This window comes from Plantactinospora sp. ZYX-F-223 (assembly GCF_039649625.1).
Classification (GTDB): Bacteria; Actinomycetota; Actinomycetes; order Mycobacteriales; family Micromonosporaceae; genus Plantactinospora.
Map to the genome: position 1 here is coordinate 113853 of NZ_JBDJAV010000013.1, position 57397 is coordinate 171249.

The 57397-nt window shown below is 72.0% G+C and carries 50 protein-coding genes and 4 pseudogenes (2 of these 54 only partly in view); 28 read left to right on the plus strand and 26 right to left on the minus strand.

Annotated features, from left to right (window positions below; all coding sequences use genetic code 11):
- The 3 genes from nuoN to AAH979_RS15430 all read left to right on the plus strand — a co-directional run.
- Positions 1–673, plus strand: partial view of an NADH-quinone oxidoreductase subunit NuoN gene (gene nuoN / locus AAH979_RS15420; RefSeq protein ID WP_346258785.1) — the final stretch only. The gene continues 884 nt to the left of window position 1, outside the view; 673 of the gene's 1557 nt are visible here — the last part of the coding sequence; its start codon lies off the left edge, out of view; it ends in the stop codon at positions 671–673.
- A gap of 99 nt (positions 674–772) precedes the next feature.
- A complete protein-coding gene (locus AAH979_RS15425; protein ID WP_346258844.1) occupies positions 773–1783 on the plus strand; it encodes a polyprenyl synthetase family protein in 1011 nt (336 codons plus the stop codon).
- A gap of 87 nt (positions 1784–1870) precedes the next feature.
- Positions 1871–2653 carry a DUF1963 domain-containing protein gene (locus AAH979_RS15430; protein WP_346258786.1) on the plus strand — a complete coding sequence of 261 codons (783 nt, stop codon included), beginning with the start codon at positions 1871–1873 and terminating at the stop codon, positions 2651–2653.
- Here AAH979_RS15430 and AAH979_RS15435 read toward each other — a convergent pair.
- Positions 2619–3839: an MFS transporter gene (locus AAH979_RS15435; protein WP_346258787.1), complete on the minus strand. Its 1221-nt coding sequence runs from the start codon at positions 3837–3839 to the stop codon at positions 2619–2621. The two genes, AAH979_RS15430 and AAH979_RS15435, sit on opposite strands and share 35 nt — an antisense overlap.
- Positions 3840–3991: 152 nt before the next feature.
- Here AAH979_RS15435 and AAH979_RS15440 point away from each other — a divergent pair, with 152 nt between their 5' ends.
- Positions 3992–4774, plus strand: a complete 783-nt coding sequence (locus tag AAH979_RS15440; protein ID WP_346258788.1) for a helix-turn-helix domain-containing protein — start codon at positions 3992–3994, stop codon at positions 4772–4774.
- A gap of 79 nt (positions 4775–4853) precedes the next feature.
- Here the strand turns inward: AAH979_RS15440 and AAH979_RS15445 are convergent, their stop codons facing one another.
- The gene (locus AAH979_RS15445; RefSeq protein ID WP_346258789.1) at positions 4854–6983 is read right to left on the minus strand and encodes a PhoX family phosphatase; all 2130 of its coding nucleotides are present in this window, start codon (positions 6981–6983) and stop codon (positions 4854–4856) included.
- Between the two features lie 365 nt (positions 6984–7348).
- On the opposite strand from AAH979_RS15445, the gene AAH979_RS15450 reads away from it, so the two are divergent.
- Positions 7349–7864, plus strand: coding sequence for a sigma-70 family RNA polymerase sigma factor (locus AAH979_RS15450; RefSeq protein WP_346258845.1), 516 nt, complete (start codon positions 7349–7351; stop codon positions 7862–7864).
- Positions 7861–8553, plus strand: coding sequence for a zf-HC2 domain-containing protein (locus AAH979_RS15455; RefSeq protein WP_346258790.1), 693 nt, complete (start codon positions 7861–7863; stop codon positions 8551–8553). Before AAH979_RS15450 ends, AAH979_RS15455 begins: the two co-directional genes overlap by 4 nt.
- Positions 8554–9115: 562 nt before the next feature.
- Here AAH979_RS15455 and AAH979_RS15460 read toward each other — a convergent pair.
- Complete coding sequence (locus tag AAH979_RS15460; RefSeq protein WP_346258791.1) at positions 9116–10726, minus strand: ATP-binding cassette domain-containing protein; 1611 nt, start codon at positions 10724–10726, stop codon at positions 9116–9118.
- Between the two features lie 85 nt (positions 10727–10811).
- Between AAH979_RS15460 and AAH979_RS15465 the strand changes: the two genes are divergently transcribed.
- On the plus strand, positions 10812–11522 hold the full coding sequence (locus tag AAH979_RS15465) for a TetR/AcrR family transcriptional regulator C-terminal domain-containing protein (RefSeq protein WP_346258792.1): 711 nt from the start codon (positions 10812–10814) through the stop codon (positions 11520–11522).
- Here AAH979_RS15465 and AAH979_RS15470 read toward each other — a convergent pair.
- Positions 11485–13083: a glycosyltransferase gene (locus AAH979_RS15470; RefSeq protein WP_346258793.1), complete on the minus strand. Its 1599-nt coding sequence runs from the start codon at positions 13081–13083 to the stop codon at positions 11485–11487. The genes AAH979_RS15465 and AAH979_RS15470 overlap by 38 nt on opposite strands.
- Before the next feature lie 317 nt (positions 13084–13400).
- On the opposite strand from AAH979_RS15470, the gene AAH979_RS15475 reads away from it, so the two are divergent.
- Both AAH979_RS15475 and AAH979_RS15480 read left to right on the plus strand, forming a co-directional pair.
- Positions 13401–14459, plus strand: coding sequence for a glycosyltransferase family 2 protein (locus AAH979_RS15475; RefSeq protein WP_346258794.1), 1059 nt, complete (start codon positions 13401–13403; stop codon positions 14457–14459).
- Positions 14456–15622, plus strand: a complete 1167-nt coding sequence (locus tag AAH979_RS15480) for a glycosyltransferase (protein WP_346258795.1) — start codon at positions 14456–14458, stop codon at positions 15620–15622. The genes AAH979_RS15475 and AAH979_RS15480 overlap by 4 nt, the downstream gene beginning before the upstream one ends.
- A 45-nt stretch (positions 15623–15667) precedes the next feature.
- Here AAH979_RS15480 and rarD read toward each other — a convergent pair whose 3' ends face one another.
- The 4 genes and pseudogenes from rarD to eccE form a co-directional block, all read right to left on the minus strand.
- Entirely contained in the window at positions 15668–16600 is a 933-nt protein-coding gene (gene rarD / locus AAH979_RS15485) for an EamA family transporter RarD (protein ID WP_346258796.1), read from the minus strand.
- 149 nt (positions 16601–16749) lie between these two features.
- Positions 16750–17181: pseudogene (locus tag AAH979_RS15490) on the minus strand (GNAT family N-acetyltransferase); the annotation flags it as partial.
- Positions 17182–17292: 111 nt separating this feature from the next.
- The gene (locus AAH979_RS15495) at positions 17293–17679 is read right to left on the minus strand and encodes a phage holin family protein (protein ID WP_346258797.1); all 387 of its coding nucleotides are present in this window, start codon (positions 17677–17679) and stop codon (positions 17293–17295) included.
- Positions 17680–17769: 90 nt separating this feature from the next.
- Positions 17770–19644: a type VII secretion protein EccE gene (gene eccE / locus AAH979_RS15500; protein WP_346258798.1), complete on the minus strand. Its 1875-nt coding sequence runs from the start codon at positions 19642–19644 to the stop codon at positions 17770–17772.
- 101 nt (positions 19645–19745) lie between these two features.
- Here eccE and eccB point away from each other — a divergent pair, with 101 nt between their 5' ends.
- From eccB to AAH979_RS15515, 3 genes are all read left to right on the plus strand, one after another.
- Entirely contained in the window at positions 19746–21152 is a 1407-nt protein-coding gene (gene eccB, locus AAH979_RS15505) for a type VII secretion protein EccB (RefSeq protein ID WP_346258799.1), read from the plus strand.
- A gap of 255 nt (positions 21153–21407) precedes the next feature.
- Entirely contained in the window at positions 21408–21728 is a 321-nt protein-coding gene (locus AAH979_RS15510; RefSeq protein WP_346258800.1) for a WXG100 family type VII secretion target, read from the plus strand.
- A 24-nt stretch (positions 21729–21752) separates the two neighbouring features.
- Positions 21753–22046 carry a WXG100 family type VII secretion target gene (locus AAH979_RS15515; protein WP_346258801.1) on the plus strand — a complete coding sequence of 98 codons (294 nt, stop codon included), beginning with the start codon at positions 21753–21755 and terminating at the stop codon, positions 22044–22046.
- Positions 22047–22154: 108 nt separating this feature from the next.
- Here AAH979_RS15515 and mycP read toward each other — a convergent pair whose 3' ends face one another.
- A complete protein-coding gene (mycP, locus tag AAH979_RS15520; RefSeq protein WP_346258802.1) occupies positions 22155–23390 on the minus strand; it encodes a type VII secretion-associated serine protease mycosin in 1236 nt (411 codons plus the stop codon).
- Positions 23391–23576: 186 nt separating this feature from the next.
- Between mycP and AAH979_RS15525 the strand changes: the two genes are divergently transcribed.
- Together AAH979_RS15525 and AAH979_RS15530 are read left to right on the plus strand one after the other, a co-directional pair.
- Complete coding sequence (locus tag AAH979_RS15525) at positions 23577–26618, plus strand: SseB family protein (protein WP_346258803.1); 3042 nt, start codon at positions 23577–23579, stop codon at positions 26616–26618.
- Positions 26615–26980, plus strand: a complete 366-nt coding sequence (locus tag AAH979_RS15530; protein ID WP_101368460.1) for a hypothetical protein — start codon at positions 26615–26617, stop codon at positions 26978–26980. Before AAH979_RS15525 ends, AAH979_RS15530 begins: the two co-directional genes overlap by 4 nt.
- A 45-nt stretch (positions 26981–27025) precedes the next feature.
- Here the strand turns inward: AAH979_RS15530 and AAH979_RS15535 are convergent, their stop codons facing one another.
- From AAH979_RS15535 to AAH979_RS15545, 3 genes and pseudogenes are all read right to left on the minus strand, one after another.
- A complete protein-coding gene (locus AAH979_RS15535; RefSeq protein ID WP_346258804.1) occupies positions 27026–27967 on the minus strand; it encodes an alpha/beta hydrolase in 942 nt (313 codons plus the stop codon).
- Complete coding sequence (locus tag AAH979_RS15540) at positions 27964–28095, minus strand: hypothetical protein (RefSeq protein WP_346258805.1); 132 nt, start codon at positions 28093–28095, stop codon at positions 27964–27966. The genes AAH979_RS15535 and AAH979_RS15540 overlap by 4 nt, the downstream gene beginning before the upstream one ends.
- A 490-nt stretch (positions 28096–28585) precedes the next feature.
- Positions 28586–28711, minus strand: a pseudogene (locus AAH979_RS15545) (IS5/IS1182 family transposase); the annotation flags it as partial.
- A gap of 56 nt (positions 28712–28767) precedes the next feature.
- Between AAH979_RS15545 and AAH979_RS15550 the strand changes: the two are divergent.
- Positions 28768–29934 carry a C45 family peptidase gene (locus AAH979_RS15550; RefSeq protein WP_346258806.1) on the plus strand — a complete coding sequence of 389 codons (1167 nt, stop codon included), beginning with the start codon at positions 28768–28770 and terminating at the stop codon, positions 29932–29934.
- An 81-nt stretch (positions 29935–30015) separates the two neighbouring features.
- Here the strand turns inward: AAH979_RS15550 and AAH979_RS15555 are convergent, their stop codons facing one another.
- Entirely contained in the window at positions 30016–32328 is a 2313-nt protein-coding gene (locus AAH979_RS15555) for an immune inhibitor A domain-containing protein (protein WP_346258807.1), read from the minus strand.
- Positions 32329–32745: 417 nt separating this feature from the next.
- Complete coding sequence (acs, locus tag AAH979_RS15560) at positions 32746–34713, minus strand: acetate--CoA ligase (protein WP_346258808.1); 1968 nt, start codon at positions 34711–34713, stop codon at positions 32746–32748.
- A 286-nt stretch (positions 34714–34999) separates the two neighbouring features.
- Here acs and AAH979_RS15565 point away from each other — a divergent pair.
- Positions 35000–35770: pseudogene (locus tag AAH979_RS15565) on the plus strand (hypothetical protein); the annotation flags it as partial.
- Between the two features lie 103 nt (positions 35771–35873).
- Here the strand turns inward: AAH979_RS15565 and AAH979_RS15570 are convergent.
- From AAH979_RS15570 to AAH979_RS15580, 3 genes are all read right to left on the minus strand, one after another.
- The gene (locus AAH979_RS15570; protein WP_346258809.1) at positions 35874–36674 is read right to left on the minus strand and encodes an HAD-IB family hydrolase; all 801 of its coding nucleotides are present in this window, start codon (positions 36672–36674) and stop codon (positions 35874–35876) included.
- 359 nt (positions 36675–37033) lie between these two features.
- A complete protein-coding gene (locus AAH979_RS15575; RefSeq protein WP_346258810.1) occupies positions 37034–37345 on the minus strand; it encodes a tyrosine-type recombinase/integrase in 312 nt (103 codons plus the stop codon).
- Positions 37303–37911 carry a site-specific integrase gene (locus AAH979_RS15580; RefSeq protein WP_346258811.1) on the minus strand — a complete coding sequence of 203 codons (609 nt, stop codon included), beginning with the start codon at positions 37909–37911 and terminating at the stop codon, positions 37303–37305. The genes AAH979_RS15575 and AAH979_RS15580 overlap by 43 nt, the downstream gene beginning before the upstream one ends.
- An 84-nt stretch (positions 37912–37995) precedes the next feature.
- Between AAH979_RS15580 and AAH979_RS15585 the strand changes: the two genes are divergently transcribed.
- The 3 genes from AAH979_RS15585 to AAH979_RS15595 all read left to right on the plus strand — a co-directional run bounded on the left by AAH979_RS15585 (position 37996) and on the right by AAH979_RS15595 (position 39737).
- The gene (locus AAH979_RS15585; RefSeq protein WP_346258812.1) at positions 37996–38742 is read left to right on the plus strand and encodes an XRE family transcriptional regulator; all 747 of its coding nucleotides are present in this window, start codon (positions 37996–37998) and stop codon (positions 38740–38742) included.
- 15 nt (positions 38743–38757) lie between these two features.
- Positions 38758–39312 (plus strand): GNAT family N-acetyltransferase, encoded by a 555-nt coding sequence (locus AAH979_RS15590; protein WP_346258813.1) that lies wholly within the window; start codon positions 38758–38760, stop codon positions 39310–39312.
- A gap of 74 nt (positions 39313–39386) precedes the next feature.
- Positions 39387–39737 carry a hypothetical protein gene (locus AAH979_RS15595; protein WP_346258814.1) on the plus strand — a complete coding sequence of 117 codons (351 nt, stop codon included), beginning with the start codon at positions 39387–39389 and terminating at the stop codon, positions 39735–39737.
- 695 nt (positions 39738–40432) lie between these two features.
- Here AAH979_RS15595 and AAH979_RS15600 read toward each other — a convergent pair.
- The 5 genes from AAH979_RS15600 to AAH979_RS15620 form a co-directional block, all read right to left on the minus strand.
- The gene (locus AAH979_RS15600; protein ID WP_088986731.1) at positions 40433–40810 is read right to left on the minus strand and encodes a carboxymuconolactone decarboxylase family protein; all 378 of its coding nucleotides are present in this window, start codon (positions 40808–40810) and stop codon (positions 40433–40435) included.
- 1062 nt (positions 40811–41872) lie between these two features.
- On the minus strand, positions 41873–42340 hold the full coding sequence (locus AAH979_RS15605; RefSeq protein ID WP_346258815.1) for a hypothetical protein: 468 nt from the start codon (positions 42338–42340) through the stop codon (positions 41873–41875).
- A 662-nt stretch (positions 42341–43002) separates the two neighbouring features.
- Positions 43003–43443, minus strand: coding sequence for a DUF4259 domain-containing protein (locus AAH979_RS15610; protein ID WP_346258816.1), 441 nt, complete (start codon positions 43441–43443; stop codon positions 43003–43005).
- Between the two features lie 627 nt (positions 43444–44070).
- Complete coding sequence (locus AAH979_RS15615; RefSeq protein ID WP_346258817.1) at positions 44071–44484, minus strand: VOC family protein; 414 nt, start codon at positions 44482–44484, stop codon at positions 44071–44073.
- Positions 44485–44547: 63 nt separating this feature from the next.
- A complete protein-coding gene (locus AAH979_RS15620) occupies positions 44548–45600 on the minus strand; it encodes an alpha/beta hydrolase (RefSeq protein WP_346258818.1) in 1053 nt (350 codons plus the stop codon).
- Positions 45601–46021: 421 nt separating this feature from the next.
- On the opposite strand from AAH979_RS15620, the gene ssd reads away from it, so the two are divergent.
- The 8 genes and pseudogenes from ssd to AAH979_RS15660 all read left to right on the plus strand — a co-directional run.
- On the plus strand, positions 46022–47086 hold the full coding sequence (ssd, locus tag AAH979_RS15625; RefSeq protein ID WP_346258846.1) for a septum site-determining protein Ssd: 1065 nt from the start codon (positions 46022–46024) through the stop codon (positions 47084–47086).
- Positions 47083–47340 (plus strand): hypothetical protein, encoded by a 258-nt coding sequence (locus tag AAH979_RS15630; RefSeq protein ID WP_346258819.1) that lies wholly within the window; start codon positions 47083–47085, stop codon positions 47338–47340. The genes ssd and AAH979_RS15630 overlap by 4 nt, the downstream gene beginning before the upstream one ends.
- Positions 47337–48566 carry a TadA family conjugal transfer-associated ATPase gene (locus AAH979_RS15635; RefSeq protein WP_346258820.1) on the plus strand — a complete coding sequence of 410 codons (1230 nt, stop codon included), beginning with the start codon at positions 47337–47339 and terminating at the stop codon, positions 48564–48566. Before AAH979_RS15630 ends, AAH979_RS15635 begins: the two co-directional genes overlap by 4 nt.
- Positions 48563–49645 carry a hypothetical protein gene (locus AAH979_RS15640; protein ID WP_346258821.1) on the plus strand — a complete coding sequence of 361 codons (1083 nt, stop codon included), beginning with the start codon at positions 48563–48565 and terminating at the stop codon, positions 49643–49645. Before AAH979_RS15635 ends, AAH979_RS15640 begins: the two co-directional genes overlap by 4 nt.
- 167 nt (positions 49646–49812) lie before the next feature.
- Entirely contained in the window at positions 49813–50535 is a 723-nt protein-coding gene (locus AAH979_RS15645) for a type II secretion system F family protein (RefSeq protein WP_346258822.1), read from the plus strand.
- A 21-nt stretch (positions 50536–50556) separates the two neighbouring features.
- Positions 50557–50727, plus strand: coding sequence for a DUF4244 domain-containing protein (locus tag AAH979_RS15650; protein WP_101368449.1), 171 nt, complete (start codon positions 50557–50559; stop codon positions 50725–50727).
- Positions 50727–51092, plus strand: coding sequence for a TadE family type IV pilus minor pilin (locus AAH979_RS15655; RefSeq protein ID WP_346258847.1), 366 nt, complete (start codon positions 50727–50729; stop codon positions 51090–51092). Before AAH979_RS15650 ends, AAH979_RS15655 begins: the two co-directional genes overlap by 1 nt.
- A 164-nt stretch (positions 51093–51256) precedes the next feature.
- A pseudogene (locus tag AAH979_RS15660) lies at positions 51257–51613 on the plus strand (Rv3654c family TadE-like protein); the annotation flags it as partial.
- A gap of 430 nt (positions 51614–52043) precedes the next feature.
- Here AAH979_RS15660 and AAH979_RS15665 read toward each other — a convergent pair.
- Both AAH979_RS15665 and AAH979_RS15670 read right to left on the minus strand, forming a co-directional pair.
- Positions 52044–52586, minus strand: a complete 543-nt coding sequence (locus AAH979_RS15665) for a hypothetical protein (RefSeq protein ID WP_346258823.1) — start codon at positions 52584–52586, stop codon at positions 52044–52046.
- 164 nt (positions 52587–52750) lie between these two features.
- On the minus strand, positions 52751–53890 hold the full coding sequence (locus tag AAH979_RS15670) for a hypothetical protein (RefSeq protein WP_346258824.1): 1140 nt from the start codon (positions 53888–53890) through the stop codon (positions 52751–52753).
- A 557-nt stretch (positions 53891–54447) separates the two neighbouring features.
- On the opposite strand from AAH979_RS15670, the gene AAH979_RS15675 reads away from it, so the two are divergent.
- On the plus strand, positions 54448–55257 hold the full coding sequence (locus tag AAH979_RS15675; protein WP_346258825.1) for a hypothetical protein: 810 nt from the start codon (positions 54448–54450) through the stop codon (positions 55255–55257).
- A gap of 127 nt (positions 55258–55384) precedes the next feature.
- On the opposite strand, the gene AAH979_RS15680 is transcribed toward AAH979_RS15675, so the two are convergent.
- Both AAH979_RS15680 and AAH979_RS15685 read right to left on the minus strand, forming a co-directional pair.
- Positions 55385–55594, minus strand: a complete 210-nt coding sequence (locus tag AAH979_RS15680; RefSeq protein ID WP_107262234.1) for a hypothetical protein — start codon at positions 55592–55594, stop codon at positions 55385–55387.
- 115 nt (positions 55595–55709) lie between these two features.
- Positions 55710–57397, minus strand: the 3' portion of a protein-coding gene (locus tag AAH979_RS15685; protein ID WP_346258848.1) for a DEAD/DEAH box helicase. 727 nt of this gene lie beyond the right edge of the window; only the last 1688 of its 2415 coding nucleotides appear in the window; its start codon lies beyond the right edge, outside the window; its stop codon occupies positions 55710–55712.

Sequence of the window (57397 nt, forward strand, 5' to 3'; positions counted from 1 at the left end):
GCTGCACGTCGCGTTCTCCGGGGCGAGCTGGGACTTCACTCCGGTGCTCGGCGCCATCGCGGTACTGACCATGCTGGTCGGGGCGGTGCTCGCGGTCACCCAGACGGACATCAAGCGGCTGCTCGCGTACTCCTCGGTGGCGAACGCCGGTTACCTGCTGGTCGGTGCCCTGGTGCTCTCCAAGGACGGGCTCTCCAGCACGATGTTCTACCTCGTCGCGTACGGCTTCACGGTGCTCGCCGCGTTCGGCGTGGTGACCCTGGTCCGGGACGCGGACGGCGAGGCGACCCACCTGTCCCGGTGGGCCGGGCTGGGCCGGCGTTCGCCGCTCTACGCCGGGCTGTTCACCTTCCTGCTGCTCGCCTTCGCCGGTATCCCGCTGACCAGCGGCTTCACCAGCAAGTTCGCGGTGTTCGGGGCGGCGCTCGACGCCGGTCAGGTCTGGCTGGTGATCGCGGGTGTGCTGACCAGCATGATCCTCGCCTTCCCGTACCTGCGGGTCGTGGTGATGATGTGGCTCTCCGAGCCGGGCGAGTCCACTCCGACGGTGTCGCTGCCGGGTGGGCTGACCGCAGCGGCCCTGATGATCGGGGTCGTCGCCACGCTGGTACTCGGGGTCGCCCCGGCGCCCCTGCTGGATCTCGCCAACGGCGCCGCCGAATTCGTCCGATGACGGGCCGCCCCCACGCCCGTTCCGAGGTCAACCGCCCCCGACCAGGGGTTGGCCGGTGGGTGTGGCATGGTTGAAGGCGTGGGGGGAACGGCTGGCGGCATGGCGGCGCTCGGGCTGGACACGATCGGGCTCGAGTTCGCGGATGCCCGCGTGGAAGCATCGGTGGCCAGCGTGCTGGCCAGAGTGGAGACGGAGCTGCGCGACAACGTCGCCAGCGCCGATCCAATGGTGGACGAGGCTGCCCGGCACCTGGTCGATGCCGGCGGCAAGCGGTTCCGGCCACTGCTGGTGGCGCTGGGCGCCCAGTTCGGTGATCCGGCCGCCCCGCAGGTCGTACCGGCGGCGGTGGTGATGGAGCTGACCCACCTCGCCACGCTCTACCACGACGACGTGATGGACGAGGCGCCGGTGCGCCGGGGTGCGCCGAGCGCCAACTCCCGGTGGGGCAACTCGGTGGCGATCCTGGTCGGCGACTACCTCTTCGCCCGGGCCGCCGACATCGCCGCCGACCTCGGCACCGAGGCGGTCCGGTTGCAGGCCCGGACGTTCGCCCGGCTGGTGCACGGGCAGATCGCCGAGACCGTCGGCCCGCGCGACGCCGACCCGGTCGCGCACTACCTGAACGTGATCGCCGAGAAGACCGGTTCGCTGATCGCCACCTCGGCCCGCTTCGGCGGCATGTTCGGTGGCGCCCAGGCGACGCACATCGAGGCGCTGGCCGGGTACGGCGAGACCATCGGGGTGGCCTTCCAGCTCTCCGACGACCTGCTCGACATCTCCTCCGAGTCGGTGCAGTCCGGCAAGACCCCCGGCACCGATCTGCGGGAGGGCGTGCCGACCCTGCCGGTGCTCTACGCGCTCGGCGCCGACGACGGCGACGCGGCGTCGGTACGGCTGCGCGAGATCCTCTCGCTCGGCCCGATCACCGACGACGCGCTGCACGCCGAGGCGCTCGGCCTGCTCCGCGAGTCTCCGGCGCTGAAGCGGGCCCGGGAGACCGTCCGCAGCTACGCAGAGGAGGCCCGGTCCTGCCTCGCCCCGCTGCCCGACACCGGCCCGCGGCAGGCCCTCGAATCGCTCTGCGACTTCATCGCCGACCGCACCGGCTGAGCGGCGCGACGGCCCTGCTCCACACGACCGACCGTGGGCACCGTCCCTGGGCGGCCCGTGTCGTACCACGGTGCTTAACTCTCGGACATGGAGTTCGACGCTACATTCGGCCGATTCCGGCAGGCGTGTGTCGACCGGTTCGGCGAGCCGGCGGGCGCACGGCTGGCGGCGCTGGCCCGGCCGGGTTTCGGCCTCGACCGGGCGACCGACGCCGAGCCGGCCACCGGTCGGTCCGCGCTCGGCGGTCCGGCACTGCTCGATCCGGGAACCCCCTGGCCGGACTACGACGGCTTCCCGTTGAGCCTGCTGGCCGTGCTGGACACCGACGCGCTCGCCGGTTGGCTCGGCGAGCACCTGCCTCGGCGGGTCGGGCTGCTCAACGTCTTCATCCTGGAGCCGCGCCGGGGTGTGCCGTACCCGCCGGACATGGACTTCGACGATCCGCGCTGGTTGCGGGTGATCCCGGCGGACCCGGCGACGGCGGTGGAGGTGACGACTCCGGCCGGGGACGCGGCCGTCTTCGACCGGACTCCGCTGCACGCCGAGCCCGTCCTGACGATGCCGGACAAGTGGAGCGACGCCGTGCACGGCATCGACTTCGGCGGGGAGGACATGCTCAACGTCGCGTACGCCGTGGCCGACCTCTACGAATCCTCCCCGGACGTGGCGGAGGCCGCCGGTCCCGGTTCGACCTTCGGATGGCCGGTCGGAGAGATCGGCGCGATCCAGAAGTGGGAGGACAGCCACACGCACCTGCTGAAGCTCTGCAACGGGCCGTCCGAGATCCCGACGCTCTACTTCTCGATCCCGACCGACGCCTTCCGGGCGGGTGACTTCAGCCGGGCGGTGGTGAGCCAGGAGACGTACTGAGCGGGTCCGGGTGCCGCCGGAGGAGCATCCGCCGGCCGACGAGCATGAGGGCGGCGGCGAGCAGCATCGCCACCGCGGCGGTGAGCCACATCGCCGGATAGCCGAGGTGCCCGGCGATCGCGCCCAGCCCGAGCGGGCCGAGGCAGCCGCCCGCGTACACCCCGGTCTGGGTGATCGAGGTCGCGGCCGGCGCCTGTGGATGGAGCCGGACCACCGCGAAGTTCAGCAACCCTGGCCAGGCCCAGCCGATGCCGAAGCCGAGCGTGACGCCGGCAATCAGCGGCGCGACTCCGGTCAGGGCGAGCAGCGTCAGCGCGGCGGCGCCGACGGTCAGCATGCCGGCGATGACCGCGACGTGGCCACCGGAGCGGCGGTCGGCCCACCAGCCGGCCCCGACCCGACCGACCAGGCAGAGCGCCCCGCCGAGGGTCAGCACCAGCCCGGCGAGCCCGGGGGAGAGGCCGCGGACCACCGCCGAGTCGACCGCGAACGTGCCCAGGGCGTTCGCCGCGCCGGCGGCGAGGGTGGCGGCGACGCCGAGCGTCACCAGCGCCCCGCTGGCCCCGCCGCCCCGCTGCCGGGTTGCCCGGCTGGTCGGGCGCCGGTCCAGCGGTACGAGTGGCAGGGTGGCCAGCGCCAGTCCGGCGGCGAGGACGAAGGCCCAACGCCAGCCGGCGGTCAGCGCCACCGCCGGTACGGCGGCACCGGCGAGCAGGGTCGCGGTCGGGATGGCGGCCTGCTTGATACCGAACGAGAGGCCCTGCCGGCCGGGCGGTACGCCCCGGGCCAGCGCGGTGTTGCTGGCGAGCTGCCCGAGGGCGTTGGCGCCCGCGCCAATCGCCAGCAGCCCGACCAGGGCGGCGTAGGAGCGGGCCAGAGTAGCGACGGCCAACGTGGTGGCCGCGGCGAGCAGGACGCCGGCCCGGGCGACCACGACCGGCCCGAACCGCTCGACGAGCGCGCCGGACGGGATGGAGGCCAGCGCGCTGACGCCGAAGTAGACGGCGACCGCCAGGCCGAGCCCGGCGGGTGAGAAGCGCAGCTCGTCGCCGAGTTGTACGGCGAGTCCGCCGACCAGGAAGACCGGAAGGACACAGGCGACGGTGGTGGCGGCGGCACCGAGGACCGTACGTCCGGGGCGGGAGAAGGTTACGGGGGGCGGGGGCGACACTGGGAATTCGACCATTTGGGACGAGCCTACGCGAGCCACCCGTATGAACCGATCGTGTCCGCGGCTGTACGCACGGTCGCTGTAGATCTGGCATCCTCAATCCGATCGGGCATTTCGCAGGCGCCCGGTTTTTCATATTCTGTAAGTCCCCGGCGGCGGAGGTGGTTGTGCGCGACCCCTTGGCGGAACCTTCGGACCTGATCCGCAGCGTGTCGCGTGCCTTGCGCGTGCTCGAAGCGGTGGGACGGGCACCGAAGGGCCTGACCGTGAAACAGATTGCCCGGCGTTGCGAGTTGACTGTGGCCACCACCTACCACCTGGTGCGCACGCTCGCCTACGAGGGCTACGTGATCAGGCGCGAAGACGGCACGTACATCGTCGGGTTGGAGGTGGCGGACCGGTACCGCGAACTGGTCACCGCGTTCCGTGGGCCGCCGGCGGTGGGTGAGTCGCTGCGCCGGGCCGCCTCGGACACGGGCTACAGCCACTACCTGGGGCGGTTCGTCGGCGGGCAGGTGGCGGTGACCGCGGTCGCCGAGGGGCCCCGGTCGCCGTACCTGGAGGACCTGGTGCCCGGCTTCGACGAGGGCGCCCACGCCACCGCGCTCGGCAAGGCGCTGCTGGCCACCCTCACCCCGGAGCAGCGGTTCCGCTACCTGCGCGAGTACGGCATGCGGCCGTTCACCTCGGCGACCCTGGTCGCCGCCGACGCGTTCGAGGCGGACCTGGCGGCCGGCGACCGGCGCGGGATGCACCTGGAACTGGGCCAGTTCCGGCACGGCGTCGCCTGCGCGGCCGTGCTGGTCACCCCGGACAAGGACATGGAACGGCGGGTGGTGCTCGCCTGCGCGCTGCCGGCGGCCGAGATGATGACCTCGGCCCGGGTGGTCCGGGCCAAGCTGCTCGCGGTCGCCCGCGCCGTCGCCGACGGCCTCGCCACCGAAACCTGACCCGACCCCCGAACCAGAACGTGGTCTCCTGCTACCCCTTCAGGGGGAGCAGGAGACCACGGCGGAGGCGTTGCTCGGGTCAGCTTCCGACCACGTCGCCGTCGAGGCGCCAGGTGACCACCACGCCGGGCTTGGCGAAGTCGCCGTCCGGCCAGTTCGACGCCGGGTTCTCCAGCGACGCCCCGGTCAGCTCGCCCGGGTGCTGCACCGCGACGAAGACCGAGCGGTTGTCCGTGGTGATGAACGGCCCGCAGGTCTCCGCGCCGACCGGCACGGTGAGGAACTGCTTGAGGTGCCCGCGCTCCGGCCCCTCGATGGCGGTGGCGAAGAGGCCGTCGTTGCTGCCCAGCGCGTTGCCGTCGGTGGAGATCCAGAGGTTGCCGGAGCCGTCGAACGCCACGTTGTCCGGGCAGGAGATCGGCGACACCTTGGTCTTGTCGTAGCCGGCGAAGTACGTCGACGCGTCGGTCGGGTCGCCGCAGACGATCGGCACCGACCAGGAGAACGTCTCCGAGGTGTTGTCGCCCCGGTCCTCGACCAGCTCAAGCACGTGCCCGTGCTTGTTGTTGGTCCGCGGGTTCGCCTCGTCGGCCTTCGGGTTGGTGGCGACACCCCGGTTGGTGTTGTTGGTCAGTGCCACGTACACCTTGCCGGTGAGCTGGCTCGGCTCGACGTCCTCCGGACGGTCCATCTTGGTCGCCCCGACCGCGTCACCGGCGAGCCGGGTGAAGGTGAGCACGTCGGCGGCGGTCATGCCGGGGACGTACGACGTGTTGCCCCGGACCAGCTTGATCCACGTGCCCCGGCCGTTGAACGCGCCGTCGGCGGGCAGCTTGCCCGAGCCGTCGATCTCGCCGGCGCTGGTCTGGTCGAGCTTCGCGACGTAGAGGGTGCCGGACTCCAGCAGGGTGAGGTTGTGCTCCCGGGCGGTCCAGGAGTCATCCTTCTTGAACTTCTTGTCCGAGACGAACTTGTAGAGGTAGTCGAACCGCTCGTCGTCGCCCATGTACGCCACGACCCGGCCGTCCTTGGCCACGATGACGTTCGCGCCCTCGTGCTTGAACCGGCCCAGCGCGGTGTGCTTGCGCGGCTTCGACTCCGGGTCGAACGGGTCGACCTCGACGATCCAGCCGAACCGGTGCGCCTCGTTGGGGTGCTTCGCCAGGTCGAACCGCTCGTCGGCGCGCTCCCACTTACGGCTGTCCGACGGGTAGCGGGCGGTGGTGGTGATGCCGTACCGGGCCAGCTTCGGCTTGAGCGTCTCCGGCGCCCCGTCGGCGCCGACGAAGTACTGGTTGAAGTTCTCCTCGCCGGAGAGCACGGTGCCCCACGGGGTGATCCCGCCGGCGCAGTTGTTCAGGGTGCCGATCGCGGTCCGGCCCCTCGGGTCGGCCGTGGTCTTCAGCCAGGCCGAGCCGGCCGCCGGGCCGGTGAACTCGAACCTCGTGGTGTGCGCGGTGATCCGCCGGTTGTACTTCAGCCGGCCCTTGCGGACCGGCCTCCACTCGCCGCTCTCGCCGACCCGCTCCAGCTCCACCACCGAGAGCCCGTGCGCGGCCATCGCCACCCGGATCTGCTCGACGCTCATCACGTCGAAGGTGGTGAAGTTCGGGAACATCAGGTTCTCGTTGGTGTACTCGTGGTTCACCACCAGCAGCGCCCGCTCGCCCTTGCGGTCCAGCGGGAGTACGCCGACGAAGTCGTTGTTGTAGCCGAACTGCTGCGACTGCCGGGCGGCGGTCTGCTTGTGCACGTCCAGCTCGGGCGCGCCGGGCAGCACCGGGTCGCCCCAGCGGATCACCACGGAGTGGTCGTACCCGTTCGGCACCACCAGGCTGTCGAGCTTGTTCGGCGGGATCGGCTTGAAGGTGAGCGCCGCGTTGCCGGGCCGCCGGGCCGGGGTGAAGCTGTCCACCTCGGGCAGCGCCGGGCCGGATCCGTTCCTGGGGGCGGCCATCGCCGGCGACCCGGCGAGCGCGCCGGCTGCCGCGCCACCGAAGCCGAGCACCAGCGCACCGACCGCGCCGGCCCGGACGACTCCGCGCCGGCTCACCTCGGCCTGGACCACGTCCCCGAAGTACGGGTTGTCGGACTCGTTGGGCACCGGGTGCGCACAGGCGTTCCCACAGCGGTATATGCAGGTCATGGCGTCGCGCCCGCCGTGGCCCGCCGGGCCGAGCAGGGGGAGCAGCCGGGGTCGCTCGGTCATGGAGATGGAGCCTCCTCGCCAATGTCAGGGATGCGCGCCCTTGACGCCTCGGGTAATGCGCACGAGGGCGCGTGCCTGCCGGACGCTAGGAGTACGCCGTGAGCGGCGTCCGGCCCTCCGGTGAACCACGGGTGAACATCCCCAGGAAGCGGGCTGTTCCGGGCGCTGTCGTCCGACGGGCCGACGCCGGGATGTCCGGCAGGGTGACCGGGCCCGGCCGGTAGGCCGATGTCGTCCCGCCGTCCCGTCCTGAGTTCACCCCGGCCGAGCATCTCGCCCGCCTCCGGTTGAACCGTCTTGGCGGCGGATGCGTGAAACCGAGAGCCGGGGCTGGTCGGAGCCGAGCGGGCGGGAGGCGAGGAGACATCAGCGACCAGGACGCCGAACTGCTGCGCGCCATGCACGACGAGCACGGTGACGCGCTGCTGGCGCATGCCCTGCGACTGACCGGCGGCGACCGGCAGCGGGCCGAGGACCTGGTGCAGGAGACGCTGTTGCGGGCGTGGCGGCATCCGGAGGCGCTCGACCCGCAGCGGGGGCCGGTGCGGGCCTGGCTCTTCACCATCGCCCGCAACCTCGCCATCGACGCCTGGCGGCGGCGTAGCGCCCGGATCGGCGAGGTGGTCACCGACGAACTGCCCGAGCCGCCGCAGGTGGTCGACGAGGCGGACCGGGCGGTGGAGGCATGGACGGTGGCGGAGGCGCTCAACCGGCTCTCGCCGTCGCACCGCGAGGTGCTGGTGGAGTGCTTCTACCAGGGCCGGTCGGTGACCGAGGCGGCCGCCCGGCTGGGCGTACCGCCGGGCACGGTGAAGTCGCGGACGCACTACGCGCTGCGGTCGCTGCGACTGGTACTGGCGGAGATGGGGGTGACCGGGTGACGAATTGCGAGTACGCCCACGACGACGGGGCGTACGTGCTGGGCGCCCTGTCTCCCGCCGAGCGGGCCGCGTACGAGCGGCACCTGGCCGGCTGCCCGGCGTGCCGGGAGGCGGTCGCCGAGATCGCTGTACTGCCGGGGCTGCTGGGCCGGCTCGATCCGGCTGGGCTGGAGGAGATCGCCACCGCACCGAGCACCGGTGAACGGCTGCCGAAGCTGCTCGACGAGGCCCGGGCCCGCCGGCACCGGGAGCGGCGACGCGGCCGGCTCCAGGCCGCCGGGCTGTCGATGGTCGCCGCTGTCCTTGCCGCGCTGGTCGGATTCGGCGTGGCCGTACCGGTGGTGGGTCGGGAGCCCGGCACCGACGTCGAGGTGCGGATGGTCGCCATGCAGCCGGTGCAGGGGAACGTCCCGGTCAGCGCCGAGATCGGCTTCGACGGTACGCGCTGGGGCACCGTGATCACGATGCGCTGCCAGTACGCGAAGACCAGGGACTACACCAAGGCGTACACCTTCCGGCTGGTGGCGCACGGCCCGAACGGCGAGACGGAGCAGATCGGCTCCTGGCTCGCCGCTCCCGGTGACGACGCCACCTTCACCGGCGTCACCCGGTTCACCCGCTCCGAGCTGATCCGGCTCGAACTTCTCCGTTACGACAACACCCCGCTGCTCGCCTACGACGTCCCGTAGGTCGCGGGCGGTCGTGTCCCGGGGCGCCGCCGGGGCACGCCAGCACCGGCGAGGCCACCGGTTTGACGAACCCGCTGACCGAGTACCACTTCATCTGGGTTCTGTCTCGCGGATCATGAGGTTGACGAGCGACCCGGACCGGCCGACCCGGATGGCCGGTCCGGGCAGTAGCGGTGCGGTGCGGTGCGGTGCGTGGACTGTCGAGCTGGGTGCACAGACGGGGCACGCAGAGCCGGGTTGGCGGCTTGGCGGGTTGCCCGGACGGCCCGGGACAGTGGGCGCACAAGCGGGGCAGCTCGACAGTCCCTCGGGCAGCTACCCGGACCCCGGCACCACCGCACACCCGACCCGACGCCAGGAGACCGCCGACCCGAAAGGGAGGATTCGCGGGCAGCGGAGGCCATCGGCCGGTCACGGGGTGAACTCACCACGAAGATCCACACCCTGGCCGACGGCGTGACCGTTGCCTCGCTACCCGTCATCCCCGAGCCCAACGACAGATCGCGAACAGGAAGCGGCGGGGACGACGCGACTCCGGGCCGAAGCTGCCGCCGGCAGGAACTCAGCGCGGGCGGTCGACCCGGCCCTCGGTCCAGACCGGCTCGTCGGTCTCGGTGACCCGGCCATCCGCGCCGAAGAGCAGGTAACGATCGGTGTGTGCGGCGAACCATCGGTCGTGGGTGACCGTGAGAACCGTGCCGGCGAAGCCCTCCAAGCCCCGTTGCAGCGCGTCGGCGCTGGCCAGGTCGAGGTTGTCGGTCGGCTCGTCGAGCAGCAGCAGGGTCGCCCCGGCCAGTTCGAGCAGCAGGATCTGCAACCGCGCCTGCTCTCCGCCGGAGAGGCTCTGGAACGGCTGGTCCCAGGCGGGCGCGATCTCGTAGCGGGCCAGCGCCGCCATCGCGTCGTTGCGGATCAGGGCATGCTCGGTCATCAGGATCTCGGCGGGGGTCCGGCCGTACAGGTCGGGGCGGGCGTGGGTCTGGGCGAAGAGCCCGGGTACGACCCGGGCCCCGAGCCGCACGGTGCCCCGGTGCGGGACCTGATCAGCCCCGGCCAGCAGCCGGAGGAACTGTGACTTGCCGGAGCCGTTGGAGCCGAGCACGGCGACCCGTTCGCCGTACCAGATCTCCAGGTCGAAGGGGCGCATCAGCCCGGTCAGTTCGAGCTGCTGGCAGACGAGGGCCTGTTTGCCGGTACGCCCGCCGCGCAGCCGGATCCGCACGTTCTGCTCCTTCGGCGGCCGGGTCGGCGGCCCCGCCTCCTCGAACCGGGCCAGTCGACTCCGCGCCGCCCGGTACGCCGAGGCGAGCGCGTCGTTGCGGGCGGCGCCCTGCCGGGCGGTGTGCACCAGGTGCCGGAGCCGGGCGTGCTCCTCCGCCCACCGTCGGCGTCGGTCGTCGAGCCGGTCGATCCGGTCCCGCCGGGCGGCCGGATAGCTGGCGAAGCCGCCGCCGTGCACCCAGACCTGCCGATCCTCGACGGTGACGATCCGGTCGGCTGCCTCGGCGAGCAGTTGCCGGTCGTGCGAGACCAGCAGCACGGTCTTGGTGCTGGCCCGCAGTTGCCGCTCCAGCCACTGCTTGCCGGGTACGTCGAGGTAGTTGTCGGGCTCGTCGAGCAGCAGCAGTTGGTCGGGGCCGCGCAGCAGGGCCTCCAGTACGAGTCGTTTCTGTTCGCCGCCGGAGAGGGTGTTGACGTCCCGCCCGGCAGCCCGCTCGTACGGCAGCCCGAGCGCCTCGGTGGTCACGGCGTCCCAGACGACTTCGAGGTCGTAGCCGCCGGCCTCGACGTACTCGGTGACGGCGTGCGCGTAGCGGAGCTGGGCCCGCTCGTCGTCGCGTTCGCGCAGCGCCTGCTCGGCGGCGGCGAGTTCGGCGGCGGCCTGGCGGATCCGCTCGGGTGCCACCGAGAGCAGCAGGTCGCCGACGCTGCGGTGGTCGCGGATGGTGCCGATGAACTGGCGCATCACGCCGAGCCCGCCGGAGGTGACGATCTCGCCGGCGACCGGGGTCAGGTCTCCGGCGACCAGCCTGAGCAGGGTGGTCTTGCCGGCGCCGTTCGGCCCGACCAGCGCGGCGGTGACCCCGTCGGCGACCCGGAACGAGACGTCGTGCAGGAGTGGCCGCCCGTCCGGCAGCCGGTGGTGCAGGTGCCTGATCTCGACGTGTGCCACGGGACCTCCGGCGAGGCATCTAGACCGACGTTCTAGAGTCTAGAACAACGTTCTAGAGCCGGAACACCGGACTAGAATACGGGGCATGACAGGTGTGTGGTTGCGACCTCCGCGCTCCCCGGGCCGCAGCGGGCCGCCGCTGCACCGGGACCGGATCGTCGCCGCGGCGGTCGAACTGCTCGACCGGGAGGGCGTCGCCGGGCTCACCATGCGCCGGCTGGCCGAGCGGCTGGGCGCCGGGTCGACCACGCTCTACTGGCACGTGACCAACAAGGACGACGTACTCGACCTGGCGCTGGACCAGATCTTCGGCGAGGTGGCACTGCTCGGGGCGTCGACCGGGGACTGGCGGGCCGACGTCGAGACGCTGCTGCTCGGCTGGCGGGCGGCGATGCTCCGGCACCCGTGGTCGGCGGCGCTGGTCGGCCGGCCGCTGCTCGGGCCGAACGTGCTGACCCGGACCGAGTTCCTCCAGTCCGCGCTGCACCGGGCCGGGCTGGTCGAGCCGGATCTGAGTGCCGCCACGCACGCGCTGGCCAACTACGTCATCGGCGCCGCCGTCACGCTCTCGTCGTGGCGGCGGCTGGACGATCCCGAGTCGCGGCAGGCGGCCCGACAGCACCTCGCCGCCCAGCGGGACCGCTATCCCACCCTGGTCGAGACCGGGCACCTGGACGACCGGGACGAGGACGACACGTTCCGGCGCGGCCTGGCGTACCTGCTCGACGGCCTGCCCGCCGAGGGGCCGCGCCGAGCGGTCAGCGGCGGCGGAGCTTCTGGCGCAACCGGGCGGTGACCCGGCCCGGGGTGACCGGCACGACCGAGATCATCAGCCGGCCGGACTCGTCCCGAGTCGGGGTGAGCAGATAGAGCCGGGCGCCACGGCGGCGTACCAGCGGCACCGCCCGGTCCAGCCGCGGTGCCCGCAGCGCCGCCGCGCCACCCGCACCCGCCGCGCTGTTCGCGCCGAGCGCGCGGTCGGGGTCGAACGGGCCCACCTGGGCCGAGACGATCCGGCGCCGGCCGGTCGCGATGCCGCCGTCGAGCAGGTCGGCGGCGCGGAACCTGATCCGTACCGTGCTGCCGGCGTCGCCCCGGGCGAGCACCACGGTCTCGGCCGGGATCTCCTCCGCGCTCACGGTGAGCGGGTCGGCACCGGCCCCGGTCAGGTCCGGCAGCGGCGAGTACGCGGTGATCGTCAGCACCCGCTCGCCCCGCTCGTCGTCCTCCCAGCCGAAACCGGTGGCGTCGAGCTTGGCCGGCCACTCCGGTACCGCCGTCACGTCGAAACAGGAGTCCGGCAGGCCGCGCGCCGGATCGCGGAACCCGGGGTACGCCGCGTACCGCCGGGCACCCTCGACCACCGTCGCCGGCACCCCGACCTCGGCGTCCTGCCGGATCACCGCGAGCAGGTCGTCGAGGCCGCCGTCCCGGGTCAGCGCGAACCGGATCCGGGTCTCCGCGCCCAACTGGTCGGCGATCTCCTCGGTCAGGTGTTCCGCCACCAGCCGCCCGACGCCGTCGTGCACCGCCTGCTGACTGGCCCGGTCGAGCCGGAGCAGGTCGTCCTCGACCAGCTTGGCGACCTCGTGGTCGAACCGGCGCACCATCACCGCGTCACGGCGCTTGCCCGGCTCGATCAGGTCGGCCACGAACGCCAGGTTCGCCTCGACGGTACGCAGCCGTTCCAGGTGCCGGCTCAGATAGGTGATGTTGGTGGCGCTGAACCGGCGTACGGCGTAGTAGAACTCGTAGTCGGCCAGCACCGAGATGCGCCGGGCCCGGTAGCACGCCTCCAGGGTGAACGGCAGGTCGCTGGCGATCCGCAGCTCCTCGCGGTAGCGGATGCCGTGCCGGTCGAGCAGATCCTTGCGGAACAGTTTGGTGTTGGCCAGCGACCGGGGCAGGGCTGAGCCGAAGAGGTCCACGTCGGCCGCGTTGCGGGCGAAGATGTCCTGGTAGATGTGCCGGCTGTTGACCCCGACCACCTTGCCGAGCACCACGTCGGAGTCCCAGGCGTCGGCGGCGGTGACCAGCCGGTCCAGCGCCTCCGGGCCGAGGTGGTCGTCGGCGCCGACGAAGAAGACGTACCGGCCGGTGGCGGCGTCGAGGCCCCGGTTGCACGGGCCGGCCGGGCCGCCCGAGTTCGGCTGGTGGATGACGGTGAAGACCCCGGGATAGCGGGCGGCGTACCGGTCCAGCTCGGCGCCGCTGCGGTCGGTCGAGCCGTCGTCCACCGCGACGACCTGCATCCGGGGCAGTCCGATGGTCTGCCGGACCAGCGAGTCCAGGCACCGGGTCAGATAGGGCATGGTGTTGTAGACCGGCACCACCACGCTGACGTCCGGCGCGCTCATCGGGCGTTGGCCTCCATTTTCCGTAGGTTCACCTGCCCGATTCCTCGAATTAACCCATTCGATTACCCGGGCCCGTACCGAATCGACGGAGAGTGTACGTCAATAACCCGTCCCGGCACTCCGCTGCCGTTGTTCACCTAGTGTTCACCCAATTCGTCAAGGCCCTGCCTGGCGGCCCCGACACCGTACGGTCGGTTGCCGCCTCGCTAATGTACGCGCATTCTCCGCCTAGAATTAACCCGCGCATCCCGTTGGACAAATAGTCTTCACGTCCGGTATTGCCCGGCACGGATCCCCCGACGAGTTAGCGGGTCTTCATGTCCTCCACACCTGACGTCAGCGTCGTGATCCCCACCCGCGGTCGGCCGGACCTGGTGACCCGTGCGGTCCGCAGCGTACTGGCGCAGACCGTGACCGATCTCGAGGTCGTCGTCGTGGTGGACGGGCCGGACGACGCGACCCGGGACGCGCTGGCCGGACTCGGCGACGACCGGCTCCGGGTGATCGAGCTGCCCGAGTCGGGTGGGGCGCCGAACGCCCGCAACGTCGGGGTCGGCGCGGCGCGGGCCCGCTGGACGGCCCTGCTCGACGACGACGACGAGTGGCTGCCGACCAAGCTCGCCGTGCAGTTGGAGCTGGCCGAGAGCGCCCGGGTGGCGATGCCGATCGTGGCCTGCCGGTTGCGCAACCGGACGCCCCGGGCCGAGTTCGTGATGCCGCGCCGGCTGCCGGCGGTCGGCGAGCCGCTGACCGAGTACCTCACGGTGCGGCGCGGGCTGTTCCACGGCGACGGCTTCATCCAGACCTCGACCATCCTGGCCCCGACCGAGTTGCTGCGCCGGGTGCCGTTCACCGTCGGGCTGCGCCGTCTCCAGGAACTCGACTGGACGTTCCGGGCGTTGAGCCATGCCGACGTCGACCTCGTCTACGCCGCCGAGCCGCTGGTGATCTGGCACCAGGACGAGGACCGGCCCCGGATCACCTTCGACACGGTCTGGGAGGAGCAGTTCGAGTGGCTCCAGCGGAGCCGACCGCTGCTCACCCGCCGGGCGTACGCTGCACTCACGATGAGTGTGATCAGCTCGATGGCGGCGCCGACCCGGAGCGCGTCGGCGTTCCGCACCCTGCTGCGCGAGGCGCGTCGGCACGGTCAGCCGGGGATCTTCGACTACCTGGCGTTCGGGCAGATCTGGCTGATCCCGCCGCAGCTCCGGCGTACCCTGCGGGACCGGATCCTGCGCAAGCCCGGCGCCAGCCGCGCGGCCGCTCCGGCGGACCGGCCCGGCGCGGCCGCCAGCACCGACGCCCCGCAGCCGGTCGGCTCGGCCCGGCGGGTCTCCGGCGACGCCGGCAGGCCGAGCGAGATCGGCGCGTGAGCATCCCGCCCCTGCCCGGTACGACCGGCCCGGCGCCGACCGTGGTGATCTGGCGCAGCGGCCTGCTCGCCGGATCCGAGACGTTCATCCGCAACCAGGGCCTCGCGCTACCCCGCTGGCAGCCGAGGTTCCTCGGCGCCACCCGGGTCGGCTCGCCGCTGGCCGCCGACACCGACGTGATCGCATATCCGGACGGCGGACAGGACCGGCGGGCCTTCCTGCGGCTCCGGCTGACCGGCGAGTCACCGAGACTGCGGCGGCTGCTGGCCGGGCTGCGGCCGGCGGTGGTGCACGCGCACTTCGGCAACGACGGCTGGCTGATCAGCCGGACGGCCGCACAACTCGGGGTACCGCTGGTGGTGACCGTGCACGGCTACGACGTGACGCGGCAGCCGCACGCGCCGGGCCTGCGCGGTGTGCGCTACCGGCGCAACCTGCGCCAGGCGTTCGACCGGGCCGCGCTGATCCTGGCCGTCAGCGGGTTCATCCGGGAGAAGGCGATCGCGGCCGGCGCGGACCCGGCGAAGGTCCGGGTGCACCACACCGGAGTACCGATCCCGGCCGAGGTGCCGGACGTGCCGAAGCACTGGGACGTGGTCTTCGTCGGCCGGTTCGTCGAGAAGAAGGGCGTCGACGACCTCGTCGAGGCGCTCGGCACCCTGCCTGACCGGCGGCCCCGGGTGCTGCTGATCGGCTCCGGGCCGCTGGAGTGGCCGATCCGGGAGCGGGCCGCCGCCCTCGGGCTGGACGCGACGTTCCTGGGCGCACAGGAGCCGTCGGCGGTCGCCCGCTACCTGGCCGAGTCGAAGGTCTTCGTCTCGCCGTCCAAGACGGCCGCGGACGGGGACGCCGAGGGCCTGCCGACGACGATCCTGGAGGCGGCCAGCCTGGGCCTGCCGACGGTCTCGACCTACCACAGTGGAATTCCGGAGGCGGTGCTGCCCGGCGAGACGGGTCTGCTCGGCGCCGAAGGCGACCGCACGGCCCTGGCCGGCAACATCCGGCAGCTCCTCGCCGACGACGACCTGCGGACCCGGCTCGGCGGACAGGCCCGCCGGTACGTGACCGAGCACTTCGACCTGCACAAGCAGACCCGGCTGCTCGAAGAGCTGTACGAGTCGGTGGCCGCCGGCCGCCCGGACCGGGTGCACACGCGGGCGTAGCACGCGCCCGACGGCCGGCGGGTCAGCGGGCGGCGGGTCAGCGGGTCAGCGGGCGGCGGTGGCTGCCGCTGGCTCCGGGGTGGCGGAGAGCAGCGCGGTACGGGACCGCCGGACGTTGCGGATCCCGTCCACCGTGAAGACCACCAGGGCCAGCCAGACCAGCGCGAAGCCGGCCAGCCGGGCCGGAGGCATCGGCTCGTGGAAGACGAGTACGCCGAAACCGAGCTGGAGGATCGGCGCCAGGTACTGCAACATGCCGAGCGCGGTCAGCGGGAGCCGGTTCGCCGCACCGGCGAACATCAGCAGCGGGATGGCGGTGGCCGCACCGGCCAGCATCAGCAGGGCGGTGTGCCCGGCGGAGACCTGACCGAAGCTCGACTCGGCGCGCCAGGTGAGCCAGCCCAGATAGCCGAGCGCCGGCAGGGTGAGTGCCGCGGACTCGATGAACATGCCCTCGGCGGCCGGCAGCCCGAGCCGCTTCTTCACCAGGCTGTACCCGCCGAAGCTCGCGGCCAGGGTGAGCGCGATGTAGGGCAGCCGGCCGTAGTCGACGGTCAGCACCGCGACCGCGATGCCACCGATGCCGAGCGCCACCCACTGGGCGGCCCGCAGCCGCTCGCGCAGCACGGTGACCCCGAGCAGCACGACGAAGAGCGGGTTGATGAAGTAGCCCAGCGCGGTCTCGACGACGCGTTCCGAGTTGACGCCGTAGATGTAGGTGCCCCAGTTGACCGCGATCAGCGCGGCGGCCAGCCCGATCCCGGCGAGTCTGCCCGGGCGGTGCCGCAGCTCACGCAGGAAGCCCCAGTTGCGGACCGCCGCGAGCAGCAGCGCGACGAAGACCATCGACCAGACCACCCGGTGCGCCAGGATCTCGATCGGCCCGGCCGGCTCCAGCAGCCGGATGTAGAGCGGAAAGAACCCCCACAGGGTGTACGCGCCGATCCCGTAGAGGTATCCGCGCCGCACCTGGCTCATCGTTCTACCGTAAGGGGCTGACTCGGATCAGAGTCCTTTCCAGTGAGCGGTCTCACCGATTCCGGTCCCATTCCGCCGACCGCCCCGCCGCTGTCCGTCTCGCCCCCGGCCGTCCCGCCGCCGGCACCGTCCGCCTCGGCGGGCAGCGGTCGCAGCATCAGCTCCATCCACTGCGTCGGGTTGGTCAGCGGGGTGAAGCCGACCTCGGCGTACACGCCGTGCGCGTCCCGGGTGGTGAGCAGGATCCGGCGTACGCCCAACCGGGCGAGATCGTCCCGGACGGTACGCACGATCCAGCGGGCCAGCCCTCGACCCCGGGCAGCCGGGTCGACGTAGACGTCGCAGAGCCAGCCGAAGGTGGTCCCGTCGGTCACCACCCGGGCGAACGCCACCTGACGGCCGTCGCCCGGGGCGTACACCCCGTAGACCGTCGAGCCCTCGATCGCCCGGAGCAGGACCTCACGGGGCCGGCCGAGCGCCCAGTACGCGTCGGTGGCGAGCCAGTGGTGCACCCGGTCGACCTCCACCCGCTGGGGATCGGTGCAGAGCTCGTACCCGTCGTCTCGTGTCACGGTCAGCACGCCGCGACGCTATCCCCGCCCCGCCCGGTCGGCCCGAGCCAATTCCCGACCAGTGGTCGGCGGCTGCCCGGGGCCGGCCGGTGACCGGCGCCGGCCCAAGGCAAACGGCGCTCAGTCCCGGTCCATCAGCAGGCCGAGCAGCCAGGTGACCAGGCTCACGAACAGCGCGCCGAGCACCGCCGCCGGCCAGAACCCGTCGACCTCGAACGGCAGGCCGAGCCCGCCGGCGATGGCGCTGGTGAGCAGGAACAGCAGCGCGTTCACCACCAGCGCGATCAGCCCGAGGGTGAGCAGGTAGAGCCCGCAGCCGAGGGTCTTGATGACCGGCTGGAGCACGCCGTTGACCACCCCGAAGATGATCGCCACCAGGACCAGCGTGCTCACCGCCTCGCCGACCGAGTCGGTGTCCAGGGTGATCCCCGGGATGATCAGCGTGGCGAGCCAGAAGGCCAGGGCGGTGCCGGCGAGCCGGACGAGAAGCCCTTTGAGGAAACCCATGCCCGCAGATAGTGCCACGTGATCTCAAATCCGCCCAGATCAAACCCTGGCCGGACGATGGCTGCCGACCGTCGTGCAGCGGGGGCGCGGCTACCGGGCCGGCGGGCCGATCAGCTGCGCCTCGATCGGGGTGGCCGAGAGCAGCGCCCAGCGCAGCACCCGACGGTTGATCACCCCGACCATGTCGGCCCGGATCCGGGTCAGCCAGTCCGCCGAGTCGCCGAGCCCGAGCGCCACGCCGGCCAGCTGGGCCTCGTGCGGCCGGAGCGGCTGCAACACCACCAGGTCGGCCCGGGAGACGGCGTCGACGTCGACCGGAGCCAGCTCGTCGCGTACGACCAGGCTGGTCTGCCAGCCCGGCCCCGGCTGCGAGTCGGCCGCCACCGGGCCGACGTCGACCACCACCAGCAGCGGGTGCAGTTGGGTGCCGGGCGGGCCGCCCACCGGCCGACCGGGCGGGATCATCGCGATCGGCGCGCCCGGCCCGCTGGCCCCGCGGACGAACGGCTCCCAGGCGCGCGGCCTGGCGGTCTGCACCACGATCCGGGCGCCGAGCGCCATCGCCCGCAGCGCGACGAGCTGCGCGGCGCGTACGCCGCCGATCAGCACCACCCGGGTGGTCTCGGCCCGGAACAGCCGGGCGACCACCGCCGCGCCGTGCCGGTTGGCGCCGAGCATCAGCCCGGCCAGCCCGATCGGCAGGTCGAGAGCGTCCACAGAGGAGGCCGGCAGGGTGGTGGCCGGCGCCGGGGCGGTCGGACCGGCGCCCAGCACCCCCAGCGGCAGGGTGGCGGCGACGCCGTCGAGCTGCTCGCCGTCCAGCCGCCGGGCCACGGCGTGCTCGGCGGAGAGCAGCCGGCGCAGCGCCTGGACGGCGGTGCCGAGCGCCTGGGGGCTGTCGGCGGCCAGCCGGACGGTGACGTCCACCCCGATGCTGTCGGTGCCGCCGCCCGCCCACGGGCCGGCGCTCACCGAGACCGTGGTCGCGGTCGCCGGCAGCGCCAGCAGCCGGGGAATGAAGCGGCGCCCGGTCTCCGTCCGCAGGTCGGGCCAGCGGCGCAGCCGGAAGGTGGTCTGCAACAGCCCGCCCAGGCTGACGCCCTGCCAGTTCTCCCGGGCCGGTTGCGCGCCGTCGTGGTGCACCGTCTCCGTGAGTACGCCGAGCGCGGCGCGTTCGCCGAGCACCCGGGTCGGCACCGGGGCGAGCCGGCGGCGCACCTTGCGTACCGCGCTGGAGAGCGCACGGCGCAGGTCCTCGTCCGACCAGCCGTCGGCGCGCAGCACCCGGACGGCGAGCAGGGCCCGCTCGTGCCCGAGCAGCCGCCCGTCGGTGAGTTGCCGGTACGACGTGGCCGGGGTGCCGGTGCCCGCGCCCAGCGTCGGCGCCGGAGCACCGGTCAGCACCAGTTGCACCCGCATCGGCGGGGTCTCCGCGCTCGCCGCCGGCAGCAGACCGGCCGGGGAGAGCAGCGACTGCGGGGTGTCGGCGAGCATGCCGACCTGGTCACCGAGTTCGAGTACGGCGGTCAGGCCGTAGGCGTCGCTGACCATGCAGGCGGCGTCGCCGGCGAGGTCGACCGGCAGCACCACGGCACCGGGGTTGACCAGGTCCAGCAGGGCCTCCGGCGGCGCGGCCTGCGGCAGAGTCCGCCGCCGGGAGGAGTAGCGCATCCCGATGGCGATCCACTCGAAGAGCCAGCGCCGACGCATCCGGATCCAGGTCAGCAGCACCAGGGCGACGGCGAGCAGTGCCGCCCCGGCGAGCAGCAGTGGGCCCTGGCTGGCGGCGGCGAGGATGAGCGCCAACGCCACCTGGAGGGCCACGATCTGCCCCGCCCGTACGCCGAACAGGCCGGACCGGGTCGGAGTGGACGATGCCGGCAGTGGCGCCGGTGGCGACCGGTCGATCCGGCTGCCCGGGGTGCCGGTGGGCCGGGTCCGGTTGTCTGCCGCAGTTAGCGTCACCGCGATAGCCTCCCCTGGATGGGCGTCGGCCGTGGGCCCGCCCCCCGCAATTCGCTCAGGGGCCTATCGTATGGGCCGGACCAACCGGAGAGGGGGCCCGCATGCCGTCGCGGCAGGATCAGTTGCATTCCTACCAGTTCATGGTCCAGCGCGTGGTGGGCGCGCTGGTCATGCGGGAGACCGATCCCGCGCAGTCGCCGTTCCGGCGAGCGGCCGGCGCCACCCTGGCCAGCGTGCTGATCGCGCTGATCGGGATCGGTGGTTCGGTGGTCTACGGGGTCTTCGTCGGTGGCGGTGCCACCAAGTGGAAGAACTCCTCGGTGGTGATCGTCGAGAAGGAGTCCGGCGCGCAGTACGTCTATATCAGCGACACCCAGACCCTGCATCCGGTGCTCAACTACGCCTCGGCGCTGCTCATCGTCGGCCAGCCCGCCCCGAAGACGGTGTCGGTGTCGCGCAAGTCGCTGGAGGGCCAGCCGCGCGGCGTGACGCTGGGCATCCGGGACCTGCCGGAGTCGCTGGCCCCCAGCAACCGGCTGGTCTCCGGCGGCTGGACGATCTGCTCCGAACCGCGTACGGGTGGCGCCGGCGGGCAGCCACAGTCGACACTGCTGATCGGCAAGGCGGCACCGGGCGGTCGGGAGTTGGGCGACGAGGGCCTGCTGGCGGTGCACCCCAACGGCCAGCTCTTCCTGATCTGGCACAACCGCCGGCACCTGATCCAGAATCCCGATCTGATCATCAGTGCGCTGACCTGGGGCAGCGAGCGGCAGGTACCGGTGGCGCCGGCCCTGCTCAACGCCCTGCCCGCCGGGGCGGACCTGGACGAGATCCGGATTCCCGACGCGGGCGAGCCGTCCGACGCGGTGGAGGGCGCGAAGATCGGTGAGGTGTTCCTGGTCGAGCGGCAGGGCGGCGGCGGCCAGTACGCGGTGGCCAAGCGCGACGGCCTCTACAACATCACCGAGGTGCAGGCCAACATCCTGCTGACCAAGGATGTCGTGAAGCAGGGCGACGAGACCAAGCTCTCCCAGGGCCAGTACGGCGCGATGCCCAAGAAGGGCGACCTGGTGCCCGGCAACGACGCGGCGGCACCGGCGACCACGCCGAAGATGGCGGCGGCGGAGGGTGGCGTGGTCTGCGGCGACGTGCCGGACGACCGTGGGGTGCAGGGCATCCGGCTCGGCGCCGACATGTCCGGGATCCCCGATCCGCCCGCGACCTCGGCACAGTCGGCCCGGGGCGGTGCGCTCGCCGACCAGGTGGTGCTGGAGCCCGGCCGGGGTGTGGTGGTCGAGGCGGCCGCCGCACCCGGTGCCACCGGCGGCGCCATCTCGGTCGTCACCGACCAGGGACGGCGGCATCCGGTGACCGGCGGCGAGGTGCTGGGTAACCTCGGCTACGGCGCCGCCAAGCGGGTACGGATGCCGAGCATCCTGGTCACGCTGATCCCGGACGGGCCGGCGCTGGATCCCGAGAAGGCCCGCGACCGGGCCGGCGTGCAATAGGCGAGCGGGAAAATGTGCTGGTGGGAAAGAATATCGGTGACCGTCGGTAGCTGCCGGTCCGGTTCATTGCGGTACGGGTTTGTCCACAGGGTGGCCCGAAGGGGTATCCAAGGCTTGCCCTGGCCCGCTACCGTCGGCTACGGAAGTAATTGCCAAGTTGTGCCGTGACCCGTCGGGGGAGCGGACACGAACCGGGGAGTCCACAGTGGGCGCTCCGGGTTGACGACGAGTTAAGGGAGCGGGGTGACTTCGGGGGTGTCCCAGACGCAGGCAGAAGCCGCGGTGATGGAACAGACCGCCACGAAGTTCGAGTCGGTCGACCAGTCGCTGCAGAGCATGCTGAGCAGCCTGATGGGTCAGCTTGAGGTGCTGCAGTCCGCGTGGCGCGGTGCTGGTGGCCGCTCGTTCGAGCAGGTCAAGCAGCAGTGGGCGCAGAACCAGGAGCAGATCCACCGCGCGCTGCGCGAGACCGCGACTGCGATCCGTACCTCCGGCCAGCAGTACGACGCGTCCGACACCGAGGCGTCGAGCCGGATGAACGCCACCAACGCCGGCGGCATGACGCTGCCGCTCTGATTTGGACCGGGGAGGGAAGATCCGATGAGTGACGGCCTTCTTGTCGTCAATTTTGCCGCGTTGCAGCAGGCCAGCGCGGACATCCAGAAGGCGTTGAACACGCTCGACTCGCAGCTCGACCAGCTGGAGTCGGACGCCGCGCCGCTCGTCAACACCTGGGAGGGTGAGGCGCAGCAGGCGTACTACCAGCGGCAGACCAAGTGGCGTCAGGGTGCGCAGGACATGTCCAACATGCTGCGCGACATCAAGATGGCGCTGGACGAGTCCGCCGCGGACTACCTCAGCACCGAGAAGAAGAACACCGGCCTGTTCCAGTAAGGCCTGCCGTACCACCCAGACTGCCCCGGGCTGCCGCGCGATCCGCGCCGCACCCGGGGCATCTGCTTGGGCGTACCGCCTCCGGGTGCCGGCGGCGCCCGCCGAGGGCTAGGGCGTCGGGCCGGCGGGGCGCCAGCCGCGGCGGGCTCCCCGGGGCAGTACCACGGCGAGCAGCAGCGCCGCCAGCGCGACGGTGCCGGCGAGGCCGGCCACCCACAGGGCCCGCTCCTGGCTTGCTGAGCGCCGCTCCGCCTGGGCCACCTCCGCCGGGTCGACCTGGTGCGGTGGCAGCCCGGCCGCCTCGGGTCGCCGGTTCGGCGCCGCCGTGTCGGTGACCGCCCGGTACGGGTTGAGCATCCCGGCGCCGTAGGCGTCCCGATCGGAGCCCGGCACCGGATCGGTGGTGGCGATCAGGCGCTGCGCCACCTGCCGCGCGTTCAGGCCGGGCCAGTACTGCCGGATCAGCGCGACGGTGGCGGTCACGAACGGGGTGGCGAAACTGGTGCCGTTGTCCAGCACGTGCCCGCGCTCCGGCACCGCGACCACCACGCCGCCGCCGGGCGCGACCAGGTCCACGTAGTCGCCGCGCTGGGAGAACGGGGAGACCAGCCCGTCCTCGCCGACCGAGCCCACCCCGATCACCCCGTCGTACGACGTCGGGTACGGCCTCGGGTTCTTGTCCGCGTACAGGTTGCCGGCGGCGGCGACGATCACGACGTCCTTCTCCAGGGCGTACTCCACCGCCCGCTTGAGCTCCGGGTTGTCCTGGTAGTACACGACCGAGAGGTTGATCACGTCTGCCCCGTTGTCGACCGCCCAGCGGATCGACTGGGCAAATGTCCCGACGGTTACGCTGGGGCCGTTCTCCTTGCCCTCGATGACCTTCTGCTCGCTCACCCGTATCGGAAGGATCTTGACCTGGGGCGCGAGCCCGCGGAAGGGGGTGCCCTCCCGAGGGGCGGCCGCGATGATGCTGGCCACACCGGTGCCGTGCCGGACGCAGTCCCGCTTCCCGTCGGAGTCCGAGCCGAGGAAGTCCTGCCCGCGCAGGACTCGGCCGCGCATCTGCGGGTGCGTGTCGTCGACGCCGGAGTCGATCACCGCCACCGTCACGCCAGCTCCGACGGTCAGCGGCGCCAGCCGCTCCGGGGCGTACCGCTGTTGCGCCCACGGCAGCGTGGTGATGGGCTGGGCGGGTGGGGTGTTGTTGTCACAGCCGGGCAGGGTCCGCTGGGCGACCGGCGGGGCGAGCGGTGCCGCCGTGGCCGGACCGGCGGCGATCGGCGGGACCGCCAGCACGGTGATGGCGCCAACCAGCGTGAGTCGTATTGTCCGGCCACGCATCGGTCGCCTCCGAAATCGGTTCGGTCCGCCATCGGGCCGGATCGTCATCGGTCCGGCTCCGCCCACCGGATGCTATCGGTGGATCGCCGCGAACGGCATCCACCGCCAGCCAACCATTGTGATCCGGTCCCCACCTTGTAGGTTGTACGCGATGCTTGTGGCCTGTTCGGCGAGAGGGAGGTGGCCGTGACCGAATGGGAGCCAGCCACCGAGACCGAGGCCGCGATGCGGGACGCACTGCGCGCGGGCGACCAGGAACTCTATTTCCGCATTCTCGCCCGTACCGATCTTCTGTTGCCGGTCTCCGCCGAGGCGCTTGCCGGTCGTGCGCCGATGGGCTGGGGCACCTGGACCACCGGTGGCCGGACGCACGTACTCGCATTCACGTCCACCGCCGCGCTGCGCGCGTGTCTCGCCGAGAACGCCGGATCGACCCGGCGGGCACCCTACCCCGAACTGGCCACCGGATGGCCCAACCCGGAGTGGTGGCTCGCGGTGAACCCCGGGCTGCCGATCGAGGGTTACCTGCCGGCCTGGTTCGTCTCCCAGCTCTCCCGGGGCGACGTACGGCTGCCCGGCCGCAGCATGGGTGCCCGGGCCCGGCTGGAGCAGGTCGAGCGGGCCGCCCGGGCCCGGGCCACGGCCGCCGTACCGCGCCGCCCGCCGGACGGGCCGAGGGCGGAGCCCGCACCGGCCGGGGCGTTCCGGGCGGCCGAACCGGACGGGCTGCCGTTCCGGCCGACTGACCCGGACGGGCTGCCCTCGCGCTCGCCCGGGGTGTCGCGGGCGTCCGCCGATCCGTTCCGGTCGACGGACGCCGACCCGTTCCGGTCGACGGACGCCGACCCGTTCCGGTCGACGGACGCCGACCCGTTCCGGCCGATGGATGCCGACCCGTCCCGGTCGGTGGACTCGGACTCGCCGGGGCTGCCGCTGCGGTCGCCTGGGGCGTCGCGGGAGGCCGCCGAGTCGTTCCGGTCGGTGGAGCCGGAGCCACCGGCGCACCCGTACCGGCCGGTCGAGCCGTCTCGGGAGCCGGCCGAGTCGTCCCGGTCGGTCGAGGCCGAGGGCGAACCGACCCCGATGGTGCCGCCGGCCGGCGAATGGGTCCCGGTGGCGCCCCCGACCGGCGAACCGACAGCGTTCCCGTCGTCTCCGGAACCGGCCTCGGCCCCGCCGAGCGGCACCCCGGCCACGGTGCCGGTGATCGCACCGACGCCGGCCCGGGGCGGGCTGGGCGGAGACTTCGGCAGCCAGATCTCGGAGGACACCTCGGCGGGCTGGATGACGCCGGCGGGTCCGACCCGAGCCACCTCGCCGAACACGGCGAACGGCAGTTCGCCAGCCGTGCAGGGGCCGGCTGGTCCGGCGTCCTCGGTGTCCGCGCCGCCGTCCAGCGGTGCGCCGGGCGGCCCGCCACCGGCCTGGCACGGGCTCGCGGGCCAGCAGGTCGACCGACCCGCCGAGCCGGTCGAGAATCGGACGCCGGAGGAGCGACCCGGCACGCCCGCTGCCCCGTGGACTCCGCCGTCGGAGGTCCCGGCACCGGCGGCCTGGACGCCACCGGCCGCGCGCTCCGAGCCGTCACTGTTCACCCCGGTCTCCCGACATCCGGCCGGTGACTCGCCGTCGGAGGCGGGCGAGCCGTGGTCCGGCGTGACCGCTGAGGGTCCGACGACGGCGTACGAGGTGGCCGGTCCCGGACGGCCCGGCACCGATCCGGTTCCCGCGAGCCGCACAGCCGCCGATTCGGAACCCGCGGAGGCTCGTCCCACCGAACAGATCCTCACCGGTACGGGTCTCACCCAGTCGTTCTCCGGCCGGTCGTTCGCGACGGAGTCCCTGACGATGGGCTCGCTGCCCACCGAGGGGTTCGGCGCCGCCCCGACACCCACCGAACAGTTCGCCGCCGCCCCGACACCCACCGAACAGTTCGCCGCCGCCCCGACACCCACCGAACAGTTTTCCGCCGCCCCGACACCCACCGAGCAGTTTTCCGCCGGCCCGTCCGCCACCGAGCAGTTCGCCGCCGGTCGATCGGTCCGCGAGCAGTCCACCGCCGGCCCGTCCGTCCGCGAGCAGTCCGGCTCCGGGTCGGCCCCGACCGAGCCGATTCCGACCGAGCCGATTCCGCCCGAGCCGATTTCGCCCGAGCCGGCCGGTGGCCGGCCGCCGGCCGTTGACCAGGGTACGACCGGACCGGTCGCCGCCGAGCCGCAGGCCGGCGCCGATCCGGTGCCCGCCCGCCGGTTGCCACCGGACTTCGTACCGGCCAACGAGGTCGAGCGGAGCCTGCTGGACGCCGCCGGTGACGGCAGCACCGACACGTTCCTCTCCACGCTGCTGCTCGCCAGGGTGCTGCTGCCGGTGGCGTTCAACTCGGCCCCCGGCGCCCGACCCGGTGACGACGGCTTCGAGTGGCGTACCGAGTTGTTGGACGGGGAGCGCTACGTCGTGGTGTTCACCTCCCCGGAGCGGCTCGGCGACCACCTGCCGGAGACCATCGACACCGTCGAGGTCAAGTTCGCCCAGTTGATCCGGCGGTGGCCGGACGACAACTATTCGTTCGCGGTGAACCCGGGCACGCCGGTCGGCGCCAAACTTCCGGGTGGGCAGATCGTCGCGCTGGCGAACTGGGCCGCCGAGGTGGGCCTCGGCGACGACACCGGTGAGCCGGTGCCGCAGGCTCCCGCCGAGGAGGAGGCGCCCCGGCCGACGTACGCGCCGGCTCGGGACGATCCGGGGCGGCCGACGATGATGCAGAAGACCATCGCCCCCAGCCAGCTCTCCTACTATCTCGACCGGGGCTACGACCGGGTGTCGGGCTTCGTGCACCGGGCGTCCGAGGTCGCCCACCTGCGTACCCCGGCGAAGCTCTACGCCGCGCTCGGCCTGAACTACCCCGGTTCGCCCTTCGACCGGGACGCCGAGGAGATCTACGTGCTCCGCTGGCCGGCGTACCGGCCCAGCCTCTACCGGATCCCGTACGGTGGCCAGAACGAGGCCGCCATGCGGGCGATGGAGGGCTGGGTTATCGAGCGGCCGCCGTTTCGGGGCAACGGGTTCGCGCCGGGCGAGAGCAGTGACGTGGTGGCCGAGTTCAAGGTGGACAGTGTACGGCTGCCGCACGGCGCGCAACTGCACCGGATCGGTCTCGACGGCACCGAGCGGCTGGTGGCGACGCTGGACTGCGACGTACCCGTCTGGCGCCGGGCCGAGGAGGGCTGATGCGCGACGGTTACGTGGCCCAGTGGCGCGGCCGGGAATACGAGGCCAGCCCGGCCGGTGACGACGTACGCCTCTACCAGGCGGAACCGGGCGAGGGCTTCGAGGAAGTCCGGCCCGGGCGGTACGTCCGGGTGGTGGCCGCGGCCGAGGTCGGCGAGCTGGTCTACGTCCGGACCAGATGCTCGTGGCAGGGCCAGCCGTTCATCGTGCTCGCCCAGCACGACAACTGGCTGCGGGTGGAATACACCGGCGGGCGCTGGCCGGTCGCCGAGGCGATGGGGCTGGAGGCGTTCGACTTCGGGGTCTACCAGGGGTGGGCACCGGCGGCCGAGGTCACCGACCTGCGGGAGAACCGCGCCTGACCTCCGCTCGCAGGCGGCCGTCCGTGAGCCGGGGCGGGACGACGGTCAAGACTTGGCCCAGCGCAGCACCTCGCCCAGCACCAGGTCGGTCGCCTCGACGTGCGGGAAGTGGCCGACGTCGTCGAGCAGCCGCCACTCGTACGGGGCCACCACGTAGCGGCTGGAGCCCTGGGCGGTTCGCGGCAGCGACGCCTGGTCCAGCGCGCCGTGCAGTTGCAGGGTCGGGGTGATCAGCGGCTTCTGCATCAGCTTGACGAACCGGTAGCCGTGCAGGCGCAGCACTGACCGGAACGCCCAGCGGTAGCCCTCCATCGCGCAGAACGCGGCCTGCGGAATCCGCATCGCCTGCCGGCAGCGCTCCGCGTAGTCGGCGAAGCCGGGGCTCCGCACCCAGTGCGGTCCGCCCCAGCGTTGCAGGAAGTAGCCGACCAGCGCCGCGTCGTCCCGGGTCAGCACGTGCTCGTACCGCGGGATCTGGAACTTCAGCGTCGGGGTGGCCGCCGCGAACTGGCCGCGCGGGTCGGCGAAGATGCCGGCGCGCAGCCGCAGCGGATGCGGTGCCGCGAGCACCACCAGCCGGCGGACCAGGCTGGGGTGGAAGGAGGCGGCAGTCCAGCCGATCATGCCGCCGGCGCCCGAGCCGACCAGCACCGCCGAGCGTTCGCCGAGGGCCCGGATCAATCCGGCCACGTCGGCGGCGAGCGTGTAGCCGTCGTACCCCCGGGGCGGCTTGTCGCTCGCGCCGTAGCCGCGCAGGTCGACCGCGACCGCCCGGTAGCCGGCGTCGGCGACCGCCGGCAACATCTCGTGCCAGGCCCACCAGAACTCGGGGAAGCCGTGCAGGAACAGCACCAACGGCCCGGTACCGGCCTCGACGACGTGGAACCGGCTGCCGTTGGCGCCGACGAACCGGTGCGTCCACGGCCCGTCCACCAGTACGCAGGACTCGTCGACGACCGACCTGCGGCCGCCGCCGCGCTCGCTCATGCCGCCTCCCCCGGTGTGCCGGCGAGCCCGGCGGCTTCCCACGACTTCACGGTGCCCCGGGTGTCGGGACACAGCCGGCTGCGCTCGCTTCGCCGCTCCTCGCTGACCTGGCCGGTTCGCTCCCTCATGTCCACAGCCTAGGGCCACCGGTGCGGGACGGATCCGGCGCAACCTACGGATCAGGGGATCGTCCGGGAATTTCCCGGGCTGCCCGGGCCGGTCTAGGTGGTTACGACTAGTTCTACGAGGCACTCCGCGAGGCCAGCCGCGACGGGCTTCGGTGGGTCGGTTCCGAGCACCTGCTGGTCGCGGTGCTATCTCTGCCGGACAGCGCTGCGGTCGCACCTCCCTCGCGGCGCTACGCTCGGCCAGCGACGCGGCCCGCGACGCCGGTCACCCGCACGCCGGCATGCCCCACCTTCTCGCGGCCGTCCTGGTCGAGGCCGACGGTCCGGCCGCACGCCTGCTACCCAATCTCGGCGCCGACCCCGCAGCTATCCGGCGGCGAGCCGTCGCCCGCCTCGCAACGTCTTCGCCCTGAGCCATCGGTCAGCCGGCCCGTCATCGAGAACAGGCCGGCGGGGTACGAAGGCGTAGGTGGACATCGCCTGGCAGTAGTTCTTCGGCATGACGCTGCTTGTAGGTCTTCGGGTCCAAGGCTGGTGGCCGGCCGCGTTTGGAACCCTTGGCCCGTCGGTGGGCGTCCTGGTCGGTCTTGCTCGGGAGGGTCGCGGCGATGCCGCGCCAGGGGGTCGGGAACGCCGGTGACGTCGACCGGGTGGTCCGACTAGCGTGCTGGGATGACTTCCGCCCGTCGGCTCGACCATTCCGACCTGCCGGTGCCGCTGATCCGGGTGCAGGGCACACCGGCCGAGTGCGGTGCCGGGTACGGTGCCGCGGCCCGTGACCTGATCACCGCCAACCTGGAGTTCTACCTGCGCCGGTTCCGCGAGGAGGGCGGGTGGGACGAGGCGGCGGTGACCGTCGCCGGGCGGGCGTTCCAGGAGGCGACCCGGCGGCACCATCCCCGGGTCGCCGAGCTGCTGGACGGGGTGGCCGAGGGGGCCGGGGCCCGGGTCGAGCAGGTCTACGCGCTGAACGCGCGTACCGAGCTGATCTACGGCCGGCACCGGGACGGCGGGTCCGCCGCCCCGCCGGACGCCGATGCCGGCGGCTGTACCGCGGTCGGGGTGCTCGGCACCCACACCGGCAACGGTCACCTGCTGCTCGGGCAGAACTGGGACTGGCACCCCGACCAGCGCGACGTGATGCTGCTGCTGGCTACCCGGGACGAGCGCGGGCTGACCGTGCTGACCCTGACCGAGGCGGGCATGGTCGCCAAGACCGGGCTGAACTCGGCGGGGGTCGGCGTCTGCGTGAACATGCTCGGCTGTGACCGGGACGGGCTGCCGGGCCCCGGGGTCGAGCCGGGCGTGCCGTACCACGTGCTGCTCCGGGCGGCGCTGGAGGCGGACAGCCTGGCCGAGGCACTGAAGGCCGCCGTCCGGGGTACCCGGAACAGCTCGATCAACCTGCTGCTCGGCCAGGCGGCGGAGGCCGGCGGCGAGCTGATCGACCTGGAGCTGGTGCCCGGGGACGCCGGCTGGCTGCACCCGGTGGACGGGTACCTCACGCACGCCAACCATCTGGAGACAGGGCTGCCGGTCCACGACGCGATGAAGGACTGGGGCGGTTCGTCGCTGTTCCGGTCCGCCCGGGCCAGGCGGCTGCTGGCGCCGAGGGCGGCGGTCGGAAAGGTCGGCGAGGGCGACCTCGCGGCGCTCTTCCGCGACCACGCGAGTTTTCCGCACGGCATCTGCCGGCACGTCGACGAGCGGATGCCGCTGGCCGAGCGCTCCGAGACGGTCTATTCGGTGCTGCTGGACCTGGATGACCGGCGGTTCGGCATCGCGGCCGGGCCGCCGTGCGAGCACCGGTACGGCTGGCTCGACCTGGCCGCCGGCTGACCACCGTCCCCGTGCACGCGAGCGGGGCCGGAAGCGCTGTCCGCGCTTCCGGCCCCGACCGTGGTACGTCTGATCAGCGGATCAGTTGGTGATCTTGATGATCGCCAGGTCGCTGATCAGGCGGTTCTCCAGCAGCAGCTCGATCTTGGTGCCGGTGCCGGCGACCTTGACCGAGTTCATCGGGTTCTGTGCCGTCCAGTACCGGTTCGGGTCCGAGTCGTTGAAGACCGTCACCGGGTTCAGCTTCGGCACCGTGGTCGCCACCCCGTTGAGGTGGAACGTCTGCGCCGGCTTGGCGAACCGGCTGAACGTGGCGTCGTAGCTGCTGCGCCGGTTGGTGACGTTGCCGACCCCGGGCACCGTGATCGGGCCGGGCCGGACGTCGACCGGCAGGTTCAGGCCGAAGCCCGGGTGGACGATGGTGTCGTTGTCCTCGTACGCGTAGTTCACGTACCAGACGAGCAGGCCCTGCGGGTTCTTGAACCGCTCCACCCAGTCCGGCTTCGAGTTCTGCCAGCCGAAGTTGTACGGACCGGTCTCCAGGGTCTTGTCGTACCCGTAGTAGGTCCGGTACTCGGCGATGTAGAAGCGCGGACGCAACTCGGTGACCGAGCCGACGGACCGGGTGAAGCCACGGGCGGTCCACTCCGGCTGCTCGGTCTCCGCCCCGTCGGTCCAGACCGGCGCGCCGTTCTTGACCAGCGAGATGTTGTCGAAGAACGCACCGGCGAGGTTGGTGCCGTTGTCGCTCTGGTAGCGGTAACGGAACTGCACCGTCTTGCCCAGGTACGCGGAGAGGTCGTAGTTCAGGTCGACCCACTCGTCGTTCGTGGAACCGTCGATGCCACTCTCGCCCGGCTCGATCAGCGGGTTGGTCAGCTTGGCCCAGGTGGCCCCGCCGTCCGTCGACACCTCCGCGAAGAGGTAGTCGAAGTTCTCCTCGATCTCGTACCACGCCTTGGCGTTGACCGCGGCGCTGGTGGCGCCGGTGAGGTCGAGTTCCCGGGTCAGCGTGTTGTTCAGGTTGTCACCGGTGCCACCCCACCACTCGCGCTCGCCCGCGAACGGAGTGTTGTAGGGGATGGTGACCTCCTGCCCCGGCAGATTGACCACGATCGCCTGGGCGAGGCCGTCGGTGTCGCCGGCCGCTCCGAGCGTGGCGTACGTGGTGCCGCTGTCCCAGTCCACGGTCGAGTAGTTCAGCCAGCCCAGGTAGAGCTTGGACCAGGGGTCCATGTAACCGGGCGTGGTGCCGATGTCCTGCTTGCCGTGGTTGAGCCAGGAGCCGGACGCCATCAGGCTCCAGAACCCGACGCCGTTGTCGCCGCCCTGCGTGTCGTACAGGTCGGGCAGCCCGAGGTCGTGGCCGTACTCGTGGGCGAAGACGCCCAGGCCGCCGTTCTCCGGCTCCGTGGTGTAGTCACGGATCCAGAGCCCGGTGTCGCCGATCTGCACGCCGCCGGCCTTGTTGAACTCCGGCCCGGCCGAGCCGGCCAGGTCGGTGAAGGCCGACCAGCGGTGCGACCAGATCGCGTCCGCGCCCTGTGCGCCGCCGCCGGCCTCCTCGCCCTCACCGGCGTGCACCGCCTGGAAGTGGTCGACGTAGCCGTCGGCCTCGTTGAAGTCGCCGTCGCCGTCGTGGTCGTACCGGTCCCAGACGTCGAACTGGGCGAGGTACTGCTTGATCTGCTCCTGGGTCTTGCCCGCCGCGACCTGCGACTCGTACCAGGCGTTGGCGGTGTCCTTGACGAAGTTCCAGTAGCCGTCCCGCTCGGCGATCTCGTTGCTGCCGTACCGGGCCTCGTTGAACGGCACCTGGACCCAGTCGCTGACGTCGCCGCCGACGGTGTACCGGCCGCCCGACTGCTTCAGGTAGAAGTCGGCCATCGACTCCTTGCCCTTGGCGTAGAAGAGGTCCAGGTACGACTGGCGGTTGTAGTCGGCCCGCCAGATGGTGCTGTTGTCGTCGGTCGCGCCGCCGTCGTAGGTGCGGTCCGGCTGCTTGATCTGGTTGTGCAGCGGGCCGTCCGTGCCGCCGGTACGCGGGTCCTTCTGGTCGCCGAACTCGACCAGGATGGTGAAGATCGGGTCCGTCTTCGGGGGCTGCTGGTATTCGACGAACCGGTCAGCCTTGATCTGGATGACTTTCGACCCGTTGCGGGTCTGCAGCTTGGCCTTGCCGGAGAGCAGGGCGGAGATGGCCTCCCTGCGGACCTGCTGGTGCTCCTCGGCGAGCGGGTCGGGCAGGTTGTCGGCCCGGTGGGCCACACCCTGGGGATCCCGGTCCGCCGGGGCAGGCGCCGCCGGAGCGGCGGACGCCGGCACGGCGACCGCACCGGCGGCCAACAGCGCGGCCGTGGCACCCGCCAGACCGGCTGTGACTCGTCTCCTCAAAGGTCCTCCTCCTTTGTGGAAGTGTTACAGGACAGGCCGGCTCTTGGCGGGCACTGTCATCAGACGCGACCATCACCATTGCAGATGGACCGAACGCTGTCACGGGTCGAAGACGGCTCGTCGGGGTAGTCAGATCTACGTCTAATCAGGGCGAAAGCATTCTAACGGCCACCTATTTTCGCAGATAGGAATGTCACGATTCGGCTACGGCAGGAACCCCGACCGTTCGTGCCACGTCCCCGCGTCGGCAACCGGGTGAATGGCGCCGGGTCGCGCCCGCACCCACCCGTACCCCCTGACCGGCCCGACCACCCGCGTCGGACACGACGATGGGCGGCCCCGGAGCGGGTCCGCCCATCATGCGGTGTGTGCTGGTTCGGGCCGTGCGGTGGTCGTCGCCGGTCCGGGGGATGCGGGTCAGTCCTCGTCGGACTTGCCGGAACGCATCCCGGATGAGATCAGGTCCATCACCGAGGAGTCCTGCAACGTGGTGACGTCACCGAGCGAGCGGTTCTCGGCCACGTCGCGCAGCAGCCGGCGCATGATCTTCCCGGACCGGGTCTTCGGCAACTCCGGGACCAGCATGATCTGCCGGGGCTTGGCGATCGGGCCGAGGGTCTTCGAGACGTGCTCCCGCAGCTCGGCGATGAGCGCCTCGCCCGCGTTGCCCTCGGTGTCGACGGAGCCGCGCGGGATGGTGAAGGCGACGATCGCCTGCCCGGTGGTCGGGTCGGTGGCGCCGACCACCGCCGCCTCGGCGACCGACGGGTGTGAGACCAGCGCCGACTCGACCTCGGTGGTGGAGATGTTGTGCCCGGACACCAGCATCACGTCGTCGACCCGGCCGAGCAGCCACAGGTCGCCGTCGTCGTCCTTCTTCGCCCCGTCACCGGCGAAGTAGAGGCCCTCGAAGCGGGACCAGTAGGTGTCGACGAACCGCTGGTCGTCGCCCCAGATGGTGCGCAACATCGACGGCCACGGCTCGCGCAGCACCAGGAAGCCGCCGCCACCGTCCGGCACCGACTGCGCCTGGTCGTCCACCACGTCGGCGCTGATCCCCGGCAGCGGGCGCATCGCGCTGCCCGGCTTGGTCGAGGTCACCCCCGGCAGCGGGGAGATCATGATGGCCCCGGTCTCGGTCTGCCACCAGGTGTCGACGATCGGGCACTCGCCGCGGCCGATGTTCTCCCGGTACCAGATCCACGCCTCGGGGTTAATCGGCTCGCCGACGCTGCCCAGCAGGCGCAGCGAGGAGAGGTCGTACCCCTTCGGAATGTCGTCGCCCCACTTCATCATGGTCCGGATCAGGGTGGGGGCGGTGTAGAGGATCGTCACCTTGTGCTTCTGCACCAGCTCCCAGAAGCGGCCCTTGTGCGGGGTGTCCGGGGTGCCCTCGTACATGAGCTGGGTGGCGCCGTTGGCCAGCGGGCCGTACACGATGTAGGAGTGCCCGGTCACCCAGCCGATGTCGGCGCTGCACCAGTAGACGTCGGTCTCCGGCTTCAGGTCGAAGACCGCGTGGTGGGTGTAGGCGACCTGGGTCAGGTAGCCGCCGGAGGTGTGCAGGATGCCCTTCGGCTTCGCCGTCGTGCCACTGGTGTAGAGGATGAACAGCGGGTGCTCGGCGTCGAACGCCTCCGCGGTGTGCTCGGTCGAGGCGGTCTCCACCGTCTCGTGCCACCACAGGTCCTTCTCGTCGTTCCAGGCCACCTCCTGCCCGGTACGCCGGACCACCAGCACCCGCTCGATCGTCGGGCACTTGGCGATCGCCTCGTCAACGGTCGGCTTCAACGCCGACGGCTTGCCCCGGCGGAACCCGCCGTCGGCGGTGATCACGACCTTGGCGCTGGCGTCCTGGATCCGGTTGGTCAGCGCGTCGGCGGAGAAGCCACCGAACACCACGCTGTGGGTGGCGCCGATCCGGGCGCAGGCGAGCATCGCGACCGCCGCCTCCGGGATCATCGGCAGGTAGATCGCCACCCGGTCACCGGCGGTGACCCCGAGGTCGGTCAGCGCGTTCGCCGCCTGGCTGGTCATGGCCAGCAGGTCGGCGTAGGTGATCGTGCGGTTGTCGCCGGGCTCGCCCTCCCAGTGGATGGCCACCCGGTCGCCGTGCCCGGCGGCGACGTGCCGGTCCAGGCAGTTGTAGGCGACGTTGAGCCGGCCGCCGACGAACCACTTCGCGAACGGCGGATTCGACCAGTCGAGGATCTGGTCCCACTCCTTCGACCAGTCCAGCCGCCCCGCCTGGCGTGCCCAGAACGCCAGCCGGTCCCCGGCGGCCTCGTCGTAGGCGTCCGCGGTGACGTTGGCGGCGGCGGCAAGGTCGGCCGGCGGCGGGAACTGCCGGGTCTCCTGCAACAGGTTTGCCAGAGTCTCGCTCATGGTGGATGGCTCCTCAGGCGTCGCGTCAGTGTCGTTCGGTAGGAGGTTAATCGGGCCTGGTAGCTGGGGCGAGGGGTCCGTACCACTCACGCGACCAGACGCGCCGAATGGCGGCGTTCCGGCGCTCGCCGGTCACCGCACGTGCCGGCACCGGCGGACTGTCCGGCTGATTCCGTCGGGCTGATTCCGTCGGGCTGATTCCGTCCGGAAAGCGCCGAAGCGTTGGACGGGTGTCGGTTCCGGCGCTCGGCGCTGGCGTGCCCGGGCCGGCAACTACGGTGACAGCATGGCCACCGACCCGCTCGCCCCGCTGCTGGACCTCGCCGACGTCGCCCCCGCGGTCGACCGGGCCCGCGAGCGGGTCGACCAGGCACTGCGGCACCGCGCGCTGCGCCGGCACGGCGGCCAGATCGCGGCCGAGGTCAGCCTGCGGTCCGCGGTGGCCAGCTCCGCGCTGGAGGGGTACGCGCACGAGCGCGAGGCGGTCCGCGCCGGCACCGTGACCGATCCGGTGCTGCAAGGTGCCCTCCGGGTCGCCGGAGCGCTGCCCGGGCTGACCGACCTGTGGCCGAAGGCCCCCCGGCAAGTGCTCGCCCGGCTGCACACCCTGGCCGCCCGGGGAACGGTGCCGGAGGAGGCGCTCGGCCGGCCGGCACCGGCTCACGGCCCCGCCGCCGGAGCGTCTGTCGCGCCGGAAGTGCTCGGCGCCCGGCTGGACGGGCTGGCCGGGCTGGTCGCCGGTGGGACGTCGGCGTCGCCGGTGGTGCTGGCTGCCGTCGTACACGGGGAACTGCTGGCGCTGCGACCCTTCGCCGGCCCGTCCGGGGTGGTCGCCCGGGCAGCCGCCCGGCTCACCCTGCTCGCCACCGGATTCGACCCGCGCGGCCTGATCGCGGTCGACCTTGGCCACTCCGAACGCGAGCCGGAGTACGTCGGCGCGGCCGGCGCCTTCGCCACCGGTACCCCGGACGGGCTCCGCTCCTGGCTCCGGCACTACGCGACGGCGGTGGAGGTCGGCGCGGAGCGGCTGACCCAGATCGGCGACGAGGTTCTGGCGAACCCGGCACCCGGTGGCGCTACGCCGGACGGGTCGGGGGTTGCGGGATCGGGTCCCGGCGGCCGGGGACCGATCGACCCCGGCCCGGCCTGATCGCGAGCTGTCAGGCGGTGGTGGTGCGGGTCCGGCGGTGCCGGCCGTACCAGGCGATGCCGATGGCCACCCCGACGCCGACCCCGATGGCCGCCGCCGCGACCGGCACGGCGGGACGCTCCCGGAGCCGGCGCCCGAGCGGTACCGGGTGCCGGAACTCCAGCACCGGCCAGCCGTTCTCCACGGCGAGCTTGCGCAGCGCCCGGTCCGGGTTGACCGCGCTCGGATGGCCGACACACTCCAGCAGCGGACGGTCGCTGACCGAGTCGGAGTAGGCGTACGAGGCGGTGAGGTCGTAGCCGCGTTCCTTGGCCAACTCGCCGACTGCGTCGACCTTGCTGGGGCCGGCCGCGTAGAACTCCACCTCGCCGCTGTACCGCCCGTCCACCACCGTCATCCGGGTGGCGATCACGTCGGCGACCCCGAGCAGCTCACCGATTGGCCGAACCATCTCCTCGCCGGAGGCGGAGACGAGTACGACGTCCCGACCGGCCGCCTGGTGCTCCTCGATCAGGGCGGCGGCCTCGGCGTACACGTAGGGGTTGATCAGCTCGTGCAGCGTCTCGGCGACGATCTGTCGAACCTGGTCCACCGGCCAGCCCTTGCACAGCGTCGCCAGATAGTCGCGGGTACGCGCCATCGTCTGCTCGTCGGTGCCGCCCAGCCGGAACATGAGCTGGGCGTACGCGGACTTGACCACGTCGCGGCGTGTGATCAGCCCGTCCCGGTAGAACGGCCGACCGAACGCCAACGCGCTCGACTTGGCGATGACGGTCTTGTCCAGATCGAAGAAAGCGGCGCTTCGGCCCACGGCGCGAAAGTCTAGCCGGATGGTCTATGGTCAGCGGGTGCGCGGGGTCACCTTTGGCACCTGCCGACCGGTTACCCCCTGATCGGCCGATCAGCCTAGGGGTGATCACGGTCACAGCCCGAAGGCGGACTTTCGCAGGGAGTGGAAGTTAACGCCACTCGACGTATACGGGTCGACTCAGGCATGCTTGTAGTTACGACACACTTTCATATCCTCTGTGCTCGGTAGACCTCGGCGGTCGCACCCCCCGTGACCGCCGAGCGGGTTCGGCTCGACCCCCCCGGAGCCGAACCCCAGACGACCCCCGTCTCCCCCCGACGGGGGTCGTCGCTTTTGGCAGTAAAGCGTATTCACGCTGGTCACGACCCTTCTTCTGGCGACTCGTCCGGGTCCTGTGGCGGCTCCGGAGGCTCGAAAGTCAGCGAATCGTCAGCGAAGGTCCGGCGGACCCGGTCGGCGTAGTCGTCCGGGGTGTGGGTGTAGCGGTTGAGCGTGGTCGACGCCTGCTCATGTCCCATCACCCGCTGGACGAGGTTGATGGGGACGCCGTCGGTGACCAGCCACGTCGCGTACGAGTGGCGCAGGTCGTGAAATCGCAGTCCGCCCGTGGCCTCCCTGGCGACATGCGTCACCGCCGCCCGCTCGGTGATGAACTCTGCCGACTGGTCCATGCCGTCGGGATCCGGCAGACGGCCCGCCAGCGACGCGGCCCGAGGTTGACGACCTGGCCGAGCAGCCCGGCCCGGACCAGCGAGGGCAGCCAGATCCGGCGCCGGAAGTTCGACCGCCGCAGCGGGCCGCCGTCCCGGTCGGCGAAGACCAGCGCCCGCGCGTCCGGCTTCGCGTCACCGAGCTGCTGGCGTAGCGCCTCGACCAGGAACGCCGGCATGGGCACCGTCCGGACGCCCGCGCGGGTCTTCGGGTACGGCCTGATCACGATCTCGCCGTGCGTCTCCACCGCCACTTGGACGACACGCAGGACGGACCGGTCGAGGTCGACCGATCCCCACGCGAGGCCGGCGCACTCGCCCCAACGCAGACCGGTGCCAGCGGCAGCGGCGACGAGCGCCCGATGCTCTGTGGGGATGGCCGGCAGCAGCTTGCCGAAGAAGACTTCTCGGGTGATGGTGGTCGGCCGCGCCTCGCCGGACCGGTTGCGTGGCACCTTCACACCCTCGGCCGGGTTGACCGCGATCAGCCGGTCACCCAACTCATCGGCGACCTCGCCGAAACCCAAGACACCCTGTTTACTCTGCTGGAGCGCCGCCAGCCGCCGAACCAGTCCCGGGACCTGCACTTCCTGGCCGGCATCACCAGCGGCTTGCTCGCCAAGGTGTCGCACGACCTGGCCGACCCGCACGCCGCGATGCTGCAAACCCGCACCGCCGTACTCTGCGCCGAACAGGCCGGACACCCCGGACTGCAAGCCTGGCTACGCGGCATGCAATCCCTCGTCGCCTACTGGGCCGGCCGGTACGCAGAAGCCGTCCGCTACGCCGACGCCGGCCGCGAACACGCCACCGAAGCCGGCGGCACCACCGCGGTCTGGCTTCCCGCCAACGCCGCCCGCGCCTACGCCGCCCTCGGCAACGCCGAACAAGCCAAAGCCGCCATCACCGAGGCCGAGCAGGCATGGTCCCGGGTACGCCCCGACGACCTGGACGCCATGGGCGGCATCTGCACCTTCAACCAGCCCCGCACTCTCTACTACGCCGCCGACGCCCTAGCCTGGCTCCCCGACCAGGCCACCGAAGCCGAGGACTACGCCAGCCAGGCCGTCACCGCCTACGCCGACCCCCACGACCCGGCATGGGCGTTCGGCGACCAGGCCGGATCCCACGCCGACCTCGCCATTGCCCGGATCGCCGGCCGTGACCTCGACGCCGCCACCGATGCGATCGCCCCCGTGCTGGAGCTGCCTGCCGAGCAGCGGATCAACGGCATCGTGCACTCCGTCCGCCGCGTGCACCAGGCCGTCACTCGCGCCGGACTGACCGCCGACGCCCGGGACCTGGTCGACGGCATAGAGCACTTCACCCACACCCCCGCCAACGCCCTACCCCGATAAGCCAGGATCAGAGGCGTGTACCCGATCGACACCATCAGCGGCAGCCTGGTTAACCTCCGCGACTTCCGCCCCGAGGACGTAGCCGACACCCTGGCCATCGTCGGCGACGACCGCGTCACCCGCTGGCTCTCCTACGACAGCCGCAACCACGACCAGGCCACCGCCATGATCGAAGGCACCATCCAACGCGCCCAAGCTGAGCCCCGCATGGAGTACTACCTAGCCATCACCGACAAGCACGACCGGATGATTGGCTTCGGCAGACTCGGACTCGGCGGGGTCAAAGCCGCCAAGCTCGGCTACGCCATCCACGCCGACCACTGGGGCCACGGCTACGCCACCGACGCCGCCCGCACCCTCATCACCTACGGCTTCACCACACTCGACCTGCACCGCATCAGCGCCGCCATGGACCCTGAGAACGCCGGATCCATTGCCGTGGTCAAGCGTCTCGGCATGCAGTATGAAGGCCACCTACGCGACCACGTCCACACCAACGGCGCATGGCGAGACTCCCTGCTCTACTCCATTCTCGCCCACGAATGGCCGACCGGCCCGGCCGAGGGGTAGCCCTCCGCCGCTGGTCAGCACAGCGGACCGGTAGGGAAAGATCACGGTGCGTCGCAGGTCTGTAGCATTCGGACATGCGCGACGCAGCCACGCCCCCGGACGACGGCCACGACGCGGCGCCCGACGGCAGCCCCACCACACCCCAGCAACGCGCAGCGGCCATCCGCGCCGCAGCCGGCGAGGTCCTCGCCCGCGTGCAGGAGTGGCGCAACTCCCCACACTGGCGCGAAGACGAAACCAACCGTCGCCGGTATCAAATCACGGTGGACGCTATCGCCTCGCTCGACAGGCTGCCCGACCCTGAACCGCAGGAGACGGTTCTCCCGCTCGTCGACGCTATCGGTCCCGTCCTCGCCGCGTGGCGCCCCAGCCGCCCAGGTCCCGAACAAGCGATTTTGTTCACGTCGAGCGATTGCAACGCCTAATCGGGTAAAAGCATCATTTGCGTCAGCTCGGAACTTCCGTACACCTTCAAGGCGGCCCTTGACGGGCCGCACGCGCCGCCGCCAGGGCGCGCGCCGGCCGCTGCCGCTGTCGCTCTGCGGCCGTCACGCCTGATGCCCGGCGGCTGGCGCGGAGAGCGGGGAGCCCGGAGGGCCGCCGCAGAACGACAGGTCGTTGACGGGTGAGGGGTGGGCCGGCAGCCGGCCGGGCCGCGCGGCCAGCAGCCGGCGCGGCGTAGGGGAACGCACGCCGGCCGCGTTGGCGACCTGGCGGCCGATGCGAGGTCGCGGTCACTGCGCCTCCGGCGGGGGTGCAACGACTCCAGAATGGCCGGGGGTCCGCCGGCGGGTCACGGTCCGTGGGTGGTTGCGGAAGGAGCCATCCCGCCTGCCACCGACCTGGGCAAGCCGAGCAGACCACCGCCCAACCCGCCAGCGTCCGTACGAGCCGTCAAGGTCCGCTTGACGTGGCGGGCCGGGCGGCGGCCCGCTCCCCAGGAGGGCGGGTCGGCGGCAGACGGGATGGTGGTGGTGACGCCGGCCCCCTGCAGGCTCGCGACCACGGCGTTCCAGCCCGAACTGTCGGCGAAGGCGCGCCGTGGACCAGGGCGACTGTCGTGCCGGTCGTGTCGGTCATGATGCTCCACTCCGATCGTTGACGGGTGCTGGCAGCGTCGTCAGCGGTGCTCGCCGAAGACCGCCGCGGCCACCTGGTAGCTGTCGAACGCCCGGGCCGCCCCGGCGTACGCCTCCAGGTGGATGAAGAGCTCGACGATCTCCTCCTTGGTCACGCCGGACGTCAGCGCGATGCGCAACTGCCCCCGCAGCGGCTCGTGGGTGCCCAGCGCCGCCGCGACGGCCACCGAGATCAGGCAGCGGCTCCGCAGGTCCAGGCCCGGTCGCGGCCACGAGTCGCCGAAGGTGTGCTCGGTCGCCAGCCGCCGGAAGTCCTGACCGACCGCGGGTTCCCCGTCGGCCAGCGGCAGGGTCAACGGTTGGCCGAGGAGGCGCTCCGCGGTGTCGAGGGCCTGCTGGTATCGGGGATCGTCGGGCATGCGTTGCCACCTCCGCACGTGTCAGCCGATCGACTGCCGTTCGGTTCCAGCATCGCGCCCACCCCGGCGTTCGGTCGGCCGTTCCGGGAAACCGGTGGTCGCGATAGCATCGGATGCGGTGGAGCGCTGCCCGCGCCCGGTGCGTCAGCCCACGCCTGAAGGGTCGGCAGCGGTGGAGGTTGCCGCCGCTCGCAAGTCCCGCCTCATCAACGTCCTTCGTCAGCGAGAAGTCAGCGAGACGCACGACAACAGCCAACAACCGCTGGTGCAGGACACCAAGTCCCTTGACTCCAACGCCAGCCGCCGACATCGATCGGTGAGCATCCACCGCATCGAGCCGCCTTTGCAAGGCAGGGGTTAGGGGTTCAAGCCCGCTCCACGACCTGGCGCTCGGGCTGGAGTGGCTGCTCTACTGATGCGGTGCGCACTCATCTTGTTCTCAGCGTCGCCTTGCTGGTGTCGGGTGTGATGGCGGCAGGGGCCGGACTCGTGATCGCCTCGGGATACGTCGAACAGCTAAGACCCTTCAACGAGGCGATATTGGGTGCGATGGGCGGGGGGATGATCGTCGCGGGCCTCCGCCGCTGGAGGAAGCACCGCTTCCTGGGCTCGGGGCACACACGGGGCACAAGACAGCGTGAAACGTCGGCAACCAGCCACCAATGACGTGAGCCCAAGACGGAACGTGACCAGCATGCCGGCCAGCCTGCCGCAGGTCACGCGAGGGCGGGTCTAAGTTCCGCTTCAACGTCTTACAGTCGTGCTGGGTGACCAACTGGGTGACGACGAGCACGAACATCACCGGATGCCCATGGACTGCGGTGGACCGTTCGGACAGCTCAGCCCTGCTGTTGGCGCAGCTCATCGACGGCTGGTCGTTCCTTCACACCGAACGGGTCCCAGTTCCAACGCGTCACGCCTCTTCTCATCCACACTGCCGAGACGTTCTCTTTATGATCAAGAGCGCCGCGCAAGCGCGGCGCCTGCCCGCCCGCGCTCGGCCTGCTGGCGGCCTCCGGCCGGCATCGGCCGGCGCGACGGGCCACGGGCCTTGTCACCCCGTCAGGGCAGATCGGCGATCGATACGTCGAACCCGGAGGTCTCGTCGCGCAGGGTGACCTGCCACATCTCTGCCGCCGACTCGCAGATCTCGCGGACGATCTTCCAGTCGATCAGGTCACCGACGAGCGTCACCTCAATCAGCGCATCGCACTCGCTGAGCGACGCTGGTCCGCCCTCACCGATCCCCCAGGAGACCATCTCGCGAACCGAGTCTGGCCGCGTTGTCACCTCCAGCGCGAGAGGCCACCTACGTGGCGGCCCTGGAAGCAAGTCCTGAACCAACTCGTCCAGGTCTGCGCTCAGGTCATGGTCCGCCGATAGATCACAACTCATCCAGCCGACACCATCGCCGGTAGGTACGGCAACTACTGCCGTATCCCGGCGTTGGACCGACGACACCAGACGCGGAAGAACGTGGTGCGCGACGGGATCACCAACGTAGGCGAAGAGAGTCAGTTGGTAGGCCAAGCCGTACTCCTCTCCTGGCCGCCCACTGGCCCGCTGGCGGCCTCCGGCCGGCAACGGCCAGGCGCGGCCGGCCGGATCTGCTAAGTCCGAAAATCATTGACCGCCGCCTCGACCCGCAGCCCGATCCCCGTCAGGGCAAGGAGGAACGCGAGGACATGCGGTTCGATGGACCCGCTGGCGCTCCACATCGTGAACAGGGAGATCAGAAGCCCTGCCACTATCGCCATAGTTCCGAGTACACGTTTGCCAGCCGCTCGCTCAGATCGAAGGTCCACGGCCCGGACGGTACTCGACTTGCATCGAGACTGGCCGCCTGTGGAAGAACGAACGCCTACTTGCGTCGGGACGATCGCCTGGGGGCCGGCCGCCGTCGAGGGCGGGGCGATCGCTGCCGCGCCGCTTCGCGGCTTGCCACCGGAGTACGTGGTCCAGGCACGCGGTGACCCGGCGACACGGCAAGCCGCCCCGGCCCGAAGGCCGGGGCGGAAAGCCGTACGACGCCGGCCGGCCGCGCGCCCGCTCGGGCCATTCATGGGCCATAAGCCGGTGCCGTAGACGGTCATCAGCGGGCAGGAGCGGGCACCACTACCCCGCCATTGACCAGGCACTCCGGACAGACCGGCGCAGCCGGAAACGATCTTCCAAAATGAAGGTGTCGCCAGCTAAAGCAGGGCGATCTGACCGGGCAGTTCAGACGGACCGGACAGCACTGCACGGAGCTTGTTGATCTGCGGGAACTCACTCACTCCCGCCTCGGCCCACAGGGCCCGCCACTCCGAGTTGTCGCTGAGGACCCGATCTAGTGCCTCGACTGCCAGTTGTGGCAGGTCGTGGTCCAGGTCGAGGGCTTCACCGGCAAGCAGAAAGTCTGGTGCGTACGGCGAGGTTATCGGCTCTCCGCCGGGCATCTGGGACGCCACTATCGCGGCCGCGGCGATGGCCGAGACGGCATCGCAATCGTCGAGGTATCCCGTGTTGAGCGCTGCCGTTGTCAGGGCAGCACGAACAATTGCCGGCCGTTCAGACGGATCGGCATCGTGGAGGTCGCCGCACCAGTCGGCGGCGCTGTCATTGTCAAACGGACCGTCATCCCAGGTGCCCATGTGCTCCTCCACCCGTTTCGGTGAACGATCATGAAGTCAATTGCGGGCGGACGCAAGGGCGCGAGAGCGCTGGCTGTACAGCCAGCGGCACAGCCAAGCCGGCCGACAGGCGTGCGTGACGAACGGCGGCAACCGACAGGGCGAGCAGGTCAGCTACGGTTACCGACGCCGGTCGACAGTAGTCTTGATCTTTGCAAAGCAGAGGTTGGCCTGTGGTCGTGGCGAGTGGCGGCGTGCAACCGGGTCGCCGCCCGGAGTCAGCAGAAAGTCAGCGAACGCCGTACCGCGTAGCCGGCGTCGATCATGCTCCGCAGCACGACCACCCCGCCTGACCACGCGGTACGGCACTCGATCACACTCGGCACTACGGCCGATCACTCTCCCCCCGACGGGGGTCGTCGCTTTTGGCAGTGAAGCGCATTCACACTGGTCACGGCCCTTCTGTCGGCGGCTCGTCCGGTCGGCGGCGTACCTCGGTCGGCCCGACCTGTCCGGGTCGACGCGGTCGGGCCGCGCCCATTCGTCGCGCGGGTTACCGACCCGGCGGTGTCGGCCAGGGCCGCCCCGTTGCTACTCAAGTGATCCGGCGCCCCCTACTCAAGTGTCGAGCCGGCAGCCGAGCGGGACCTACCCGAAGTCGGCGGCCGTGATCCCGTCGGCATGCCCGGGCGGCCACTGCACCAACTCGATCCGGTAGCCGTCCGGGTCGGTGAGCCACGAGGTCTGCGGGCCGCCCGGGCCGGCGGGCTGTTCCACGGGACCGGGCCAGAGGCCCGCTCTGATCAGCGCCTCGACCGTGCCGGCGAGGTCGTCGACCTGGACGACGAGGTGGCTGAACCCGGTGCCGACGTCCACCGGTCCCGCGGCCGGCCGGTGCACCAGCTCCAGCGTGACGACATCCTCGTCCGGGAACTTGAGGACGGTCAGACTCGCACCGTCCCCGACGTCGACCCGACCGACCACGGTGTATCCGAGCGCGGTGTAGAAGGCGAGCGACGCGGCGAGGTCCGATACGCGGTACGCCGTGTGGAGGGTCTTCACCAGGCTAACCATACGAGGACGGGGCCGAGACGGCTCGGTTCCCGGCGCCCGTTCCTGCGAGGGCTACTCGTGGTGCAGGGCGCGGGCCAGCGTCGTCGCGGCCTGGGCGGTGACCGCCTGTGCGGCCTGGGAGGTTGCCAGCGCGTCCAGCATCGCCATGTCGTGGATGATGCCCTGGTAGCGCACCTGGGTCACCGGTACGCCGGCCCGGCGCAGCTTCGCCGCGTACGCCTCGCCCTCGTCGCGCAGCACGTCGGCCTCGTTTGTGGTGACCAGGGTGGGCGGCATGCCCCGGAGTTGCTCCGGGCTGGCCCGCAGCGGTGACGCCATCGGGTCGGCCCGCTCGGCCCGGTCCGGCAGGTACTGGTCCCAGAACCACATCATCAGCTCCCGACTCAGGTAGTAGCCGGTGCCGAACTCCCGATAGGAGGCGGTGTCGAAGTCGGCGTCGGTCACCGGATAGAGCAGCACCTGCCGGGCGAAGCGGGGGCCGTCGCGCCGGGTGGCCAGCATCGCCACCACCGTCGCCAGGTTGCCGCCGACCGAGTCACCCGCGATGGCGATCCGGGTCGGGTCCAAGCCGTAGTCGTCGCCCTGGCCAACCAACCACTGCGCCACCGCGTAGCACTCCTCGATCGCGATCGGATACCGCGCCTCCGGCGACCGGCTGTACTCGGGGAAGACGATCGCCGAGTTGGACTGCACCGCGAGTTCGCGGATCAGCCGGTCGTGGGTGAGGGAGTCACCGAACACCCAGCCCGCGCCGTGGATGTAGAGCACCGCCGGCAGCATGCCGCCGACTCCGCGCGGCCGGATCATCTCCTGGGCGGCGGAGCGGAGCCGGTCGCCCAGCCCTCCGCCCGCGCCACCGAGCCGGCCGGCGCCCCGGGGCTTGACGATCCGCACCGGTACCTGCCCGGTGGGGCCGCCGGGCACCATGATGTCCTCGATGTCGACCTCTGGGCGGGGGATGCTGCCCGACTGCATCTCGACCAGCTTCGCCCGCCCCTTCTCCGGAGCGAGCTGGAACGGAAACGGCGGATTCGCCGTCATCCGGACCACCTCCTCCGCGGCCGGTTCCAGCACCACCGAGGTCGTGCTCACGGACTGCGCCATGACGGCTTCCTCCCCCGATTTTCACCGCCGCGTCGCGGAGTAGCGACCCGCACCGCCCGGGTACCCACGCCGGTGGCAAATATGGCCTGGCCGACCGCGTCCGCCCCGCTCGGCGACCGTCCGCCCCGCCCGGCCCGCGCACCGCCGCGAGACCCCCATCGGGTACGCACCCAGCCGCTCGCGCCCGCTGCCGGGACCACCGCTGACCACGCCGCTGCACATACCAGATCCACTGACTCGACGGGCGTTATCCACAGCCGGCCCAGTTATCCACAGCGCAGATTTCCAGTGCCCGGAACGGAGGTTCGGGACGCCAGGGTGTGGCGGTAACCGGACCGCCCGTTGGAGCCGGATCCCACCGCTGGAGGACGTGATGCCACCGCGTACCCCGGTCCGTCCCGGACCGCGCCTGCCCCTGGTCGTGACCTCGGACAACGAGCTACTCGACGAACTGCTCCGGCTCGCGGCGGCGGGTGGCGGTGAGGTGGAGGTGGCCGCCGATCCGGCGTCGGCCCGGTCCCGGTGGGCCGGCGCGCCGCTGGTGGTGGTCGGCACCGACCAGGCGCAGGCCTGCCTACGGGCGAGGCTGCCCCGCCGGCCCCGGGTGGTCCTGGTCGGCCGCGCCGGGGAAGGTGACGGCGGCTGGGAGGTGGCCGAGCTGCTCGGCGCCGAGCACGTCGCCGTGCTGCCGGCGGCCGAGCCCTGGCTGGTCGACCGGTTCGGCGAGTGTGTCACCGGCCGGGGTGCGGTGGGTGGCCCGGCCCGGATCGTCGCGGTGATCGGCGGGCGCGGCGGGGCCGGCGCGAGCGTACTGGCCGGTGGGCTCGCCATCACGGCGGCCCGGTGCGGCCTGCGCACGCTACTGGTCGACGCCGATCCGCTCGGCGGCGGCCTCGATCTGGTGCTCGGCTGGGAGCAGTTGGAGGGTCTGCGCTGGCCCGCGCTGACCGAAGCGGACGGTCGGGTCGACGCGCCCGCCCTGGTCCGGGCGTTGCCGAGCCGGGGAGACCTGGTGATGCTCTCCTGGGATCGCGGCGACCTGCTGGCGCTGCCGGCCGAGGCGATGGCGGCCACCATGGACGCCGGCCGGCGTGGCCGAGACATCGTCGTCGTCGACCTGCCCCGACAGCTCGACGACGCGGCGGTGATCGCACTCCAGGCGGCCGACCAGGCGTTCGTACTCGTTCCCGCCGAGTTGCGGGCCACCGCAGCGGCGGCCCGGGTGGCCGCGGTCGCCGGGCTGCACTGCGCCAACCTCTCGGTCATCGTGCGCGGCCCGGCCCCGGGCCGGCTCAAGGCCCGGGAGGTCGCCCGGGCACTCGACCTGCCACTGGTCGGCACGCTGCGACCCGAGCCCGGGCTCTGCCGCAACCTGGAACGCGGCGAGGCCCCGGCGGCTGCCGGGCGTGGTCCGCTGGCGGCGCTCTGCCAGCGCATCATCACCGACCTCACCGGTGCGGCCGGCGTTCCGGCCGAGGCGCGATGATCGCCCGGAAGCGGGTCGCCCGCACCGACCCGGCCCAGGGTTGGGTCTCCCGGACCGACGCGGCCCAGGGTTGGGCCGCCCGCACCGACGCGGCCCAGGGTTGGGTCTCCCGGACCGACCCGGCCCAGGGTTGGGCCGCCCGCACCGACCCGGCCCAGGGTCGGGTTGCCTGCACTGACATGCCGCAGGACCGGGTTGCCTGCACTGGCGCGGCCCGGAGTCGGGCCGCCCGCGTCGAGGCGGCCCGGCCATGAGGCACGATCTGGCCGCCCGGGTCCGGCGCCGGTTCGCCGCCGAAGGGACGACGGTGACCCCGGCCGCCGTCGTCGCGGCGGTACGTGCCGAGCCCGGCGCTGCCGTCCTCGGCGACACCACCGTGCTGCGGATGGCCACCCGCGTTCACCACGACCTGGTCGGTGCCGGCCCGCTGACGCCCCTGCTCACCGACGAGCGGGTCACCGACGTGCTGGTCAACGGCGCCGAGGTCTGGGTCGACCGGGGCAGCGGGCTGTCTCCGGTGTCGGTGCCGCTCGGCGGCCCCGACGAGGTACGCCGGCTGGCCCAGCGGCTCGCCGCCGCCTGCGGTCGACGGCTGGACGAGGGCAGCCCGTACGTCGACGCGCGGCTGCCCGACGGCACCCGGCTGCACGCCGTACTGCCGCCGGTGGCGACCAGCGGGCCCTACCTGTCGTTGCGTACCTTCCGTCAGCGTCCGTTCACCCTCGACGACCTGGTACACCACGGCACCCTGCCCCGCGCCGCCGCCACGCTGCTCGCGGCGGTGGTCGCCGCCCGGCTCGCCTACCTGGTCGTCGGCGGGACCGGGTCGGGCAAGACGACCCTGCTGAACACGCTGCTCGGCCTGGTGCCGCCGACCGAACGGATCGTGCTGGTCGAGGACGCCGCCGAACTGCGCCCAGTGCATCCACACGTGGTCGGCCTCCAGGCCCGCACCTCGAACGTGGAGGGTGCCGGCTCGGTCGGGCTCAGCGACCTGGTGCGCCAGGCCCTGCGGATGCGGCCCGACCGGCTGGTGGTCGGCGAGTGCCGGGGTGCCGAGGTGGTCGACCTGCTCTCCGCCCTGAACACCGGGCACGACGGCGGGGCGGGCACCCTGCACGCCAACGCTCCGGCGGACGTGCCGGCCAGGCTGGAGGCACTGGGTCTGCTCGGCGGGCTGCCCCGGCCGGCCCTGCACGCCCAGGTGGCCGCCGCGCTCCAGGTGCTGCTCCAGGTCCGCCGCGCGTCGACGGGGCGGGTGCTGGAGGCGGTCTGCCTGTTGCTGCCGGCGGGGCCGGAGCGGCTGGTCACCGTCGTACCGGCCTGGCGTCGGGACCGGGGTCTCGGGCCGGCCGCTCCGGCCCTGGCCGCGCTGATCGCCGAGCGGGGAGTGCCGGTGCCACCCCTACTGGACCCCGCATCCCGATCCTGGCCGCCGTCCTCGCCCGGCCGGCGGGAGATCACCCGGGGTACGCCGTGACCACCTGGTGGCTGGCGGCCGTCTGTCTGGCCGGCGCGGCGACCCTGGTGGGCTGGCCGGTCAGCCGCGCTCGGGCCCGGCGTCGGGCGGTGATCGGCGGGCACCACGCCGTGCAGGGCACCGCCCGGCGGCCCGATCCGGGAGGCTGGTCGGCAGAAATCGGCTCGGCGAAGTCGCGGGTGTCCTGGTCGACCGCGCTGGATCGGCTGCTGGCCGCTGTGTCGCCTCGGCGGGCCGTGGTCGTCGGTGTCGTGCTGGGTGGCGTCGGCGGGACGCTCGCCGGTGGCCCGGTCGCGGGGCTCGCCGTCGCCGCCTACACCGGTTTGGCGATACGCGGTCTGCTGCGCCGCCGGGCCGGCCGGTCGGCCGAGCGGGCACAGCGCCGCCAACTCGACGCACTCTGCGGCCTCGCCGCCGACCTGCGAGCCGGGCTGCCACCGTCGACCGTCATGCTGGCGGCCGACGGGTCGGACCGACTGGCCAGTCTCGCCCGGGCGGCGGTACGCCTCGCCGAGCAGACCGGGGCGCCCTTGGCCGACCTGTTAGAGCGGATCGAGGCCGATGCGCGGGCAATGGACCGTGGGCTGGCCGCCGCCGAGGCTCAGGCGGCCGGTGCACGTGCCACCGCCTGGTTGCTGGCGGGGCTACCGGCCGGCGGCATCGCCCTGGGCTACGGCATCGGCGTCGACCCACTGGAGATCCTGTTGCACACCCCGATCGGTGCTGCCTGCGCGGTCGGCGCCATCATCCTGCAACTCACCGGCCTGGTCTGGGCGGGTCGCCTGAGCGGCGCCGGCCGCGCGGACCGACTCGGCAGCGAGGCCGACCGGGCCGACAGGGTTGACGAAGTTGGCGAAAGTGCCGGCGGGGCCGACAGATTCGACGGTGGGTTCGGCAGGGCCGACAGGTCCGGTGGTGGGTTCGGCGGGGGCGACAGGTCCGGTGGTGGGTTCGGCGGGGGCGACAGATGTGGTGGTGGGTTCGGCGGGCTCGCTGGCGGGGCCGGTGAGGTCGACGGATTCGCTGGCCGAGCCGGTAAGGCTGGCCGGGTCGCGTCCGTCGCCACCTCGGGGCGCTGACGACGGTGCGGACCCTGGTCCCGGGAGTTCTGACCGGTCTCGCCCTGCTGCTGGCGCTGGCCAGGGTCCCCGTCCGCCGGTCGTCCCGACGGCGGCTCGCCGCGGTCGGTTCCGCCGGACTGTCCACTCGGGCAGCCGGGGCGACCGGTCGTCGAGCGCGCCATGCCATGACCCACGCGCTTAACGACCTCGACGAGCGCGGCGACCGACAGTCGGGAAGCGGACTGAGCCAGAGCCGGGGCGGGTGGAGGCAGCGCCAGCGCGGGTGGGACGAGAGTCCGCCAGGCTGGTCGGGCCGGATCGACCTAGTCCGGCTCGCTGCCGGGTTGGCCGGGCTGGCGGCCGGGGTGCTGCTCGGCGACTGGCTCGGCGTACTGCTCGGGGTGGCGACGGCGGTCGGCCTCGACCGGTTGCTGCACCGGCTCGAACCAGCGGCTGTCCGGCGGCGCCGGCTGCGCGAGTCAGCCGACCTGCCGCTCGCCGCTGACCTGCTCGCGGCGGCACTACGGGCCGGCGCGCCGATCGACCGTGCCGTCTGCGCCGTCGCGGAGGCGCTCGCCGGCCCACTCGGTGAGCGCCTTATCGAGGTCGGCCGGACCCTCCGGCTCGGCGGTACCCCTGAAGAGGCGTGGGCGCGCCTCGGGCCGGTGCCGGGCGCGGAGCGGCTGACGTCGGCGGCGGTCCGCTCCTCGGCGAGTGGCGCGGCACTGGCCGGGGCGTTGACCCGACTTGCCGACGACCTGCGGGCCGACCGGGTGACCGGCGCCGAGGCGGCGGCCCGGCGGGCCGGTGTGCTGATCGTGTTGCCGCTCGGCCTGTGTTTCCTGCCCGCCTTCATTCTCGCCGGCCTGGTGCCGGTGATCGTCGCCGTACTCGGCGACGTGCTGTGACCGATTCGAGAAGGGAACTCCATGCTGCGCAAGTTGATCGCCCGGCTCCGCGGCGACGCCGGGATGAACACCGCCGAGTACGCCGTCGGCACCCTCGCCGCCGTCGCCTTTGCCGGGATTCTGCTGAAGGTACTCACCTCCGGTCGGGTGCAGGCCGCACTGGCGAGCGTGATCGACCGGGCCCTGTCGTGATCCGGCGCTGGCTGGGCGACCGCGACCGGGGCTCGTTCACCGCCGAGTTGGCGGCCGGCCTGCCGGCGCTGTTGTTGTTGCTGCTCGCCGGGCTCACCGCCGTGAACGCGGTGACCACCAAGGGGCAGTGCGTGGACGCGGCGCGGGAGGCGGCCCTGGCTGCCTCCCGCGGTGCTCCGGGCGTACCTGCCGGTGCCCGGGCCGCACCACCGGGGGCGGTGGTGTCGGTCTCGGTGGACGGCGACCGGGTGGTGGCCACCGTACGGGCCCCGGTGCGCGCACTCGGTGCACGGTTGCCCCGGTTGACGGTGAGCGCGATCGCGGTGGCGGCGGTCGAGCCCGGTGCACCGGAGCCGCCGTCATGACGACCGACCCCACCGCGAGCGCGACCCGGGCGGGTCCCGGACTCGACTGGACTCGGCGGGGCCGGGCTCGGTGCCGCCGAACGGTTCAGCATCCCGATGGAGGGCCCCGCTCGACCAGACACTCCACAGCAGGTTGCCGGCCGGTCCCGTACGGCGGCGGATCCGATCGGGGCAGCGCCACCCTGTGGCTGCTCGCCATGGGGCTGGTACTGGTGGTGTTCAGCCTTGGTGCAGCCGCGATCGGCGCCGCCCGGGTGGCCCGGCACCAGGCTCGGGTCGCGGCAGACCTCGGCGCGCTCGCCGGCGCCGTCTACGCGCTGGACGGCCCGGATCGGGCCTGCGCCCGGGCGGCGGTCATCGCCGCCGCCAACAGCGCCCGGATCACCGACTGCACGCTCGACGGGTTCGACCTTCAGGTCACCGCCGAGGTGACGGTCGAGCCACTGCCCGGGATGACCAGGGCCGCCCGCGCGACAGCCCGAGCCGGGCCGGTGCGCGGCGAGGCGGACCAGCGCGCCTGACGCCTTGGCGGACAACCCGGCCCCGGTGTGGCATGCGCTCGGCCGCCTCGTTCGGACACCCCGCGAGTTCGGCTGGCAGGCCCTGGCCGGTGGGCTCTACTTCCCCGGTGCTCTTCGGAATGGTGGTGTTGGGAGCCAGGTCCTGAGGGTGCTGGATCGGTTGCCGTGTCGGCGTTGATACATGGCGTATCCGGCGAACAGGGCCAGCACCAGTGTGGAGGTGGCGAGGCCGCCGTAGAGGACGCTGAGGGTGTTGTCGCTGCCAGCGTCGCTTCGGCTGGCGGTGGGGGCGGGATTTGCTAGCTTGCCGGTCCCGCATCCGGCGGTGCGTTGATCGGACGCGGCTCCGGCGGCCGGGCGGCAGAGACGCTTTGCTGCCCCTGGTGGCGCTCGATCAAGGTGCCGGAATCAACGCGTTCGATCGTCTCGTCTACCTCCGGTCGAGGTTCCACTGTCGAGGCAGGTCCCCGGCGCAGGCGACGCAGCTGAAGTCGTCGTCCCGGACCACGTTGCACAAGCCGCAGTCCGGGCAGCGGCGGAAGATCAGGCCGGCCGTGAAGCCGTGCGGGTGCGGCAGTCCGGCCCGGTCGAGCGCAGAGGCCACCGCCGGCCAGGAGTCGAGGTCGGGACAGTAGCCGGTGGATTGGTTGCTGACATAACTGACGACCCAGTGACCAGACGGGACGTTCCGCCCGCCCGCCTGATCGGGTACGAAGGCGACCTCCCCGGCACCGAGTACGTCCTGCCCTCCGGCGCAGGCGACGTGCTCACTGCGCCTCGGCGCCAGTCGCAGTACGCCGGTCAGGTCCACCACGTAGCTAACCGGCTCGGCCAGCTCTGGTACGGCCACTGACGCCACCCAGCGTGCGAAGTCCGCCGGGCAGGTAACCCGGTACCCGGCACCATCCGGGCGGATTCCGGCCCGGATGTCGGCGGGTCCGACGTACCGGTACCGGCGTGCCGGGGTGGCCATGCGCCGACGGTAGCCGTTCGCGGCACCGCCCCGCGAGCGTGAAATCGCCGATGTACACCGGATCGACGGCGTTGAGCATCCCCGGTCCGAGCGGTATCGGAGCACAGATCACCCCTCACCAGGTGGTGCCCCGCCGAGCGGGTCGCCGGGGCCCGCGGCCTGCCCTACCGGCTGGCCGGCGGCGTCGGAGGTGGAAGGAGTTGCACGGTGGGACTGCTGCTGGCGTTCCACGACGCGTCGTACGCGACGACGTAGACCGTCTCGTAGCCACCGCGTGGCGCGATCACGGCGCTGTTGGTGCCGACCTTGGCGTCGACCCTGACCTCGTCCACGACGAACACGTGGTAGACGTGGTATTCGACCACGCCGATGTCGTCCGTCGCCGGTTCCCAGGTGACCAGATAGCCGTCCGGGGTGACAGCGGTAACCACCGGGGTTCCCGGCGGGCTGGGCGGGACGGTGTTGTCACCACTGCGCGGGAAGGACGGCGGCTGCCGGACGGACGTGCGGGAGGAGAACCCCGACGTGTTGCCGGCCGCGTCGCGGGCGGTGACCGAGAAGTGGGTCTGCGCCGCCGTCGGGGCGAGCTGCAGGGTCAGCGGGGAGTTGTCCGGTACGACCCGGGCCAGATACTGCGAGTAGAACTGGTCGCCCTGGTAGACGTAGTACTGCGCCACCCCGACGTTGTCGGTCGACGCCGGCCAGGTGATGGTGACCGCACCCGGTACGACCGACAGCACCTGCGGCTGGCCGGGCGTGCTCGGCGGCAGGATGTCCGGGGCCGACGGTTCCACCAGGACGTCGTCGAACCAGCCGGTGGCGTAGCTGGTGGCCAGGCCGATCCGGCCGCTGGCGAATTGGCCGTCGGTGGCGGTGACCGAGACCGTCCCGAGCTGCCCGACCAGGTGGTCGCCCCGGAGTGCGAGCCGCAGCGTCTGCCAGCCGCCGATCGCCGCCGTCACCGGGGCGGAGGCGAGCACGGTGACCCGACCGGAGACGAGTTTGCCCAGTTCGAGCTGGCTGTTTCCGCGCAGGTTCAGGTAGTAGTGACTGGTGTTGGACTGGACCCGGGCGAGCAGCCCGATCGAGGAGCGCGCGGTACCCAGCGCGTTCGGCCTGACCTGCGCGCTGACCGCGTAGTCGGTCCAGCTCGGGTCACCGGTCCGGGCACTGGCGACGGCACTGCCGGAACGCTGCCGGTACACCCACGTGGTGTCGCTGCCGACCGACCACACGCCGCCGACGGTTGACCAGCCGGCGGCGTTGCCGTCCTCGAAGTCGTCCGCGAACAGCGGTACCGCCACCTCCGCTGCGGAGTCGGTCCGACCTGGTGCAGGGTCTCGGTGCGTCCGGGCCAGATCTGCGCCAGCGGTCACCGGCGCGGGCAGCGTCCCGGTCACCCTTCCGGACAACGTCCCGGCCGCCGGCCCTCCGGCTCGCGCGGCTCCGGCTGGGGCCGATCCGACCTCCGCCGCTCCACCCGGCACGAATCCAGCTACCAGTGCGCCGTCCGTGGCCGCCCCGGCGACGGGTGAGGGCAGGACGGCCGCGAGGGCGGCGGTGGTGACCAGTGCCAGGCCGGCGGCGATCGGGGCGTACGGACGGCGGCCAGGCCGGTGGCGGCCCTCGACGGTACTGACGGGGACGGACACGGCGACGACCTGCCTTCGGCAACGGACCGGGCGGCGTCGCAGTCGAACGACGGTGGACCCGACCGGCAGTGGTAACTGAGCGTGAGAAGAGCCAACTCTATGTATGGAGATTGGAAGATGTCAATGTGATCGCGAGGGGCGCGGCTTCGCCCGAATGTGATCGGTGGCTATCTATTGACTTAGTTTGGAAGCAAAACTAAATTTCTTCGGTGAGCGATGTCGCGCGCGCCATCTCCAGGCCGCAGTCGAGCCCTCGACTGCTCCGGCTATCCCGGCGTCCGTCCCGTCAGCGCCGGGCCGACAAGGAGGTCATCGTGCTGCGCACCGCACGTCTGGCGATCGGCGCGTTCGCGCTCGCCGTCGTACTGACCGTCACCGCCGCACCCGCGCCCGTCCAGGCTGCCGTCTGGAGTTCCAGCGACCGCTGGGGCACCTGGTCCAGTGGCGGCTACACGCTCTACAACAACATCTGGGGCTCGGGATACGGTCCGCAGACCATCTGGGCCAACTCGCCGAGCAACTGGGGAGTCTGGGCCGACCACCCGAACACCGGTGGGATCAAGGCGTACCCGAACGCGACCCGGTACATCGGGCGTCGGGTAAGTGCCCTGGGCAACGTCACCAGCAGCTTCAACGTGACGGTGCCGACCAGCGGCAGCGGCATCGCCTACACCACGGCGTACGACATCTGGACCACCGACCACGGGCACGAGATCATGCTCTGGATGAACAAGTACGGGCCGGTCGGCCCGCTCGGCAGTTTCCAGGTCAGGGCATCGGTCGGCGGGCACTCCTGGGACATCTACCGGGGGTCGAACGGATCCAACCAGGTCTACTCGTTCATCCGGACCAGCAACACCACCTCCGGCACCGTCGACATCCGGGGCATCGCCACCTGGATCCGCGACCGTGGCTGGTTCGGTGACGTCACGATCGGCGACGTCCAGCTCGGCTACGAGATCACCTCGTCCGCCGGTGGCCGGGACTTCGTCACCAACAGCTTCTCGGTCTCCGGCTGAGGGCAACTCCGGCTGCGCGGAAGGGACCCCTTTCGCGGAAGATCCGCGGGACGGGTCCCTTCTGTGTGCCCTCGGCGCACGCCGCCGCGCCCTCGGGAGGACTGCCGGTGGCCCGCCGCCAACGCCCTCAGCGGATGCTGCCCTCGGTGGCCCGGCGTACCACCCAGCTGTTCAGCACCTGGTGGATGCTGTGCAGCATCTGGTGGATCTGGTCCAGGCGTTCCGCCTGGGCCAGGGCCGCGTACGCCTGCGAGAGCGCGATCTGCTGGTCGACGGTCAGATGTGCCTGGTCGATGGTGTACAGCAGTTCGACGGTCTCGGCGATGGTGTCGGCCACGACGTCCTCCTCAGGCGGATCCGTGGAAGCGCTCCCAGCGTAACTTAACCGGATCCACATAGATCCATGCATGCGAATACCGACTATCCGCGATCAGCCTGTGATCAGGCCACGATCAGGTATCGCCGGGCTCGGCCGGAGCCACCTGGGCCAGGTTGGTCAGCACCACGTCGAGGACCCGGACCGCCTCCGGCTTGGCCAGCGGGTTGTTGCCGTTTCCGCACTTCGGGGACTGCACGCAGGACGGGCAGCCGGCCTCGCAGCCGCACTCCGCAATCGCGTCCCGGGTCGCGGAGAGCCACGCCGACGCCGCCCGGTACGCCCGCTCGGCGAAGCCCGCGCCGCCCGGGTGTCCGTCGTAGACGAAGACCGTCGGCGCCTCGGTGTCCGGATGGTTGGCCGTGGAGAGCCCGCCGATGTCCCAGCGGTCGCAGGTGGCGACCAGTGGCAGCAGCCCGATCGCGGCGTGCTCGGCCGCGTGCAGCGCACCGGGCACCTCGGCCGCCTCCACCCCGGCCGCCGCCAGCGACTCCGGCGAGACCGTGAACCAGACCGCGACCGTACGCAGCTCCCGGGCGGGCAGGTCCAGCGGCAGGGTGGCCAGTACCTCGCCGGAGGCGAGCCGGCGGCGCTGGTACGACACCACCTGGCTGGTCACGTCGACCTCGCCGAGGAACATCCCGACCGGACCACAGTCGAGGTAGGAACGGACCGAGACGACGGAGAGCGAGGTGACGTCCCGGGGATGGGTGGACCAGTCCGGTTCCTCGGCGTGCACCAGCGCGCACCCGTCGTCGAGATCGAGGTCGTCCACCACGTACGACACGCCCTGGTGCAGGTAGACCGCGCCGGGGTGGACCTGGAAGTGCGACGACGCCGGATCGACCGTGCCGAGCAGCCGGCCGGTCGACGACTCGACCACGTCCACCGGGGCTCCGCCGGTGCCGCGCAGGTCCACCTCGGGCCGCCCGGCGTGCCGCCAGTACCAGCCCGTCGGGCGCCGCCGGAGCGCGCCGCCGGCCACCAGCGCCTCGACCGCCTCCTTCGCCCCCTCGCCGAAGAGTTCCAGGTCGGCCGGGGTCAGCGGGGATTCCGCCGCCGCGCAGCAGAGCTGCGGCCCCAGCACGTACGGGTTGGCCGGGTCGAGCACGGTCGCCTCGACCGGCCGGCCGAACAGCGCCTCCGGATGGTGCACCAGATAGGTGTCCAGCGGGTCGTCCCGGGCCACCAGCACCGCCAGCGCCTCCCGGCCGGAGCGCCCGGCCCGGCCCGCCTGCTGCCAGAGCGAGGCCCGGGTGCCGGGATAGCCGCAGATCAGCACCGCGTCCAGGCCGACCAGGTCGACGCCGAGCTCCAGCGCGCTGGTCGAGGCGAGCCCGAGCAACTCACCGCCGAGCAGCGCCTGCTCCAGCGAGCGGCGCTCCTCGCGCAGGTAGCCGGACCGGTAGGCGGCGACCCGGGCCCCCAGGCCGGGCACGGCCTCGTCCAGCGAGCGCCGCGCGGTGGTGGCGATCACCTCGGCCCCGCGCCGGGACCGGACGAAGGCCAGCGTCCGGACTCCGGCCGCGACCGTGTCGCCGAGCAGGTCGGCGGTCTCCCGCAACGCGGAGCGGCGTACCGGGGCGGCGTCGACCCCGGCGCCCGCCGCCGACTCGGCGAGGTCGGCCGGGTCCGGGCCGTCCGACGGCGGCGGCAGCAGCGGCGGTTCCCAGAGCGCGAAGGTCAACCCGCCGCGCGGCGCGGTGTCCTCGGTGACCGCGGTGACCGGCAGCCCGGTCAGCCGCTCGGCCGCCGCGGCCGGGT

Excerpts from the sequence above, each read along its gene's own strand:
- AAH979_RS15445 (WP_346258789.1), bottom strand. The coding sequence starts at position 6,983 with ATGACCGAGCGACCCCGGCTGCTCCCCCTGCTCGGCCCGGCGGGCCAC.
- AAH979_RS15535 (WP_346258804.1), bottom strand. The coding sequence starts at position 27,967 with ATGAGCGAGCGCGGCGGCGGCCGCAGGTCGGTCGTCGACGAGTCCTGC.
- AAH979_RS15620 (WP_346258818.1), bottom strand. The coding sequence starts at position 45,600 with ATGGCGCAGTCCGTGAGCACGACCTCGGTGGTGCTGGAACCGGCCGCG.
- AAH979_RS15435 (WP_346258787.1), bottom strand. The coding sequence starts at position 3,839 with ATGGTCGAATTCCCAGTGTCGCCCCCGCCCCCCGTAACCTTCTCCCGC.
- mycP (WP_346258802.1), bottom strand. The coding sequence starts at position 23,390 with ATGCGTGGCCGGACAATACGACTCACGCTGGTTGGCGCCATCACCGTG.
- AAH979_RS15630 (WP_346258819.1), top strand. The coding sequence starts at position 47,083 with ATGATCGCCCGGAAGCGGGTCGCCCGCACCGACCCGGCCCAGGGTTGG.
- acs (WP_346258808.1), bottom strand. The coding sequence starts at position 34,713 with ATGAGCGAGACTCTGGCAAACCTGTTGCAGGAGACCCGGCAGTTCCCG.
- AAH979_RS15515 (WP_346258801.1), top strand. The coding sequence starts at position 21,753 with ATGAGTGACGGCCTTCTTGTCGTCAATTTTGCCGCGTTGCAGCAGGCC.
- AAH979_RS15665 (WP_346258823.1), bottom strand. The coding sequence starts at position 52,586 with ATGGCCACCCCGGCACGCCGGTACCGGTACGTCGGACCCGCCGACATC.
- AAH979_RS15540 (WP_346258805.1), bottom strand. The coding sequence starts at position 28,095 with ATGAGGGAGCGAACCGGCCAGGTCAGCGAGGAGCGGCGAAGCGAGCGC.
- AAH979_RS15550 (WP_346258806.1), top strand. The coding sequence starts at position 28,768 with ATGACTTCCGCCCGTCGGCTCGACCATTCCGACCTGCCGGTGCCGCTG.
- AAH979_RS15595 (WP_346258814.1), top strand. The coding sequence starts at position 39,387 with ATGCGCGACGCAGCCACGCCCCCGGACGACGGCCACGACGCGGCGCCC.
- AAH979_RS15470 (WP_346258793.1), bottom strand. The coding sequence starts at position 13,083 with ATGAGCGCGCCGGACGTCAGCGTGGTGGTGCCGGTCTACAACACCATG.
- AAH979_RS15645 (WP_346258822.1), top strand. The coding sequence starts at position 49,813 with ATGACCCACGCGCTTAACGACCTCGACGAGCGCGGCGACCGACAGTCG.
- AAH979_RS15635 (WP_346258820.1), top strand. The coding sequence starts at position 47,337 with ATGAGGCACGATCTGGCCGCCCGGGTCCGGCGCCGGTTCGCCGCCGAA.
- AAH979_RS15425 (WP_346258844.1), top strand. The coding sequence starts at position 773 with ATGGCGGCGCTCGGGCTGGACACGATCGGGCTCGAGTTCGCGGATGCC.
- rarD (WP_346258796.1), bottom strand. The coding sequence starts at position 16,600 with ATGAGCCAGGTGCGGCGCGGATACCTCTACGGGATCGGCGCGTACACC.
- AAH979_RS15600 (WP_088986731.1), bottom strand. The coding sequence starts at position 40,810 with ATGCCCGACGATCCCCGATACCAGCAGGCCCTCGACACCGCGGAGCGC.
- AAH979_RS15495 (WP_346258797.1), bottom strand. The coding sequence starts at position 17,679 with ATGGGTTTCCTCAAAGGGCTTCTCGTCCGGCTCGCCGGCACCGCCCTG.
- AAH979_RS15610 (WP_346258816.1), bottom strand. The coding sequence starts at position 43,443 with ATGGGCACCTGGGATGACGGTCCGTTTGACAATGACAGCGCCGCCGAC.
- AAH979_RS15475 (WP_346258794.1), top strand. The coding sequence starts at position 13,401 with ATGTCCTCCACACCTGACGTCAGCGTCGTGATCCCCACCCGCGGTCGG.
- AAH979_RS15650 (WP_101368449.1), top strand. The coding sequence starts at position 50,557 with ATGCTGCGCAAGTTGATCGCCCGGCTCCGCGGCGACGCCGGGATGAAC.
- AAH979_RS15575 (WP_346258810.1), bottom strand. The coding sequence starts at position 37,345 with ATGGACCAGTCGGCAGAGTTCATCACCGAGCGGGCGGCGGTGACGCAT.
- eccB (WP_346258799.1), top strand. The coding sequence starts at position 19,746 with ATGCCGTCGCGGCAGGATCAGTTGCATTCCTACCAGTTCATGGTCCAG.
- AAH979_RS15430 (WP_346258786.1), top strand. The coding sequence starts at position 1,871 with ATGGAGTTCGACGCTACATTCGGCCGATTCCGGCAGGCGTGTGTCGAC.
- AAH979_RS15465 (WP_346258792.1), top strand. The coding sequence starts at position 10,812 with ATGACAGGTGTGTGGTTGCGACCTCCGCGCTCCCCGGGCCGCAGCGGG.